Here is a 57,671-nt window from a genome sequence, read left to right as displayed (position 1 = left end):
GCCCAAGGTTTACGATAAGGTTCAACCAGCTGAAACCTAAAATGAATAATAGCCTGATAACGATATACTTTCACTAGATCAGCTTGCCATAAATTATCACCATGGCTCGTACGCATTAGCAGTTGCCAGCCTTGATTGAGCGGCTGACTTAGGGGTGGCTGACTTAAGTGTAGTAAGATTGGTCGTGACAATGCCAAATAGCTTCCTATCAGCGCAGTCACGATTATTAGTAACCCATATTGCCAAAGTGATAAATTAGCTGACCAAGCTAATAGTATCAGTACGCTAGTCAATGCCACATATAGCAGCACCCTTAAATAACTACCAGTACGGATAGCCGTGTCAATGCGTAGCGAAGTCATAAGTATCGTATCCTTAGGCTTATACACTAGCTGATAACGTTATAAAAGTTCTGCATAAGCTCACTCTATAACTGCTGGCCATTATCTTATAATAGTAAACCGTATCATAATCCTTTGCCGTGGCGCCATGTTTTTATCTTATTCACCAGCGCCCATACCGCTCCATCTTCTGGTTGGCTTTGATTAGTAAAATAATCTAATAAATCTGGATCTTCATAAGTAAGCATCTCAGCAAAGGTTAGCTGCTCAGCAGGAGTAGCTAATAGATAAATCTCTTTAATATAAGGGTCAATATAAAAATCCAACTCTTTGAGTCCGCGGCGCGCTTGATAAATAATACGGCGCTGCTCAGTGGTTGCTTCCGGCTGCTGTGCTAGTTTATTAATCCCTGAATCAATAGTGCTCATAGAATATGCTCTGTATATTATAAAAGTTAAAATAGGCCATCGAAACTACATCTTGCTACTATTGTTAGTGTTGGTGTTAATACTGGTACTTTTGTTATTGTTATTGCTATCACAAGCCACTAGCTGTTGCCATAAGGCTAGTGCTTGCTGCATCATCGACACGTTATGGGTACGGATGATGCTAGCCCCTTGTTGTAATGCTAATAATCCTGCCGCAGTGCTCGCAGCATCACGTTGTACGGCTTGAGTGTCTGCCACCGTTACTACCCCACTTTTTTGTAACACTTCTGCCAAAAAACGCTTACGGGAGATACCGAATATGATTGGCAACTCAAGTGCTTGTAAGCGGTGCAATTGGTTTAATAACGCACAATGATGCTCATAATTCTTAGCAAAGCCAAAGCCCGGATCAATGATTATCTTATCACGCTTGACCCCAGCAGTAGTAACTTGCTCTATACGAGCAATCAGCTCAGCAATCACTTCAGCTATAACATCCTCATAATGTGCCAAGTCGTTCATAGTCGTCGGTTCACCGCGCATATGCATTAACATAATCGGTATGTCCAGCTGCGCTGCCATGGCTGCTGCACCTGGACGTTTTAGCGCACGCACATCGTTCCAAATATCTGCTCCTGCTGCAAAAGCAGCTTCTATCACCATAGGATTGCTAGTATCGATAGACAGCCATATATCATCACCGCACTGCTTGCGAATGGCTTTGACTACTGGTATAACTCGGTTAATCTCTTCAATAGTGTCGATAGTTTCAGCATTGGGCCGAGTAGACTCACCACCAATATCGATAATAGTTGCCCCTGCCTGTATCATTTCTTGACAGTGGCTAACGGCCTCGTCAACGTCATTAAACTGACCACCGTCTGAAAAGGAATCAGGAGTAACATTTAGGATGGCCATAATATGAGGCTGGGATAAGTCTAGCACTTTATGACGACTAGTTATTTTATGTGCTGGTAAAGGCTGAAATAATGACATGAGCCGTCCAATAGTAGAAACATTTATAAGTAAGGTAATAAATCTTACTTATCATAGCAGTAAAATAACCTTAGGAGTAAGTAGCGCTTAATAGCGATTTTTTATCGTTAACAACGCTTACTTTTTATCACCCTTAGCACTAATCTTGTTATTAGGTGCAAATCTGCACATAAAAAAGCCCTTTACTAGAAAGGGCTTCTTACCATAATATTCAATTAATTTATCTATCTAACAGCCTACTCTACATCGCTGGTAACGGCGGTGGTGTAATAGTAGTCGTAGTATGATCTTTTGAGAGATTGACCTCATTATGTTGATATACTCTTGGCGGACGTGGCGCTTCACCAGCTAAGATATCTTGTAATTGATCTCGATCGATAGTTTCCCACTTCATTAAGGCATCTACCATAGCATGCATCTTATCTTGGTTGGCTTCGATTAGCTCACGAGCGATGTCATACTGCTCTTCTAACATTCGGCGCACTTCATCATCTACTTTTTGCTGAGTAGCTTCTGAAATTGAGCGCCCACCGCCGCCAAAGTAACCTTGTGAATTATCATCATCTTCGTAGACCATAATGCCTAACGCATCAGACATACCGTATTTAGTGACCATCGCTCGTGCCATTTTAGTCGCACGCTCAAAGTCATTAGAAGCGCCTGTGGACATCTGATTGATAAACACTTCTTCTGCAATTCGACCACCAAATAATATAGCGATATCACTGAGCATTTTTGACTTATAAAGACTAGTTTGGTCATGCTCAGGCAGCTGCCAAGTTACCCCGAGGGCAAAGCCACGCGGCATGATAGTAACTTTATGTACTGGATCAGTGCCTGGTAAGAGTTCGGCGACTAAAGCATGGCCTGACTCATGATACGCAGTAGCACGACGCTCTTCTTCACGGATGACCATAGATTTACGCTCAGGACCCATGTAAAGCTTATCTTTAGCGTCTTCAAAGTCATTCATGTCTACACTGCGCTTGCTGCGACGAGCGGCAAACAATGCAGCTTCGTTCACCAAGTTAGCAAGCTGTGCACCGGTGAATCCAGGAGTACCACGTGCGAGTGAATTGGCATCGACCCCAGTAGTATTAGGCAGCTTACGCAAATGCACTTTTAGAATTTGCTCACGCCCTTTAATGTCTGGCAAGCCTACTTGTACTTGACGGTCAAAACGACCTGGACGTAATAAAGCCTTGTCCAGTACATCGGCGCGGTTAGTTGCCGCGATGACGATAACGCCTTCATTACCTTCAAAACCATCCATCTCAACTAGTAACTGGTTAAGTGTCTGTTCACGTTCATCATTACCACCGCCCATTCCGGAGCCACGATGGCGACCTACCGCATCAATCTCATCGATAAAGATGATACAAGGTGCACTTTTCTTGGCCTGCTCAAACATATCACGGACACGAGAAGCACCAACACCGACAAACATCTCCACAAAATCAGAACCTGAAATTGAGAAGAATGGTACTTTAGCCTCACCAGCAATGGCTCGCGCCAACAGTGTTTTACCAGTACCCGGTGGACCTACCATCAAAATACCACGAGGAATAGTAGCACCAAGTTTAGTAAATTTATCAGGATCACGTAAGAACTCAACCACTTCGACGACTTCTTCTTTGGCCTCTTCACAACCAGCCACATCGTCGAAGTTTACTTTGATTTGGTCTTCAGTGAGCATTTTGGCTTTTGACTTACCAAAGCTCATCGGACCGCCACCTTTACCGCCAGCGCCACCTTGCATGTTACGCATAAAGAATAAAAATAGGCCGATAATCAACAGGATTGGGAAGCTGGCAATTAACAACTGCATTAAGACACTTTGACGTTTAGGTGCCGTACCTTCAATATTTACTTGGTTTTCGCGCAGTAGCGGCAGTAGCTGTTCGTCAGCCACAGCAGGGCGAATGGTCTCAAAAGTTGAGCCATTTTTCTTCTCGCCAGTGATTTGCTCGCCGTCAATTTCGATGCTAGCTACTTGATTTTCAGACACTGCGGTCACAAACTCAGAGTAGTTTAGGCTATCGGGCTCAGTAGATTTATCAAAGCCGCTGAATACCAGCACCAAAACGCCGATTATCACCAGCCACAATAAGGTATTTTTTACCATGTCGCTCACTAGTTTTCCCATCCCTTACTTATTGGTGTGTCAACTTGACACGTGACGCCCATAAACTTAAGCGTTTATTATCAGACGACTTTGCTTAAAATAAATACTAGAAACAAAGTTAATATAGCATTATATGTGGATTTGACTCGTATTATTCAATACATGGGTTGAGTTTATTGAGTTAACAATTGTAGCAGTTTCTATCTGCTTTAAAGTAGCTTACCGATAATTTATCATAGGTTTTCAACTTATCATAACCTATTGAATAGCCTGAATATATAAATTATTTTATAGCTATCCAAAACACCTCTTTTGAGCGTGGGCGTGATGCATCAGGTTTAATAGTACGCACTTTACTAAAATCAATCTGCATCTTTTTACGTAGCTCTTGTGTTCCAGAACCTTGAAATACTTTCATGATCAACGCCCCGCCCTCTGGCAAAGTGGCCAAAGCAAAATCTACTGCCAACTCGCATAAGTAAATCATTCGTGGCTGATCAATAGCACTATTACCTGCTGTATTAGGGGCCATATCCGACAACACTACATCTACTGATTTGTCGCCGACCTCAGCCATAATACTATAAAAGACTGCTGCTTCGCGAAAATCACCTTGAATAAAGGTAACATCTGCCAAAGCATCCATGGCTAAGATATCAGAAGCTATTAATGTTCCTTTTTCTCCAACCAATTTGCTGGCTACTTGTGACCAACTACCCGGGGCACTTCCTAAATCAACTACGGTCATACCTTTACTAATAAGATTAGTCTTGTCATTGATCTCAATAAGTTTATAAGCGGCACGTGCACGATAGCCGTCTTGTTGGGCTTTTTTCACATAATGATCATCAATATGTTCTTTTATCCAAGCGCGGCTACTTTTGGTTAGCTTTTTGTTATCGATACGCGTGGCCAAAATAATTACTCCTATTGCTATGACTATCAATTATGCTTATTGACTATGACTATTAACTAGCACTCAGCCCCTCATGACTATAGGCATGAGTAGTTATTAGTACTTAGTGCTATAGCATAGGGACACATGGGTTTATAATTTTGAAATAAAGAGTGTCTACAGCATTGCTTGGTTAAGAAACTTAGCCATTAAGCTTATTTATTTAACTTAGTTATTAAGCTCAGCCGTTACCTGAAACCAACTCTCTAAATAGAGAGTGATAATCATCATTTAACTGCTTTATTACTCAGTAGCGTCTATAATGTGCTAAAGCATTCAGTTTAACATCTTCATTCGCTAAAATCGTGCACAATTCTACAGTTTCCGTGCAAGATGAGTATAAGTTATTTATAATAGTCATCAACCTACGATGGTCATTACCTTTTTATTTTATTAACGCTTAGGAATTATATGCAACTCGACAACGCTACAATCAAACGCCTAAAAGGTATCGGTCATGAGCTAAAACCCATAGTTATGATTGGTAATAACGGCGTTACCCCAGCTATCACCGAAGAGATTAATCGCGCTTTAAATGATCATGAGCTTATTAAAGTCAAACTACCTGCTGGTAGTAAGCATGACCGTGATTTAATTTGCACTGAACTTGCTGTTGCTGCCAAAGCTCAACTGATTCACACTATTGGTCGCATGGCTTTATTACTACGTCAAAACCCAAACGCTAACCCAAAGCTTTCAAACTTGGCGCGTCACGCAGAATAACTGTAATAAGCTAAAATTGCTTGTTGCAAAAGTTACAACTATAAAAGCCGCGAGTAATAGCTACCGCGGCTTTTCTTTTATATTTTTTACTCCAAATAGCAACTGCTACTGTGAACCAACATTATGAGTCAACTCTTTCAACTCCAGCTGGCTACTGAAAACTTAGACGCAAATGCACAGCAACTTGGGGTATCTGTATCGCAACTGTTGGCTATTCAAATTACTGTGAGCGCCACTCTTATACCACAGTCAACACTTCAGCTCTATTTGAACTATGAAATACAACTACCCAACCAGTATTTAGCAGATCAATTAACTTGGCCACAATGGCAGCAGCAGCAAGTTAAGTTTACTGACTATCTATGGGAGCAGACTTGTCTTGAGTGCTTTATAGCTAGCGAGCTAGAGCCAGTTGCTAATGATACAACTAAAATAGAATATCCGAATAGTTATATTGAAATTAATGCCAGTCCAAACGGTAGCTATGCTGTTTATGAATTTAACAGCTATCGTCAGCCTAGCTCTTTATCTCCACCCCCTTTGCTACAGCCAAATAGCAACCAAAGGGCAAATATAAATTGGACTACTTGTGCAGTAAGTCAATCAAAGCTGTCCATTCAATCGCTACTAAAATCCGATTCGAAACTCAGCATTGAGTCCAGCACTGTTATCTACCCTTGTACTAGCAGTGACAATCCTGATTATTTTTATGAATGTGGTTTCTCTGTTGGCTTAGATCAGCTGGCGATGACTGCTACTACCGAAGCCGACGCAACAAGCTTTAATCACAATATTGGTTTACTACATCCTTGTGTGATTTTAAGCTTCAATAAGGTTGCCTTATACTTCGCCCCTAGACACGCAAATCCACCCGACTTCCATCAACGCCAATACTGGACAGCATTCAACCCATAAACGCTCTATGTAATCCTAAACAGCCTTTAATAACAAATATAAGCAGCAGATGCAAAAAACTCAGCAATACTTTGAATAGCATTGCTGAGTTTTTTGAGCATTATAATTCTATAACAGTCTTAAGCGATCTGTTATTCAGCCATCGCTAGATAGATACCACGGTTTGATGCGTCATCCATATATTGTGAATCGCGCCATGTCGTGTAGCTATAGGCATCACTATAAGGGCTGATACTACTCTGACGGAAGTCCGATACCCAATCATTGCCATCAAAGATCTGAATATGTCCATGTGGATGCTTTGATGAGCGATCATAAACAACAACGTCGCCTACTTGCGATTGCGAACCATTACTAATTTTAGTAAAACCTGCATTGCTAAGGGTACCACGACTAGCGTACTGGTAAGCTGAAGGATTAGGAGTGAATTCATAACCAGCAATCTGTAAGGCTTTACGAACATAGCGAGCACAGTATCCAGTACTTCTAGATACAGCTACTCTTGAAGCATGAGCAGCAGCAATAGCAGGAGCTGAGCTACTATTCAGTGCAGAACCTGATTGCTGTTGTCTTTCATAAGATAGACGGTTAGTTAGTGAGGCTAGTTTATATTCTTTTTGTTTGGCCTGAGCACTAAGATTATCTATCGCTTGACTAATTTCGTCATTGCTAGACACATAGGCACCGCTGTTAGAACTATAAATATTTTTTACGGAACCATAATTTTTAGAAATGGAGCTATTGGTGATATGAGTCAAGGTATTATTAGGTTGAAAGGTTATTTCAGCAGCACCACTAGTTTGTGCTATGCCCATTCCCAATACTGATAATATTAATAAAGCTCGTTTCATAAATTTACTACCTATTGTTAATACAAGATTGTTCGTCATCCGTGACGAAACATCAATTAATTTAGAGGATATAATTATCAAATAAACATGATAAAATCCTTTTTAAAGCAGCTACCCTTTAATCTTTAGTGGAGCGTTGGCAGTATTACCGATGCGTTAGTCCACCTCTTAAAGCGCCTGCGATCAATCTTATCTATGTTAATAATTAGCTCAATGGTTTTGTCTATCGCTTTATTCACCTATAAGATGAGTTATCACGATGCCAAAAAAACAGCCTAATCAGCTTGCTCAACTTATTGATCATCAAACCTTTGCTGGTAGCGCGCTACCCCAAACCCTTGCTGATAATATGCGTCTCTATGTAGAAGCGACTAATGAGATTAAAAAGCTTCTAGTAGACTGTCTACCAGATGAAATACTTGCTAGTTGTTGGGTAGTAGGGTTAAACGCTGAACAAATAACCCTCAGCGTAAACTCAACTACTGCTGCTAATCACATCCGTTATTTACAAAAATCTTATCTACAGCTGTTAACAGAGCAGTCTTTAACATTTCAACAACTCAAGCATATTCGTGTCGTGGTAGTTAATAAAATTAGTGATAACCATCACTCTCAACAACCACCAGTACTAACAACGACTTCATCAAAACAACCTAAGGCCAGTACATATCGGGCTCTAAGCCAGAACACAAAAAAGACTATATCACAGGCTGCAAAGCATGTCACCACAGATAAAAAGCTCAAAAATGCCCTTATGCGACTGTTAAATGATGAATAATAACCAAGTTACATTGTAATTCTATGTAAATACGCTCTAAAAAAAGCTGACTAAAGCGCTATCTTTTACAGTTTTTGAATTATAAAAAAGTCGTCCCATCTTTATATACATTATATGAATATAAAGATGGGACGACTCTTTGCTAGTCGAAGGGTTTGTACAGCGTAGGATAGAGCTATTTATTAATTGTTTACTTGGCTAAAAATTGATATTTTAGCGCTAATTAATGGTACCTGCCATGTAATCTTACGTAATTGTTGCGATACATCCTGTATATTCGTGTATTCATCCTTCAATAGTTAAGGTACTCAAAGGTAAATATTCGATAGGACAACTTACATTGTCATCAAAAGTTACAATTTCGAAGCTACTTTTGTCTGAAAGAATTTCGCGCACTAGCAAATTGTTTAACGCATGGCCTGACTTATAGGCATTAAAACGACCAATTATCGGATAGCCAATCAAATACAAATCACCTAAGGCATCTAATATTTTATGACGAACAAACTCGTCAGCATAACGTAAACCTTCAGCATTGAGAATTTTTGCATCATCAATGACAATGGCATTGTCCATACTACCGCCTAACGCCAGATTATTACTGCGTAATGTTTCGATATCGCTTAAAAACCCAAAAGTGCGAGCAGAGCTTAACTCTTCAATAAAGTTCTGGGTAGAAAAGCATAGTTGTGCATGCTGCTGGTTCTTATCAAAGGCAGGATGATCAAAATCAATTTCGAAGTTTAATTCAAAGCCATCATAAGGACGCAATTCTGCCCATTTATCGTCAACTTTCACTTTTACTGGCTTAACGATTCTTAGGAACCTCTTGGCAGCCTCTTGCTCACGAAAACCAGCTTGTAGCAATAACCCTACGAAAGGAGAAGCACTACCATCCATGATTGGAATCTCGCTAGCGGATACTCGAATCAATAGATTATCGACCCCAACACCTGCGATAGCGCTAAGTAAATGTTCTACAGTACCCACTCGCGTACCACCAAACACTAAGTTCGATGACATCATAGTGTCTTGTACCAAAAAAGCACTAGCAGGAATAGGGGCGCTACCGATAATATCAGAACGCTCAAAGACTACGCCAGTATTAATAGGTTGTGGATGAAACTCTAAATCGACAGGCTCGCCACTATGCAGACCGATGCCGGTTATGGCTATAGCTGTTTTTATAGTTCGTTGATTCATGGCTACTCTCTCACATATTTTGTTACAATTGCCATAGTGTACCACTAGCTACCCCTAATTCGCTATAGGTACAAATCGTTAATTTCCTTATTACTTATATTGATTAGTTAAATCAACAACAATTTCCTATAAAAGCTTATTCAATAATAAGTCAGCTGGATAATTAGTAGGCAATCACTAAGTAGTTAAATAAACAGCGAAAATGGTCATTAATGCACTATTAAACCGTTAATTAGCTACAAAAAGTCAAAAAAAAGTTAAAAAAAAGCCAATGACGAAGCATTGGCTTTTTCAATAATTGTTGATAATGAGCAGTAACTACAGCAATATATAACTAATGTTTATAAGAAATACTATATTAATAAATAATAGCTATTAATAATATTTGACTAAATTATTACAGTTGCTATCACTAAGTAGTAAATACTGCCTATTGCTTTTAGCCTTATTTATTTTGTTGACGCTTTAAGTAGTCTTGAATACTGTTAGTTTTGGTGGCTTGATGCTCTTGGATTGCGCCAGGACGAGTTATATTGTCTTGGAACGTCTGAGTTTTGGACTGTTTTTGACTGTTTAAAGCACTAGTATGCAAGTTAGGATCAACAGACTGATTACTAGTGACTGAAGGTATTGGTGCTACGACTTCAGTTAAGTCTTCATTCAAAGTCAGTCCAGTAGCAATAACCGTAACATGTAGATCATCGCCCATCTCTTCATCGATTACTGAACCATAGAAGATATTAGCATCGTCATTATCAGTGATGCCTTCAACGATTTCGCTGATTTGGTTGAATTCATCTAGAGATAAAGACTCAGATGAAATAACATTAACTAATAAGCCTTTAGCATTTTCTAGGCGTAGATCATCAAGCAATGGTGATCTGATTGCTTTTTCTGTCGCTTGACGAGCACGATCATCGCCGCTTGCACGACCAATACCCATCATTGCATGACCTTTGGCAGTCATTGCGGTACGGATATCGTTAAAGTCAATATTGATAAGCCCTTCACGAGCGATAGTTTCAGCTATACCTTGTACAGCATGTAATAACACATCATCAGCTTTTTTGAAGGCATCCTGCATTGAGATATTGCCGTAGATGCTCATTAACTTATCATTAGGGATAGTAATGATAGAGTCAACAAAATTAGTCAACTGCTCGATACCAGCTTTAGCCGCTTTGATGCGCTTGCCACCTTCAAATTTAAAAGGGGTAGTGACGACAGCAACAGTCAAAACTTCCATCTCTTTGGCAATACGTGCGACTACTGGAGCAGCGCCTGTGCCAGTACCGCCACCCATACCAGCAGTAATAAATACCATATCTGAGTGTTCAAGTAAAGTGCGGATAGCTTCTTCTTCACTCTCAGCAGCTTCACGCCCTACTTCTGGATTAGCGCCTGCACCAAGACCACGATTACTTTTAGCACCTAACTGCAACTTGTGCGGCGCCGTTAAGCGATCAAGCGCTTGTTTATCTGTATTAGCACAGACGAACGTCACCCCTTTTATACCCTGTTGCACCATGTGTTCAACTGCATTACCGCCGCCGCCGCCGACACCGAATACGATAAAACGTGCTTGGCCATTACTTTGAGGTTGGTTGTCATGTGGCATGGTGTATTTTGACATAAAAAGATTCTCCAGTTGCAGATAGCATGATGGTCGATACGTAATGACGCTTATACAACGTGCTATCGACTGACTATATATAAATGTAGGTAAATAAATCGAGATGAATAAGGGTCTAAATAACAGTTAGCGTTCATATCATTGATTATGATCGCTACTAACTATAATAACTATCTATAATATTTTTTTGAGCACACTACTGAAACGTTTGCCAACACCTTGAAAAACATTTTTTACCCGTCGCTGTTTGGCAGCTTCAGGCTCACTTTGCTCACTGTGGCGGAATTGTTCACTCTGACTATATAGTAGAGTACCAAAAGCAGTCTGGTAAGCACTATCATTTATTTGATCATTAAGCTGCTTAAACGAAGCGTCATTATCAAAATGGTTGTAAGCACTAATAGCAGGATGGGCATTGGTCAAGACTACTGGCATTTTCAATAGTTTTTTGGCAAAAGGTACCATGCCTTTAATAGCACTACCGCCGCCAGTAAGTACAAAACCGCGATCAAGGTAATGTAGCAGATCTACCTCATGTAGCTGACGCGCCACTTCAGTAAATATCTGCACATAACGTGCTTCAATAATTTGCGCTAAGCTGTAAGTATGTACATTAAGCGCATCGCTCGACCCTTGCGTCTTATATAACAAGAATACGCTAGGATCTATACTATTGATATCCGCAGTACCATGCAATTTTTTCAGTTTTTCAGCTTCTATCATTGAGATACCAAAGTCTGCTGATATGTCCATAGTTACCGCATGGCTGCCAATAGCAATACAATGGGTGAATATTAATTTGTTTTCTTTATAGACGCAAATACTAGTTGTGCTAGCACCAATATCTATAAGACAGATACCTTGCTGACGCTCTTCACTCATTAGGCTATATTCAGCGCTAGTCACTGCATCAAAGACCACGTGGTCAATGCCTACGTCACAACTCTGTAGTAGTTTTTGGATATTTTGACGACTGACCACAGGCATCATCATCATGTGATACATAACACTGATGTTTTTAGCTAACATCTCGATAGCGTCATCAACGATATTGTCTTGATCATCGACATAGACACCCTGCTGACAGCAATGCATCAAGTAATAGTCCGCTGGCAAGTCCTTTGACTTAGCACTAGCCAAAGCTTTTACCATGTCTTTAGCACTTACTATATCATCTTCAACCAACACGCTGCCAACGCTATTCTTACTAGATAGCTCAGGTGTAGACAGCGTCAACCATACGCTATGAACCCGACAATTTGCAACATCTTCAGCTTCTTGAATGGCTTGCTTGATAGCGCTTTGTAAACGTTCACGATGCTTAATTTGGCCTTGGTAAAAGTCACTGTTTTTGACTTGCCCAACGCCCATAATGCGGATGTCTTTTTCAGACACGACGCTGCCAATCACTACATAAACTGCAGTGGCGCTTAGATGAACTACAACTAGGTTTTCAGTATTTTTCATGGTACCAGACAAATTATCGCTAAACAGGAAACCATATGACGTCTCCATTAAATCATCAAAAAAGTTTTTTGGGCTATTATCTAAATAAATATAATATTATTAGTTTATTCACCCAGCTTTATAAAGGCTATAACTTACAATTAATTATCCGCTACAATCAAGGTTGCTCAGTAGGAGTAACATCAGTAGTAGAAATGTCAGTAGTAGCAACCTCAGTAGTAGTAGCTTTAGGGCTATCAACTTTGGCGCTAGCAGCATCAGTAGCTGTCACATCGGTAGTCGCTGCTACCGGTTCAATCGCATGCCAAGTAATAGTAAAGCCATTCTTATAACGCAGATCCACTGACTGAATCTCATCACGGCGACTACTTAGCTGATTACCCAGCAACTGACTAAGATTAAGTAATTTTTGCGCTGTATTTTCATTATCAACTATTACTCGTAAACCGTTATCAAAACGAATTAACCAAGTCATGCGTTTAGTTAAGATAATGTCTTCTACCTGCATATCGATAGGAGCATACCAATCATTAACTTGCTGCATTTGTTGCATTATAACGGGTGCTTGATTAACTTCACCTTGCAAATTGGCAAAGCTTTGTTGGCGCAAGTCTTTATTGTCAGTAGGTACAAACACTACGCCTTTGGCATCTACTAAGCGCTCAGTACCAAAATTAGCAATCGCCTGTTTAGGCAGTGCGGTAATAACAATACCTTGTTGCCAATCACGAGTTACGCTTACTTGATCAACCCAAGCCATACCTATAACTATATCGCGCAAAGCTTGCAGATCAGTAGTAAAAAAACTACTAACTTTCTGTTGGTCCATAGCTTGTTTCAAGGTTTGGTACTGAGTGCTATTCAACCCTTCGCTACTCACCTGAATAGCTGCAGGCGGTGCATCTCGTAAGGCTTTTGCACCCATCATCAATATCAGCAGTAATAAACCAATAACTAGTGCCATAAAAAAATATTTGGCTGTACTTGGCATTGACAACTTAGACTTCGAACGAAGGGTGTCATTACTCATCAAGTCATTTACTTCATTGACAGCTTGAGCCATGATGGTATTCGCCCCTAATTTACTTTTGCTAGTATTGAGTTACTTTTAAGACTACTACTTTACTAATTTCTCACTAAGTCTAAACGGCTATTTTAGCCTGTTATAAACGAATAACTACAAGTGATTTAAGACAATATCAATAACAAACATGTTAATAAGCGCTAACATATAATTAACGTTTATTTATTCTATTATTCAGTCGAATTAAACTATTAATAAGCCTAATATTCGGTTGATTACATGCCATTAATTTATTAGTCAACTTTAGTTATCTTAACCAATGGTTAAAATCGTGACATATCATATACTTAACTACCAAAACAAGTCAATCTTTATCAGAGTATCACAGTTATGGCAATCTTAACGTATTTTGACGCTAAACAATAGCCTAACCCGTGCTATGACTATTGAATTTACACAAGTTTACATGAAGCTGTGCTACATCAATTCTAAATAAGCGCTGTTGATTACATAGTTTGCGCTAAAATATGCCAGCATAACTTATCAAAGTCCATCCCACGAGCCTTAGCTGCCATCGGCACTAAACTGTGGCTAGTCATCCCAGGAACCGTATTGATCTCTAACAACCAAAAATTGCCTTGCTGATCTTGCATGGCATCCACTCGGCCCCAACCTTTAGCGTTTACCGCACGGAACGCTGCGAGACTTAAAGCTTGAAGATGCTGTTCTTCACTATCACTTAGGCCACAGGGAATATAGTAGCCAGTATCATTACGGTTGTACTTAGCGTCAAAATCATAGAAGTTAGTAATATCTGCTGGCTCTAACCGGATAATGGGATAAGCTTCATCATCGACAATAGCGATAGTGAATTCGCGGCCGGTAATCCAACGTTCAGCCATTACCGCATCGCCACAACCGATAGCCGTTGCATAAGCTGCTGGTAGCTCGTCTAAATTATTGACCTTAGTCATACCTATACTAGAGCCTTCGTGAACTGGCTTGATAATGAGCGGTAGACCCAACATATTAACCACTTGCTGCCAATCGGTATCTGCAGTCAATAATGCAAAAGGCGCTGTCGCTAAACCACACCCTTGCCATAGCTGTTTGGTACGAACTTTATCCATACCTAAAGCTGATGCTAGGATACCAGATCCAGTTTGTGGGATATCTAACCATTGTAACACCCCTTGCAGTACACCGTCTTCACCCCCACGACCATGCAGCACATTAAACACCCGATCATAAGCCATTAGCTCGGTGAGCTGTTGATGTTTAGGGTCAAAGTGAGTAGCGTCAACGCCCTGATTTTGTAAAGCTAATAATACAGCGGCTCCACTATCCAAAGAAACACTGCGCTCATTGCTGTTACCACCATATACCACAGCCACTTTACCGAATTCACTAGCATCTTGTACTTTGCTAACTATTGGCTGTTGCTGTGACTGGTTGGCTTCAACTGGCTGTTGCTGATTTTTTGCCACTGCTGCTAACGCCAGTTCTGGGTTCTCAATCTTAGTAGCATCATGGTTAGTACTGTTATTTTGCTCATTAGCAACAGCATCAACGTTGTCTAGGTTAGGTTGATTTGAGTTTTTTTTATTGTCATCATGGCTCATATGAATAACTCCTATAATTTTAAAACCTACCGTTAAGCGCTTAGGTTATTTAATGTTTATTAAAAGCTTATTTGAGGTATAGACCATTAGCTACCAAATCGATAGCTATTTGCCCCACATTACCAGCGCCTTGGGTGATAAGCATATCGTTTGCTTGTAATAAGCGTTGCATTACTGGCGCGATATTGTCTTTATCGACGATAGTGGGCTCAACAGCGCCACGTAGACGGATACTACGTGCTAATGACTTAGTATCAGCGCCAGTAATTGGGCTCTCACCTGCTGAATAGACGTCTAATAATAATAGCTCGTCAACACTCGATAACACTTCAACAAAGTCATCAAAACAGTCACGAGTACGGCTGTAACGATGAGGCTGAAACATCATCACTAAACGGCGCTCAGGGAAGCTTTGTCGTGCGGCTTTGATGGTAGCATCGACCTCTTTTGGATGATGCCCATAGTCATCTATTAGTAGCACATCACCATTATCAACGGTGATAGGACCATGTTGCTCAAAACGACGGCCAACCCCTTCAAACTTCTGTAATGCCCGCTTGATTGCTTGGTCATCAACGCCTTCATCGCTAGCCATAGTAATAGCAGCAAGCGCATTGTAAACATTATGAATACCCGGAATGTTTAAGGTCAAACGTAGTGGCTCATGATCACGGCGTAGCACAGTAAAATGGGTCTTAGTACCTTCAACGACAACGTCAATCGCTTGCACGTCATTAAAAGGCTCAAGGCCAAAGGTTAGTACCGGACGACCTATATCATCGATCATAGCATAGAGCTCAGGGTCATCGCCGCAGACTACTGCCAAACCATAAAAAGGCATATTTTGTAAAAACTGAATATAAGCGGCTTTTAATTTATCGAAGTTGTTGTCATAAGTTTCCATATGATCTTGGTCGATGTTGGTCACAATCGCCGCCATCGGATGCAAGGATAAGAACGAGGCATCAGACTCATCAGCTTCAGCAATCAAAAAGCGACTGCTGCCTAATGCAGCATTTTTGCCTGAGGCATTGAGCTTACCGCCTATCACATAAGTGGGATCAAGATTCCCCTCATTCATCATAGTCGTCAGTAAGCTAGTAGTAGTCGTTTTACCATGCGCACCTGCAACCGCAATACCGTGACGATAACGCATCAATTCACCGAGCATATCAGCACGACGCACTACTGGTAGACGGGCTTTAAGAGCCGCCTCAATCTCAGGGTTACTACGATCAATCGCTGATGACACTACTATCACATCGGCATTAGAGATATTTTTTGAATCATGACCAATAAATATCTCAATACCTATCTGCTGCAAACGATTAGTGACTGGGCTTTGGACAATATCTGAGCCGCTCACTCTATAACCTTGGTTGTTCATGACCTCAGCGATACCACACATCCCCGAACCGCCAATACCGACAAAATGCAAATGCTGAATACGGCGCATTTCTGGAATCTCAATAAGGCGTTTAGGTAAAGCTTTTGCAGATGTGGGCATAACGGAGTCTCTTTATAAAAGTCGATAAAATATAATTAAATAAGTAGTCAGAAAGTACAGCTTATAATGCTTGCCATATAAATTCTGCCACTTGTTGACTGGCAGTACGGTTGGCAAGAGCGTGACCTTTACTGGCCATGGCTAAACAAGCCGCTCGATCGAGAGCTAGCAATTTAGTGCTCAGACGGCTAGGCGTTAACTCGGCTTGCGGCAACAATAGCGCTGCATCATGTGTAGTCAGAGTGCGTGCATTGGCCGTTTGATGATCATCAACGGCATGCGGCAAAGGTACAAAAATCGCTGCAATACCGACGTTTTGAATCTCAGTAACCGTCAGGGCACCAGCGCGACAAACAATGATATCCGCCCAATTATAAGCTGCTGCCATATCATCAATAAAAGGCTGTACGCTAAACTGATGAGCGCTTAGATCTTCATTATCATAAGCCGCTTGGGTAGCAGCTTCATTGTTACGGCCGCATTGATGACGTACTGAAAAGGGCTTATCTATCAAGGCTAATGCTTTTGGTACTGTGTCATTAAGTACTTGCGCCCCTAACGAGCCGCCTACTACTAACAAACGTAGTGGCGTTTGATCAGCGATATCATAACGTAGCGTTGGCGCAGCAACACCAGTGATAGTATTACGCACTGGATTACCAACAGTTTCCAGCTTGGCATCGAGCTTACTATCTGCAAAGGTATTTTCAAAGGCTTGCAGTACTTTGCTAGCGATTTTGGCTAAATAACGATTGCTCATGCCAGCGATAGCGTTTTGCTCATGAATGATCAGTGGTCTACTAGTCATGCGTGCAGCAATGCCTCCAGGTGCAGTAACGTAGCCACCAAAGCCTACTACTACATCTATATTGTTGCCACGAATGATTTTGGCAGCTGCCATAGTAGCCGATAACAGAGTGATTGGCATCTTAAACAGGCGACCTATTCCTTTGCCACGTAGTCCTTGCATCGCAATAGGATGGAAGGTGTAACCAGTAGGCTGTACTAAGCCATTTTCCATACCAGTTGCCGTACCTAACCAATGAATCACCGCGCCGCGCTTAACCAACTCTTCGCTAACGGCTAACGCTGGAAATACGTGACCACCAGTGCCAGCAGCCATCATCAATATATGCGGTGTCTTCATGAATGCCTGCCTATCTTATCTTTACTAATGAATATTAGGAGCTCTAAACTGATACTGGCTTTGGGGATGCAAAAGCACGCATAGTATAGAGTAAATTATCTATAAATATATAACGTTTTTTAAGCTAAATCTTTAGCTGCTATTTTGTATCAATAACCGCTAAAAATGATCAATTATCAACAGTATTCCTTCGCTTTTTACTAGCTCATTAAAGCTTAGCGTTTAACTATAGATTACTGTTAAAAACTTATTAAAAAATGCTTATGCCAGCTGACAAAACAAGTCTCGAAGCTAGTCAAAAAACAACAAGCTTTTAACGGTTCTGATGGCGTGCTTCTACCGCTATAATAAAGTCACTCGCAATATCAGTACCGCACTGATCATCGATCTCACGTACACAAGTAGGACTAGTCACATTAATCTCAGTAATACGGCTACCGATCAAATCTAATCCTACAAACATCAAGCCTTTTTCTTTCACGATAGGCGCTACTATTTCAGCCACTGTACGTTCAGCATCAGTTAATGGCATGGCGACTCCACTACCCCCTGCTGCTAAATTACCTCGAGTTTCACCTTTAGTAGGAATTCGGGCTAAGCAATAATCTATTACTACTCCATCGACAATCAACACTCGCTTATCACCTTGTTTAATCTCTGGCAAATAGCGCTGTGCCATAATTGGCAAAGTTTCGAGTTCAGTCAATACCTCTAGTGTCACCCCGATATTAGGACTGTCTGCTGTTAAGCGGAAGATACCAGTGCCACCCATGCCATCAAGAGGTTTGACAATAACGTCCTGCTGCTCAGCGATAAACTGGCGAATATGGGCCTGCTTACTAGTAACAATCGTTGGACTCATATAGTCACTGAACCAAGTGGCAAATAGCTTCTCATTACAGTCACGTATCGCTTGCGGATCATTAACTACTAGCACGCCAGCGGCCTTAGCATGATCTAGCATGTAAGTAGCGTAGACAAAGCGCATATCGAACGGGGGATCTTTACGCATCAAAATCACATCATAATCACTAACAGCGACTGTAGTCTTTTCGCCTAAAGTATAAAAGTTCTCAGGATCACGCTGTACTGTCACTGGTTGCGAGTCTATCTTTAACTGTCCGCGATCCAGCCATAAGTCATGAATTTGACAATATCCTAACTTGTGTCCGCGATCTTGCGCAGACCACATCATCGCTAAGCTCGTGTCTTTTTTGTAGTTTACTCGTTCGATAGGATCCATAATAACTAGGATATTTAAAGACTTTACAGCAGATTGAGACATAAGAACGCTCGCTAGTAGTAACAGTAAACAACTGAATAATTGATGGCTTTAAAACAACAATAAATAAGGCTTTTGGCTAAATCTAAATGTATGTATAAGTCTTTGCAGATCGGCAAAAGCTTTTTAAATAGGTAGCTCCAGCAATAGAAAAGCATTAACGGTAAAGTCTGTTGGTAATATAAATAGTTAGTGACACATAAGGCGACTAAACTCCATATTGCTGGCGGTAATGCTGCATTTTTGCTAAGGGACTGCTGTTTTTATGCGCATTGTCATCCGAGTTATCATTGAGCGCCAAATAACTGATTAGATCGTCCATGTCAACCAAAGTGAGTACCGGAACTTGTAAAGCAGAAGCCAATTCTTGAATCGCTGAATACTCACCTTGGCCTTTTTCTTTACGATCCAGAGCGACAATAATTCCTGCCACAGTAGCGCCAGCCTGTTCTAGGATATCAAGCACTTCACGCATAGCCGTGCCTGCAGTGATAACATCATCTAATATCCACACCGATTTGCCTCTGACATCAGCACCGACTAAGTTGCCCCCTTCACCGTGGGGTTTAACTTCTTTTCGGTTATAACCCCACTCGGCATTGATCCGATGATGCAGCCATAACGCTTGTGCGGTTGCCGCTACAAAAGGAATACCTTTATAGGCCGCCCCAAAGATGACCAGCTCTTTATTATCTGCGGTTTGATGCTGTTCTGCCAAGGCGTCAGCATAACCGCTTGCCAATAAGGATAACATCTCACCAGAAGCTAGCAAGCCTGCATTAAAAAAGTAAGGACTAATACGTCCCGACTTGAGTACAAACTCACCAAATTTTAGTACTTGGTTGTCTAAAGCCAGCTGAATAAAGTGCTTCGCTGAAAATGAAGGGATTTGAGCACTTTGAAGGTTTTGAGTATGGGGCATTAGACAGTCCTGTTAGTGAGTTTTAGGGTCAAAGCAGCAGTGAATTTTAGAATCATAATGCGTGTGAAATAAAGTTACACAGCCAGCACTTAGCTATACACTCTACTATTAACTGCACTATTATTTCATAACTATAAAATTTATAGCTTTAAAGCGTTAATTGTAAAAGTAACAAAAGCCATCATTATAAATATCATTATAAAAATTGTCAGCTAAATTGACCAACCATTGATAGCATAATCTTGCACATTGGCATAGCGAGTAAGAAGCGCGCAGCGTGAAGAGATATTAAAGTAGCAATTGCCATTCTTATCAGGTTGGATATCCCATCCTAAATGATGAGCCGCTACGATAATATGTCCGCTAAACAGTCGAATCTGTCGATAGTGTTGACGACTTGCTGGGGCGTTTCCCAACTGGCTAAGCAAGTAACTGCGTACATATTGACAGAGTTGCGCAGCACTGTAGCTTTTATTAATGGTTTTACGCGTAGGGCATTGCTTTAGAGCATTCACAGCCACGCTACATGCCATAATATCAGTGGCTAAACTACCGCTACCAGTCTCAAACTCTTGCGGCTGCAATATCACTTGCCAATCATCGGCATAAACACTGTTAAGCAACTCATCAGCGTTATAACGTTTTACTAAGGTGCGTAGCGTAGCTGACTTACTATCATGAGTGGCAGTATCTGTCAGCGTGGTGGTTTTCGTAGTGGTTTTCGTAGTCATTTCAGTGGTCAAAAAACCAAAGCGTGTCAGTTTTGGATAGGCAATAATAGCGCTCTGAATATCTGCCATATCTATCAGCTGCATACTGTCAATACTAGTTAGCAACGCCTGTTCACTAGCCTGATTAGGGTCGTATCTATAGTTTTGATAAAAGCTATCAGGCAACTCAATTAGCTGGGCCGCTTTGAGTAGCGCTAAATGCTCAGCCAAAGGTTCTGATGCTATTAAAGCCCATCTTGATAGACGTTCAGCAGCCGATTGCTGAAAGCGAGAGGACTTACCATAGAGCCGACGCAACTGACTATTCTCTCGTCGTGCTGGCTCTGGAATATCACTCAACGACCGTGCTGGATCAATTGGTGTCTGCTTAGGATCAAAATTGGGATGCACTATAGCTGGCTGCTGATTAGTCGGCAGACTCGATAGCTCAACACTATCTGCTACTGGCTTACCTTCTCGATGCATGGAATGACTGCTAGGCAAACAATCATTAGAAGTATGGGGCTGAGTCATAGCATATCCGTGATACTTAAAAACATAAAATAGCAGTAACTTATAAATTAGCAACCAGCTCAATAATAGCTACTGCTACTCTAAGTCACCGTTTAGACAATCTAAATAATATTATAATTTTTTCAACCGACTCTAATCCTGTTGATGCTGCAATATATCACTATACCCAGCTTGCCAATCCGCAAACTCAAGCCAAGCTAATGGAATATTGCTGTGTAGGCGCTTGCCGGTAATCGCTGTGTGCTTATCATCGATAATTGGCGGCGATTGTTGTAGTTGCTGACTTAGCCAAGCGCTCAATTGTAAGGTAGTCACTGGTAAATAATCAGTAGCCAAATAAAGCGACTTAGGGGCCTCAATGGTCAGTACTTTACTAATGATAGTGACCAAATCGCTATCCATGATCCGATTGCTCCAGTCGTCACTAGCTATAGGGTCTTTGTTGTCCTCTTTGACCTTACGTAAACGCATTAAGCGCTGGCGTCCATAAATGCCACTAGGACGAATAATAATGGCCTTATCAGCAAAACCTTGTTGCAGCGCTTGCTCCGCCTGCAAGATTACTTTTGAGGCATCACGCTCAGGAATAGCTGGTGTCGTAGTTTCGTCAATCCACTCGCCTTTATTTTGACCATAAACACCTGTTGATGAGATGAACACTACACGCTCAAGTTTAGGTAACTGCTCAGCAAGCTGGGCCAAATGCTGACAGATACTTAAATAGCTCTTGTTATAACCGCTAGTCGAGTACTCATCAGGGGTAACGATAATAGTGATACAAGTAAAGTCTTGCAACTGTTCGGCACTGACTTTAAGCGCATCGGCTTGTATAAAATTTGCTTGCTCAGCTAAAGCGTAATCGCTACGCGCGCTGCGTGCAAGTCCAGTCACTGAGTAACCTTGTTGGGCAAGCTTATTAGTCACTGGTAAACCAATATCACCTTGACCGATAACTAGCCATTGCTGAGTGCTCATAAACGGTCCTTATTTATAATTGTTTTTACTACAGTTATTAATAACTGTCTTTGGTAATTAGCTTTGATAGCTATTAAAATTTGATAGTTATCAAAAACAGTTAGTTGCGATAGTTATTTTTGACCCTGCTGTTTGATAAGCCGTTATGCTAGCCTATTTAAATAAACTAGCCTAGTAAAAAATCTTAACTCATAGCTTAAAAGTAACGCATATAAGCTAATTTGATATCATCGTTGGCATCGACGCGATCTTGCCAATCGTAACTAGCATTGATACGTAATGCTTGTTTTTTATCTATATCATACTGCAGCCCAAGAGTAGTAATAGGCTGCCAGTAGCTACCCTGCGCATCTTCGTCACTGCTGCCATGATACCAATATGGCAGTTGCAATTCAGCTTGCGCACGTAACTGATTGTTAATCTGATACACACAACCGGCATTGACCCCAGCGCCCACACGGTAACCTTTACTAATCCCACGCCCGCCTTGCAGCGCTCCCATAGCCAAGGCGTAACAAAGCTGCGGTGGCATCTCGGCGCTTACTAAGCCTGATGACTCTTTAGCCGGCGTACCAAATGTCCATGATTTGCCATATTCAAGGGTGGTGCTAGCCACTAAATGATCAGTGCCATCGCGTTGCGAGCCATCATTAACCCGAGTGGCTTCGACACTGGCACCCCAAGTTTTACCTTTTTGGGCAGTATTGACTGGATTAAATGAGCGCCCACGAATCAAGGTGAAGTTCTGTAATTCGACCTTTCTTGGTTGCTCACTTTTATCGTTATCATAAAAGCGCAACGTTGCTTCAAGCCCTTCTAAGTTAAAGAACTGATGAAATCCTGTAGGGCGATCCAGAGTATCGTGAAATCCTGCACGTAGTCCGACATCGATATAACTGTTGTCGCCACGATTACCTATGCCAATATGGCCGCGCTGTAAAGAATGACGGTCGAGCGGATTATTATTTGAGGCGGCAATAGCTAACGGTAATAGCGTTTGTCCATCAGTAGCCATACTTGACGCCGGGTTGCTGTCGACTGATTTAATAGCTTCAATCTCACTATTACTCAGCTGTTGATAGCCTAGCTGGTCTTTACTAGTAAGCTTGGCTTGTTGTTTTGCTTGATTTAACTGTGCTTGGCGCACGCTACTATCAGCAGGGGTAAAGCGACTGCTGGCTAGTAGCTGGTTTTTTTGCAGTAAGTTGATTACATCCGAGGGAATAACGGCGTAAGGCAGCTGACTCAATAAGTGCTCATTGGGCCGTACCACATCGATAAGCCGTAAAATCTCAGAGGCGCAGTTATCTGTAGCAAAGTAATAAGGTAGCCCTAAGTCTTTAGTCTCCCAAACATGCAACATGATTTGCTGCACCTCACTCGGAGTCAAATCTAACTGATAGGTCCAACTGTCCCGTTCGTCAGTTTTTAAATACTCTGCCAGCTTCTTTGGATAAGGGTCAATCTCGATCAAATTATTATAGCGACCAGTCGCTGATTTTATGGCGTAGAGGATAAAGCTATCAGAACTATCACCATCGACCGTATCATTGAGCGCATAAGCATGTTGAATTTGATTGAAGTCTGCCGCACTAGCTGCTGAGTCTATACGCATCAGAGTATGTCCAAACCCAGAGATGGGATTGTCTAGATACTCTTCAGCAAACATTACTGACAGCTGCGCAGGGGCTAGTTCTGTCATCCAAGCATCAAGCTTTGGGCATTCAATCTGTAATTGAGCATCGTGAAAATTCAAAGTATCCGTTAGCCACTTGACCCGCGCCGGAAAGCGACAAAGTACCGAATCATTTACAGCAACGCGCGCACTACTATTGGTATTAGCAGCGCTGCGGGCCAGAGTAAACTCTTGCGCTAGTGCAACTAGTGTCGCATCAAGTTCTGCAGCTGAATCTTGCTGACCAGTAGCGCTTAAAAAGAATTTTGGGTTGTCGATCACACTATTGTTAGTGTTTTTGGCAAAAATACTTTTATTATCATCAATAAAATATAATAACCTGCGCCATGTCGTATGTTGAGCTAAATTGTCCGATTGCACTTGTTGACGCCAAGTTGTTAGTAGCTGTTCAGCGTTGTTTGCTACCTCACTAGTGCTAGCTTTATAACTAGCAGCCGTAGCATTGCTATTGTTTTGTGCCTCATTAGTGACTTGCTTAGTGCCTTGATTAAGGTCTTGATGAGTCACCTTACTAGCAGCAGTCAACGCTGGGTTTGCATCGATTACTTTGGCCTTAGTTGCTAATGGCTGGGTTTTATCAGCTAATGCCCCTGTCGTCACTATTGATTCTGGAGTCGGTAAAAACGCTTGCGACTGCACTGTCAATAGTAAGCCGGCGATAGTAGCCGGTAAACGAGCACGTTCGCTTATTCTAGCCCAACGACTTCTAGCGAAACTATCCTCGGCAACTTTAAAGTTAGCTTGAGGGTATGCGGATACTATTACATTGGGTTTTTTAGGCATAGAATAAATCCTCGTGCTTTATTAAAGTGTATTTGCTAAGGTTTGCTGGTGATTTACAAATAAAAGCTTGGATAAATTTTGTTGATTTTCCTAAACTTTGTCCACTATATTTATAATTAGTTATTAGCGTCGGTTGCTTAGTAATATTTTTCGCACTATCTTACTGATTAACTTGCTGACAACCTTGCTTTAAATCAATCTATATCCTAGAGAATACTATGCCAATATCAGCAAACCTGTCACCGTCAGCTGCTCCGATGACCATTAGCGAGGGTCAATTATCAGCAGCTACGTGGCTGTGCTCCCCTAATAGCAACTCGCGTCCTAATGACATCGATATCGATACTATCGTTATTCATAATATCAGCTTACCACCTAATGAGTTCGGCGCTGCTGACGCTAATGGGACTCACTATGTCAAAGCGCTATTTATCAATCAACTAGACTGGCAAGCGCATCCTTATTTTCAAACTATAGAAGGCGCAGAAGTCTCAGCACATCTATTTATAGAGCGTGATGGCGCTATCACTCAATTCGTAAACTTTAATGAGCGGGCTTGGCATGCCGGTAGATCAAGTTATTTGGGCCGTACTGAATGTAATGATTATAGCATTGGTATCGAACTTGAAGGATCAGATTTTAGCCCTTTTACCGATCAGCAATACCAAGTTTTGGCGCAAGTTATTAGCGCTATTTATCAGGCTTATCCTAAAACTTGCCGGCACTTGACTGGACACAGTGATATTGCTCCAGGACGTAAGACCGATCCAGGTGATTATTTTGAATGGGCTAAATTACGCGCCATGGTTACTCAAAATCGTATGGGCTAGTTTCGACCAATAGCTTTATGCCCGCCAAAAGCAATTCGTTAATCTATGCTATAGATGAGCTATGAATATGCTATAGATAAGCTATGAAAATGCTATAATCCGTCAGTTTTTTTGCAGTAGTCAATTATCAGACAAATTAGCGAATAGGTTCCCATGGCAAAAAGTCGATTATTTCGTTCCACGATGGTGGTCAGTAGCATGACTATGCTATCGCGTATCTTAGGTCTAGTACGTGATATCGTATTACTAGGGGTGTTTGGTGCAGGTGGGTTAATGGATGCCTTTTTGGTAGCCTTTAAGATCCCTAACTTTCTGCGACGTCTGTTTGCTGAAGGCGCATTTAGCCAAGCTTTCGTACCAGTATTATCTGAATACAAAGAAAAGTACAGCTTACAACAAGTTCAAATTCTAGTCAGTCGCACCTCAGGCGCACTGCTGCTTATTCTATCGATGCTTACTCTTTTGGTGATTCTGATTGCCCCTTGGGTAGTAACCTTGTTCGCTCCAGGTTTCGCTGATCAGCCCAATAAATTTGCGCTTACTGCTGAACTATTGCGCTTAACTTTTCCTTATTTATTATTTATTTCTATGACGGCCTTTGCCAGCGGTATTTTGCAGAGTTATGGGCGCTTTGCTGCTCCTGCTTTTGCACCAGTATTGCTGAACTTATGCATGATAGGTGCAGCGGTAGTTGTTTCCCCGATGTTAGACACCCCTATTATGGCGCTAGGCTATGCAGTGGCTATCGCTGGTCTACTACAGCTATTGATCCAATTACCGCAGTTGTCGCAACAAAAGCTGTTAGTAATGCCTAAAATCGACTTCCAACATGAAGGCGTTAGGCGTATCTTGAAGCTGATGCTGCCAGCTATCTTTGGGGTATCAGTTACCCAAATTAACTTACTACTCAATACCATATTCGCCTCCTTAATGATTGGCGGTTCAGTATCTTGGTTATATGCCGCTGAGCGTATGAGCGAGCTACCGCTAGGATTGATTGGGGTGGCTATTGGTACGGTTATCTTACCGAGTTTATCTAAAAGTGAGGCACAAAAAGACGATGCTAGCTTTAAGAAAACTATCGATTGGGCGGCACGTTTAATCGTCGTCGTCGGTTTACCTGCTGCTGCTGCGCTATTCATACTTGCTGATGTGTTGATGCAAGCATTATTTTTGCGTGGCGAATTCACTTTACGTGATGCGCAAATGAGTGGCTTAGCGCTACGTAGTATGGCTGGTGGAATCTTAGGCTTTATGCTAATTAAAGTCTTTGCGCCCGCCTTTTTTGCTCGTCAAGATATCAGAACACCAGTAAAGGTTGGTATTATTTCAGTATTTGCTAACATGATTTTTAGTGTGATCTTTATTGGTATTTTTTATCTATTCGACATACCCCTGCATGGCGGCCTTGCGCTGGCGACTACTTTTGCTTCCTTTGTCAATGCGGGTCTGCTGTATTATTTCTTACATAAGCGTGATATTTTTCGCTTTGACAGCCATTGGAAAAAACTTTTTACCCAGTTTTTGGCTGCTACCATATCGATGGTGACAGCTCTATACTTAATGCTTCCTTACTTCCCAACTGATTCAGCGCAATGGAAGCGACTAGTGGCTCTATTGATTATCTGTACGGTAGGTGCCTTAGTGTATGCGCTAGTGCTAATCGCTAGTGGCTTTCGTCCACGCCAGCTTAGACACGGTTAAAGAGATACCAGTCACCAAAACAGGATTAAGCTGTCCATTGGCTGTTACTATATAAATATATACAAATTCTGAGGTCTGCTATGAGAACCAAAACTTTAAAGTTACCACCACTACTAATGGCTAGCTTGTTAAGCACTGGCTTGCTGTTAAGTGGCTGTAGTAGTAATGATGTCGACGAAGTTAGTACTGAGGGCAACTCAGCTGATACGGTCGCTAACAAACAGAAGGCTGATAGTGCTACCGATAGCAGCAGTAATAGCACAGAAAAATCAGTAGCGGCCCCTAACAGTGCCCCTAGCGATGCAACTACTGATCAGGCGGTTAGTGACGTTACCAATCCAGCACTTGCTACTGGTGAGCAGCCCAGTCTGGTCAATAATCCTACTCAAGCTGGCACCCCTGAAGATACGGTAAAACAAGCGCTCAACACTTTATATTATGGCGATGTTAAACAAGCAGCTACTTACTATAAAGTAGATCTAGCTAATTTTGAGCAAGAGCTTGCGAAGACTCAGTACGCTTTTCAGCAGACCGTAGAGGGCGTTACTATCACTAATACTAGCTATAATGACGATAAGACCCGCGCTACTATAGACGGTGAGCTCATGCTAAAAGGTCAAAAACAACCCGCACCACTGTCTTATGAACTACAAAAAGTAGATGGCAAATGGAAAATACTAGGCTAAATAGCTGAGCAAATTTTTAACGAAGGTTGCAAGCAAGGTTTTGAGTAAGTATTTAGCAAAACCTTGCGCTAATCTTCGCTCTTGACCGCTATACCTAGCATCACCACATCGGCTATAAAGCCTTGCATATCGCAGACTTGGGGCATATAGCCCCACTGCTCAAAACCCAGCTTATGAAATAGTCCTAAGCTGGGTTTATTATGGGCAAAGACAAGAGCGACAATATTGCGAATACCTAAATTCGGTGCTTGCAAAAGCATCCAGCGGGTAAGCAAGCTGCCTAATCCTTGGCCGTGATAATCACTATGCAAATAAACACTGATTTCGCTACTGATATGATAAGCCGTACGCGAGTATAAATCGCTAAAACTGCCCCAAGCTACGATGATTGACGGTTGCTGATTAGGGTTTTGGTTCTGCTCTTGGTTGTTGCTTGCTTTAACCACATAAATGGGCCGTGTAGGACTGTTAATGTGCTCGCTAAACCAAGCGGCGCGCTCGTCACAACTGACTGGCACTAAGTTGGCCGTAGCTTGCTTACCAGCGATACTTTGGTTATAAATAGCTAACACAACGGCTAGATCATCAACAGTTGCGCGTTGAACTATAAATTTATCAGTTAGCCTTATTGGCTCAATATATAAGTCACTCATAATAGCTCTCGTAGTTATTGTAGGAGGTGTTGTCTTAGTTATTGTAAGGGTTATTGCAGTATTTATTGACTCAGTTATGGACTTAATAAAGGTTGGGCCGTTAATTAGTGCTGGAATAGTGCCTGTTAGAGTAATCAGTGCTATAGAATAGCTATTAATGACGTCATCGGTTACCTTATTGACAATGTTATCGGTAATGTTAATGATAATGTCAGTAGTAATGTCACTGACGCTATTTTACTTTATAATGACTGGCTTTAAACCCTGCAAATCTATTCTTGGCAGTGTTTTTATTTATTCGCTCTTATCGTAGCTGCAAACTTATGAATACCTATTTTCTTGAGCAACTGATTACCGCATCAAACGCAATGCTGATGGACAATGATTCGTTGGCAGCGGATAACTATCCGTCAGAACTGGCGCCTTGCGTGTTAACTATTGGCAATTTTGATGGTGTGCACTTAGGTCATCAAGCTATGCTTGCGCAAGTGCGTACTATAGCTAACGAATCAAATTTGAGCTCAGCAGTGATGATATTTGAGCCACAGCCACGAGAGTTCTTTTCTCCCAATACTGCTCCTGCTCGCTTAACTAATTTGGCAGAAAAACAATCCTTATTAGCTGAGCATGGCGTTGAGACGTTGATAGTAGTCAGTTTTGATAGCGACTTTCGTGCTTTATCGGCTAAGGCGTTTGCTGATTTATTGGCCTTGCAGCTCAATGTACAAGCCTTAGTATTAGGCGATGACTTTCGTTTTGGTCATGACCGCATTGGTGACAGTCAGTTTTTGCGTGATTATGGCTTGCAGGTGATTAACCTACATACAGTTACTGACACTAATCATAACGACAGTGACTATAGCCATAATGGCAATGATAATAGCGGCGTTGCTAACGATACTGCTGAATTGAACGCTGCTGAGCGTATTAGCTCTACACGAGTGCGTGACTTACTATTGGCTGGTGATATCAACGCTGCTAATAAGTTACTGGGTCGCGACTATACTATTACCGGACTAGTAGTCAGTGGTGATAAGATCGGGCGTACTTTGGACTTCCCTACTGCTAATATCGATTTGGCTCGTATTAAACCCGCTCTACACGGTATTTTCGCTGTTGATGTGGTTGCGCTCGATGATAAAGGTGAAGTTATCGCTGATGGGCTAAGCCAGTTTGCGACTAATGGCCAGAGCGGCGTTGCCGGTTTACAGCCGCATAGTCTATTTGGTACGGCTAGTATCGGCACTCGACCTTCAGTTGATAAGCCTCATGAATGGCGTTTAGAAGTACACTTTCCACAGTTGCAAGCCGACTTGTATGACCAGACCTTGCAAGTACGTTTTCTGCATTTTTTGCATGGTGAACGTCACTATAACGGCTTAGAAGCTTTGAAAGCAGGGATACATAACGATGTGGCAGATTTATTAGTATGGCGACAGCAGCAGCTTGACTAGCCTTATCCTAGGCTCATTTATAAAGTAACCTGTTTGCTCAGTGCTAGTGCTAAGTGCCGATTCTATATAGCCTCTACACCCCTTGCATAAAAAACCCACAGAACGCTTGTTTGTGGGTTTTTCTTTGCATTATTAACCATATAACTGGCGGTTGAAACTAATTATTTAAGACAACTAATTCTTTAAGACTAAGTATTTGGGACTAATCATTTAAAACTAAGTATTGATGCCCGTTAAGCGGTAGGATGCATACGCACATTCAACTCATCAATAATCTCTACCCATACTGCGTCTTTTTTCCATTCTTCTTGTAGAAACATACGCTGCTTCTCATCCCAAATTTTCGACTCTGTCAGCTCTTCATCTTTGGCTAATGGGTTATTTTCAATAAAAGTATCAATGGCTGCATCTGAGCTAGCTAATCCTAATTGAGCAAATAAGTCATTTATACTGTAACTTGGTTCACCTAACATCATCTCTCTCCTTTAATTTCGGCGATTATTTTTGTGTTTATTGTTTCACTAATCAGCAACTATTGTAGCAAGCTAGATTGAACGATCTGTTATCCAACGTTACCAGTTATGTTAACGTTGTACCCTATACTTATAGAGCAGCAAAAAAGTCTTAAAAAAAAGTCTCACCATAATAGTAAGACTTTTTTATTATCTATTAGCTATAAAATTTAGCTTATGGCAATAGATGTGATACGGCATCACGCTCTTCGCTAAGCTCTTGCTCAGTAGCTGCCATTTTATCTTTTGAGAAGTCTGATGATACATCAACACCCTCAACGATAGACCAGTCACCATCTTTACAAGTACAAGGGAATGAGTAGATCAAACCTTTAGCAATACCATATTCGCCATTAGAATAGACACCCATAGATACCCAATCGTCGCCCTCTGTACCCATTACCCATGTACGTACGTGGGCAATAGCTGCGTTAGCAGCGGAGGCTGCTGAAGAGGCACCACGTGCTTTAATAATTGCTGCGCCACGCTTTTGTACTTCTGGGATATAAGTGTTTTCATACCACTCACGATCAACCAAGTCTAATGCTGGCTTACCGTTAACCGTACAAGCGGTTAGATCAGGATACTGAGTGGATGAATGGTTGCCCCAGATAATCATTTTTTTAACATCGTTGACCGTAGTTTCTGTCTTTTCAGCCAACTGAGCTATACCACGGTTGTGATCCAAACGAGTCATTGCGGTGAAATTACGTGGATCAAGATCTGGTGCATTACGCTGAGCGATAACCGCGTTAGTGTTTGCAGGGTTACCCACAACTAAAACTTTTACATCACGGTTAGCCACGTCATTAAGCGCTTTACCTTGTGCTGAAAAAATCGCCGCGTTAGCTTCTAATAAGTCTTTGCGTTCCATACCTGGACCACGTGGGCGTGAACCTACTAATAAAGCATAACTCACATCTTTAAACGCTACTTTGGCATCATCCGTTTGAACGATATCTACTAATAAAGGAAAGGCACAGTCTTGTAGTTCCATAACCACACCCTTAAGGGCATCAAGTGCTGGAGTGATTTCAAGTAAATTCAAAATAACAGGCTGATCTTTACCTAGCATCTCACCAGATGCAATACGAAATAACATTGCATAGCTGATATTACCTGCAGCACCAGTTACGGCAACACGTATAGGCTGTTTCATAAAATACTCCCTAATTGATTATTAGATATGGTTTTCTTGCTTATTAATTTATGCTCATTGAGCTTGTATGTAGCAACTGCCATAAACCGAGGCTAGTGTAGCACTTCGTTTGCCAAACCGTCTAGGGACAACGGTAAGTGCATTATAGTCTATTTTGTTACATTTTATACTTACCATAACTTAAAGATATCAGCGCTTATTTGCCGCCTGAAATGATAAAGTTTTTACCACAACTATTTATTGGACTGCTACAAGTACCGAACTGGCTGCCCTCATAACAGATATGCACTTCGGTAAGAATAGATTGACGCCGGTTAGCATCCTGACAGATCAGGTCAATACTGGCACTATTCATTCTACTGTTTAGTCGAGTCATCTGACCTAGAAAACTTGACTTAGAAACGGTATAACTATTGCCACTATTGAGTTCACTTGGTAACTTTAACTCGCTAGCAAGACTGACAATCTGGCGAAAGTAGCTGTTGGCACTCAGTGGGCTACAAGCTCCGTATCTATACCATGCTTGGCTTCGAACCGTACTATCTGGCATGATACGGTTGACCACTTTAAGTTGCAAAGGCGTCAAATCAGGCTCGCTACCCCGTTCACAACGATTGCCATAACCTAGATTGAGACCTGCTACAGTCAGTGAATAGCCTTCTAAACACTGGCGCATGCGCGAACGCGAGGGTTGCATTTTACATAACGCTGGAGTCATCTCAATCATCAGTACTCGCTGCCCGCTCTTAGATACATTGGCAGCTTGAGCGGGCGTTGATGTCATCCCTAGTAGCAGGCAGCATCCTACGATAGCACTAAACAAAGTAGACTTAGTAGACTTAGTAGGTGTATTAGCTGCTGAATAGCTGCCGGTTATCGACTTTAATTTTATGATACAGCACCACCATAGCTGCTTAATCAACTGCGAGTTAGTGATTATAGGACTGGTATGTTGTAAGGATTTTTTTATCATAATTAATAAAACATTCAGTCGTTATCAAGCGATGGTTATAGACTTAGGTAACCATACTCAGAATAGTGATAATATTTAATGCAATGGTAACAAAACCCTTTTTTTAATCTATAGCAGAAACGTAAGTTGCTGAGCAAACCGCTGAGGATATTCTTTTATTAGCGCCCAGTTTCGACAGTAGCTTCTACTAAAATAGTAGGTAATAAGACTATAAAATAAACTCTGAAAAATAGAGTAAATAAGGTAACACCAAGGAACACCTGCTTAGGGTGTGTTTATTGAATACTTTTAGCAACAAGGCTAAAAAAATAAGCCATTAGTAGCGAACTACTAATGGCTTATTTGCACAAATAATGATTTAAATAATAGCGACAGACAGACTATAGCAACGCTACGGTTGACGGCTATCAACTATAGTTAAAAAGCGGCTGGAATAGTACCCATACGCTGAGTGATGGGCTGCCCACGACCTAATAGATTACTATATATCGTAGCATTCTCCATCACATGTTTAACATAATTGCGGGTCTCAGGATAAGCGATAGATTCAACATACTGGTCAGCATCAAGCGTCCCATACACTGGCTGCCAGCGCTTAGCTTTATTAGGTCCTGCGTTATAGCCTGCCGTTGCTAGTACTGGCTGATAATTTAACTTAGCCAAAATATCACTCATATACCAAGTGCCATAACGAATATTAGTATCGCCACTATTAGCTTTAGTTGAGCTATAAGATTCGCCTAAATTACGAGCAATATACTTTGCGGTGTCAGGCATAATTTGCATCAGACCACTAGCGCCAACGTTCGAGCGTGCCGAGGTCACAAAACGACTTTCTTGACGCATAATGCCATAAGCCCAAGCCGGATCGATACCTGCTGACTGGCTATAACGAACTACAGAGCTCTGATGTGGCATTGGATGTGATAGCGCTAAACTACTGGCTTTATCAGTATTATCAGCCGCATAAACAGCACGATCAAGCCAGCCTAGATCATGTGCTTGTAGCGCTGCTGCAATGATCAAGTTGTCATCACGCTTGTCACGAGCCTGCTTAACCGCCCAGTTCCATTCGCGATTGGCATGAGTTCGATTGGCATCACCATTATATAAGGCGAAAGCACGGGCGAAGTTTGGGTCTTGCAGGACACGAGCACGATCAGCGTTACTAACGTTAGGTAAGTTACTGCCGCCTAAGGCATTAATATCAAAACGCTGACCCGCCTTATCTTTAGCCATTAAACCATAATACTCATTACTCTTGGCTAGATGCTGGTACATTTTTTTGGCCGTATTACGATTGCTGCTGTTACTTGACTGCTCATAAGCACGTGCTAGCCAATACTGCCATTTGTTAAGCTTTTGAGTCTCAGCATCCATTTTGGAGATGGCTTCAACGACATCATCCCAACGACTAAAACGAATGGCAGCCATAGCATAATCTTCAGCTTCTTCGAAGTTAAAGTCATCATCCAAGCTGTTATGGAACCAATCAACAGCTTCAGCATTGAAGCCATCATCAGTATTGTGCCCCATACGCTCAACCCCAAGGATACGATAGGCATAACGACGAGTTTCATCATTTAACAAGCGCGCTGAACGCTGATTGTCTTGCTTAATATCGAAGTCCAGCTGTAGCGAGGCTTCACGATAAGATTTGTCAGCTAAGCGTCCCATAGCATATAGATATAAGTATTGGTTGGTTTGGCTATTAGGCTGCATGCCAAAACGACTGAAGAACGACGTTGGGCTTAGCTGGATTTCACTGAGTGCTGAATAAGGAATAGTGGTGCCAAGACGCGATGATAGAGTCATTATGTCCCCAGTCTTACCCTTACGCAGCATACGTTTTAGCCGTGCCGCTCGATCTTGATTACTGATCAACGCATTGTTATTCATCTCAGTCGCTAGCTGCTCACATAGTGCTGGCTGCTTGAGAGTTTTAAGCCAAACGTCTGATTTCTCTGCCATGGCACGCATAGTATCGCCACCATTATTAAAACCTAGCCCAATAGCACAGCGCTCGCTCGCATCGGCGTTGGTGATCAAATTGGCCACTTGACGTACGGAAGCATAATCCCCTGCAGCTGCTTTAGTTTCAGCAAAATCAGCAGCCAGTTTTTCTGCCATAACGGTATTTGGATATTGACGAACAAATTGTGATACTGCTGCTGAACTTTGCGAATTCAAATCTAAGTTCATTCGCCAATAAGTAGGATACATCGCAAACAAACCACCGCTCATCGACTGCTCATAATTATAGAGCGCATTCACATCGCCACGACTTTCCGCTTGGGCGGCAGCATTAAAGGAGCTAACACTACTATCTTGCTGAAAATTAGTCGATTGCTGAAAATTAGTCGATTGCTGAAAGTTGCTTGGTTGCTCAAAGTTATTCGATTGCTCAAAATTGGTTGGTTGCTGATAAGTATTCTCTTCACTATTACCCCATGTCAGCTCAGCATGAGCGACTTGTGATAACCCTAGCGCACTCATTGCCGTTGCTAAGCTAAGAGCACTCATTTTCAGGGTGGCGGCATTGAAGCGTTTGGGCCTAGTGTCACTATTACTAAGGTTGTGGGCAACATTATGCTTTGTCATTCTGACTCTCTTAATTATGTAAAGACGTATTAGATACTCGACCTTAAGGTTATTATCGAATTATCAGACACGCCCTAATAAGGCTTAAACAGCGATTCATTGAATATCGCTAAGGTGATGGCGCTTATCATACTATATTAAGCCAACATTAGGCCAATGTTGAACCCTTACCTTTACTAATTATAAATAAATAGGACAATAGCGAGTAACACGACCGTGATATCAATGCTTTAAAATGCACAACTAGTTGTAATCTAATACTTTAAGTTAACTGTATAAGATAATGGTTAAAGCCTAGTAATAACTAATAAAGCTCTATTACTAAAAATGCTATGAGTTAAAAGCTAGCATTAAAGCGCTGTTATCAAAGTCTGTGCTTAGCTTAGACAGCGATTAGATAAGCAATTGATACTATTATAAATAATTTATCATAATTATAGCTATCAGACTAAGCTTCTTTTTCACATTGCTGACCGATTATGATAAAATATGCCACCATTAATGGCCTGCTGCCGCTATATTCTGTTTGTTAATCATGGACTTTACTTATGAGTGTTACTGTATTTAACCCCCGCATCGATGACGCTGTTGCTAACCAAACTGATAGCGATATGGTTAGTGGTACTATGGTCAATGCTCCTGTAAAGCTAGCCTCAGAGGCAGCGCCAGCCATAGCAGCTAAAAAAGTCTTTATTACTACTCAAGGCTGTCAGATGAATGTCTATGATTCTGGCAAAATGATTGATGTGCTCGGCGATTCGCATGGTATGGAAGTCACTTATAATATCGATGAAGCTGATGTGCTATTGATGAATACTTGCTCTATTCGTGAGAAAGCACAAGAAAAAGTCTTCTCCGAATTAGGCCGCTGGCGCAAGTTAAAAGAAAAACGTCCAGAGTTAGTGATTGGTGTCGGCGGCTGCGTAGCTTCACAAGAAGGCGATAATATCCAAAAGCGTGCGCCTTATGTCGATATGGTATTTGGACCACAAACTTTGCATCGCTTACCTGAGTTGTATGATCAATCCAATAAGCAGCAAGATATTGCCCCAAAAAACCGTATCGGTACTATCGATGTGTCCTTCCCTAGCATTGAGAAGTTTGACTTCTTACCAGAGCCTCGCGTCGAAGGTTATAAAGCTTTTGTCTCGATTATGGAAGGCTGCTCAAAGTATTGTTCATTCTGTGTAGTGCCTTATACTCGCGGCGAAGAGTTGTCGCGCCCACTCGATGATGTATTGGCTGAGATTGACAGCTTAGCAGAGCAAGGTGTTCGTGAGATAAACTTATTAGGTCAGAACGTCAACGGCTATCGTGGCGAAAAAGACGATGGCAGCATTTGCCGTTTTGCTGAGCTATTACACTACGTCTCACATGTCGATGGTGTAGAGCGTATACGTTATACTACTAGTCATCCATTAGAGTTCACTGATGATATTATTGACGCTTATGCCCAATTACCAGAGCTAGTATCACATCTACATCTACCAGTGCAGAGTGGCTCTAATGCGATATTGGCTGCGATGAAGCGCAACCATACTATTGATGTTTATATCGATCAGATCAATAAACTTAAAGCTATTCGTCCTGATATTCATCTCTCTAGTGATTTCATTATCGGCTTTCCTGGTGAGACCGATGAAGACTTTCAGCAAACGCTAAATTTAGCTAAAGAATTGAACTTCGATCATTCCTATAGCTTTATCTATTCTAAGCGTCCGGGTACCCCAGCTGCTGAACTGCCTGATGATGTGACCTTTAAAACTAAAAAAGCACGCTTAGCCGAATTTCAAAAGGTTATTATCGATTCAACGCTACAAAAATCTCATGAGATGGTTGGTACAACCGCTCGAGTATTAGTCGAGCAAGTAGCCAATCGTCATCCTGATTGCCTGATCGGCACTGCTGATAATACTCGTACGGTGATGTTCCCCTATGACGCTGATAAAATGGACGAGCTACTAGGCAAGATCGTTAACGTGCGCATTACTGACTTCGTTAGTCCGCATATGGTCAAGGGCGATCTGGTTGAGGTCTTGGCTTAGGTTGATTTATCTTTAATTAGTTGATGGAAATCTTGTAGGTTGGCGTGGAGCTTTTGACAGTCAACGATTATAGAATAAAAAAGCCGTTCGCTATTGATAGTGAACGGCTTTTTTATGGGTAAATGTTTATCTAGATTTAATCAAAAGCTACTCTGATGACCAGTCCGTGCGTCGCAGCTGTTGCTTGGTTTCACGACGGCGCTTTTTACGAGCGATATCGATATCTTCTCTTTCATGAATCCCGCCTTTTTTTAACAGCGGGTCAAGCGCCAAATAGTTGCGTGGTTTGACAGTGCCTAGTAATTGACTAGGGCTATTGAGAACATCGCTATTGCAACTTTCTAGCTGCCGTTCAATCTGCTTGGCCTTTTTTAAGGTTTGTTTTAAGCTCATTAGATTACCTATATTTATAATTTATTCGATCAATTTTGGTTTTTAGCGGCAAGCATTAGCCTTTAATACACATAACCTGCTTTAGCGTATGCACGACTTCTACTAAGTCGCTCTGATTGGCCATCACTTCATCGATATCTTTATAGGCGTTAGGAATTTCATCGATAACCCCTTTATCTTTACGACATTCGACGCCTTGGGTTTGTGCTTTTAACTCATCAATAGTGAAAGTACGCACCGCCTTACCCCGACTCATACGTCGCCCTGCTCCATGTGAACAGGAACAAAACGACTCACTATTGCCTAGACCACTAACAATAAACGACTTAGCGCCCATCGAGCCAGGAATAATCCCTAGCTCACCGGCATAAGCACTAATAGCCCCTTTACGAGTGACATAGACTTGCTCACCAAAATGCACTTCTTCATTGACGTAATTATGATGACAGTTGATAGCCTCTTTGGTTAGCTGAAAGCGTGGCAATCCTACTTGCGGCGACTGCAAGGATTTGATAACCAAGCGCATCATCTCGCGACGATTCTCCAAGGCATAGTCTTGCGCCCATTCCACAGCTTCAATGTAATCAGCAAAGCTATCAGAACCCGCAGCAAAGTAGGACAAATCACGATCAGGCACATGACCAAAGCGTGATTGACGCTCCTTCTTAGCCAAATTAATAAAATACTGACCAATACAATTACCAATGCCGCGACTGCCAGAATGTAGCATTACCCAGACATCATTATTCTCATCTAAGCACAACTCAATAAAGTGATTACCCCCGCCCAAAGTCCCTATTTGCTTGGCCCAAGTACGTTCAAAACCTCTGAGCATTTTAAGCAGCCCCGGATGTTTATCAGTAATCGGCTTTAACCGTTTTGCCAGTGGGTCAAGAGTCGATATTTTGGCTTGAATTTGCTTATGCATATTAAAACCAACCGGTACTTGTTGCTCCACTGCTAAACGTAGTGACTTTAGGCTATCGGGTAAATCGCTTGCTGTTAGTGATAGTCGCACTGCATTCATTCCACAGCCAATGTCGACCCCGACTGCCGCTGGAATAATGGCCGATTTAGTAGGAATCACACTCCCTACGGTTGCCCCTTTACCCACATGTACATCAGGCATCACTGCAATATGTGAATGCACAAACTCCAACTGTGCTAAGTTACGCAGCTGTTGTAAGGCACCTTGCTCTATATCAGTAGTGTAAATCTTCACTGGCAGCCCATTTTTACCACTTTCATTTAATACTAATTGAATGCTCATTAATCATTTTTCCATATTTTAATTATCATTGATACTTTATTGCTAAGCTTTTATTATTTTTTATCAATTATTCTTTATCAATTATTAGGCAATACTTATCCCGCCTAATTAAATAAGAAAATTATTTTTAATAAGTTAAATTTTAGACAATAAAATACCGTTATTTTTATTGAGAGCAAATAAATAATCTCAATAAAGATATATTCTATTTTTTGGTTTTTGAAGTTTAATAAAAGATTGATAGCAGGTACTAGCGAAAATAATATTTACTAATAAATATCGCTGGTACTAGTGCTTAGAAATAGTAGCTATGAAAGTGACAAACTGAGTAGATAGGATTATTTATTTACCATAATACGGCTGTGTATCATCCAAGAACTAGCAAAACGCTAGGCAGAATTGTCGATATAATCGTATTATATAAATAGATATTTCCGTGCAGCGCTAGACTAAGCATTGTATAGCAAGACTTAAGGTATAAGCCACTAAACATAGTCTAAGGTGATTAGCTCGGCAGATTTTGATAAAGCCAATAGACTAGCAGAGAACTGCTGTCTAAAACTTAGCCCAACCTTTGCGAGGTCATCACTGCTGTCATTTCATTAACACATTCAATCTTTAAAAACGTCAAAAACATCTTAGCTTTTAGGTGGGACATCGTCATTCCTCCATAGGTTGTGGCTAACTGTCAAAGGCTGACAATAGCAGGGTAATTAAGATAAGTTATTAGTGAGCGTTATAAAGTTACTCGCTAATATTGAATTATATTAAAGGTTTAAATTATAAAGTCAATAATTTTTTAAATATTCCAATAAAAATTTATTATATTAATACACAATAACATGTTTTGATCAATAACATGTTTTGATAGAGAAAAATTATGTTAATAGCTATAAAAAACTATAGTCAGCTAATAAAATATTTTATATCAATTTAATAAACTACTAATAACTTCCACTAATAAAGCGCCAGCAATTAACATAAAAATGACACTACAAGCACGATTTAACCAAGTTAGACGGTTACCAACATCGAGCCAGCCCGCTAGTTTTTTACCACCGACAGTATAGATTATTTGCCATATAGTCTCACTTAAGAATAGCCCTATAGTTAGCAAGATATATTGCGGAAAAAGCGCTGCGCTAAAATTGATAAATTTGGGGAAAAAAGCTGCGAAGAATAAAATAGCTTTTGGATTAGATAGCGACACCCAAACTCCAGTACGGAATAAGGTTAAGTTGGTAGGGCTAGTGTTGACCGCAGCGCTAGATAATGATCGTGGCTTAGGGGCTTGATGAAGGCTATAAGACCTATTAGCGTTATCCGACATTTCATCGTTATCTGAGTAGTCAGCAGCTACCTCTGCACTCACTGCGCGGGCGGCGTCCATCAAGCTACGGTCGCTAGTATCACGCCATGAGCTTATACCTAAATAGATTAGATAAACAGCACCCACTGTTTTGATAACCTCTAATAACCAAGGCGATTGACGACTAATGACATCCAGTCCAAGCAATGTCGATAACAGCAGAATAAACAGTCCCAGACTCAATCCTGCCAGCGTCCATAAGGTACGTTTGACGCCATAGTTCATGCCATATTGAAACGCCAATAGCATATTAGGACCGGGGGTCGCTGATATAAAAAACGTACTCGCAAAGAACACTGCAAACAGATGCCAAGACATCAACTAACCCCTAATGTATTGATTAAAAGCCTGTGCTTAGAGAGGCTATTATTAGAAAGCTTACACTGAAACGCCGTGCCACGCTAAACAACAACCATCAAAAAAACACCGCCATAAAGACGGTGTATTTTATACCTATTGAAGCTCATTTGAAATGATGATTAACTTTATAGTAGCTAAACGCTGGTACAATTCTCAAGCAAACGCTGTAGAAATCCATCACAGCGCTCAAGTTCAGCAAGTTCGACATATTCATCCGCTTTATGAGCCTGCTCAATACTACCTGGGCCACAGATGATAGTTGGAATGCCAGCATTAGTGAACTGCCCTCCTTCAGTAGCGTAGGCAACTTTATGGCGTTTACTATCCTCAACTAATGCCGCTATTAGCTGTTGTAGCTCGTCATTAGTGCTGTCAGTCATCGCTGGCACACTTTCTTCTTGTAGCAGCTCAATACCAGTCTCGGGGGCACGTAATTGCATCTGCGCGTTTAGCTCCGCAACTTTGCCCTGAATAGGTAGTAGGATATCCTCTTGAGTCATATGCGGTAGATTGCGATAATCAAAAGTAAATTCACATAAATTCGGCACAATATTAGTCGCCGTGCCTCCTTGAATCGTACCTACTGAGAGCGTGGAGTACGGTACATCAAATAGGGCATCGCTATCATCACGGTGACTTAATTTTTCTGCCAAATCATCGACAAAACCAATTAAGCGACTAGCATAGCTGATTGAATTGACCCCTTGAGTAGTCAGTGACGAATGAGCAGACTTGCCATGCACACGGCAGCGATACACCGCAATACCTTTATGCGCCACCACCATAGTCATATTAGTCGGCTCGCCAACGATACAATAATCAGGCTTGATACCACGATTTGCCAAATCTGCCAAAATTAATGGCGCTCCTAGACAGCCTACTTCCTCATCAAAAGATAAAGCCAAATGGATAGGACGATGCAGCTTACCGGCTTTAGAGAGCTTTACTGCCGCTGGTAGTAGATTCAGTGCACAAGCGATAAAACCCTTCATGTCGCAAGAGCCACGTCCGTAAAGGCGTGAGCCACGAATAGTAGCGTTGAACGGATCAGAAGTCCATTGCTGCCCATCGACTGGTACCACATCAGTATGCCCAGATAATACTAGACCGCCAGTGCTAATATCCGCGTGCTCACCAGCAGCCACTGTAACGAATAGATTGGCTTTATCTTGCGCCTGATTAAAAGTCAAATCCACTGACAAACCCAACTGCTCACAGTAAGCTTGCACTTGTTTAATAAGAGCTAGATTTGAATAGCGACTGACAGTATCAAAACTGATCAAATGGCTCAGCCAATCAACACTGTTATGAGGGTAAGCCTCAGTAGGCTTAGGCTGACGATCAGTTTGATAATCAGTGGTAGTGCTAGTAGTTACAACCATTGGATATCCCTTCAGTACATTAGTACATTCAATATAAGAGCAAGTCACCGAACGAGGCTAAAATCTTGCTTTTTTAGGCTTGTTGCTGGGCACGACGTTGCAACTCTTTTACTTGTTGATCTAATCCGGCAATCGGCCCTTCTACTGGTACATTGGGCGCAACTTGTTGAATAGCTAAGCTGTTGATCGGTGAAGTCGATTCCACCCCCATCTCCTGCATCCACTCGCCCAATTGTTCAGATGAGCTAATATAGACAATACGGCCAAGACCAGCCCAAGCATGCGCCGCTGAACACATAGCGCAATGCTCACCTGAAGTATAGACTGTGGCTTGTGCTCGTGCCTCTGCAGTCATATTTTGCGCCGCCCAACGAGCTACTGCAATTTCCGGATGATAAGTAGGATCAACGCTATTAGCACGGTTACGATCTTCATTCATTACCGTACCGTCAGCGGCGACTAGCACACTACCAAATGGCTGATCGCCAGCCTCTAAAGCTTCAGTTGCTAGCTCAATGCAGCGCTGCAAATGTTGTTGGTCATTATCCTTTGTCATAATCTATTCTCCAGCTTATTTTTATTTATCAGTAGGCGGTGTTCAGCAGTTCGGTACACACAGCCCTATCTAATTATCACTATCGAACACGCTCTAATGCTTAACCCCCATATTAGCTTTTATTTCAGCATTGTATTGAGGGCAATTTGCTCCCGATAGCTTACTGAGGTTACTAAACCGTGAATAGGCTTTAATTGCTAACGATCAGTCGTTAAAGCGAGGCAGTTAAACATAAAAGCTAAAAGGTTTACGATGGATTGTTTTTATTCATTATATCGATCACAGGTGGGATACGCTTTGGCAACTTGCCCTCTGCTTGTAACTCTTTAGTAGTTTTGGCATCTATAGCCAAACCTGCAATCAGCGGCAGATCTTTTACTGGTTTGCGTGGACGAGTAGCAAAACTGACTGGCACCATACGGGCAAACTCATAAAGATGAAGGTAAGACTCTTCGCCCCCTTCAAAATCTTCATCGTCTTCTAGGCGAATACCACCGATCTTAGCTAGATCAATGAGCATTTCGTTCTCTTCGCTAGTTAAATGACTATCCGTAATACCAAACCCAGTCATAAAGCCATTTGACCACTGTTTCAAGGCCATTACTCGCTCGTATAAATCATGTTCATCATCAGGTACTAATGGCGCAAAAGCATAAGCATCATCTTTATCTTTGAGCTGAAATACCGTATCTTCAGCCTCTTCGGCTAATAAGGTCAATGCAGGCTCTGGTAGTGGCGAAAAGCTTAGTTCCTCAAGTACAGTAGCCCAGACTTGCTCATCAGGCGCATCACAGGCAGTCATCATACCAGTCATAAAGCCGTGCAATTCGCTGATAGTCACATCAGTCCACTCTTCAAATACAGTAGACCAAGTATTCCAGCCTGAGATATTATCATTCATAAAAGATGTCCTAGTTATTGGTTAATGCTATTTAGTTATTAATTAGCGTAGCTATAAATAATTATAGCCAACTGACCAATCGAGATATAAAGTAAGACAATAAGGGTAATTACCTTGTTGATATAGATATTATGCGGTCACCTATGGCATTATTAAACGTATAAGCATAAATTCATTCACACTCTACTGGTTAAGGATACAAACTGACTATGTATGATCAATTAAAAGTCTTAGAAAAAATGATACTCGATATCAAAAAGCAGCATCAACTTGTCAGTGGCGAACTTAATCGCCTCAAACAGCGGCCAAACATCGATCCCAAAGAATTGTCAGCACTCAAGGCCAAACTAGATAGCAGTTATGCCGAACGTGACAATGGTAAAAAACGCTTGGTTGAGTTAGATAATCGTTATCAAAGTTTAGCTGAAGCTCATCATATGATAGGGGAAGAACAAGATAAAATTCAAAACCAACTGGCTGAGTTGCAACAAAGCAATGAACAGTTGCAGCAGCATAACAATACGCTTAAACAGCAAAGCTTGGAGCTGCAACAGCAAAACGAAGAGATCAAAAAGCAAAATAATGATTTGCAAGAGAAAAACCAATTGGCAGCAGAGCGCACCCAAGTGGTACTGCAGCGTTTGACTCGTATTGACCAAATAGATGGTTAGGCTCAGTTGCCCTTTACTTAGCTCACCACACTTTAACTATTCTTATATTTTGTAGGATTTTTTATGACCGATAATAACTCAAATACTCAAGCTACAGCGCCACAAAAATCAGCAGCTACTGATAAAAAACCTGACAATCAAGAGCTTAAGTCGGCTATTCAGACGCTAAGCGCTAATAGTGCACCATTAGCAGCCAAAGGTGCTGATAGCTCTAAAAAAACGGTAAAACCTGCTGAATCACCAATGAAAATGGTCAATATCTTTATTGCTGACTCCAGTTACAATATCTTTTGTCCAGTACATGAAGAACAAGAATTACGCTCGGCTGTGCATTACATCAATAACTTCGCTACCGATATAAAAAAAGACGCCCCTAAATTGAGTCAAGAAGACTTACTGGTTTTAACTTGCTTAAACTTATACGAAAAAATTCAAGACAATAATAAGGCCGAGATCAGTCGTCAGCAGCAAAATGATCAAAACGAAGCATTTTTAAACAAAGTCATAAAAGATGCGCAGTCCATTTTATAACAACTTTATAGCAGCCACTATAAATAAGTATTGGGATTAACTGGTATAAAGTCAAAATAAAGAGCTAGTTTTTTGCCTTATGGCTCATAACCTCTGCCTGCATGAAAATCAGCTTGATGTTCATAATTGCAAAAGAACAAGGTATTGTCTTCTGTTGTATCACTAACAGCAGCCTTGGATGCCACAGTTTTGGTTTCGAGCACACCACGGTATTCGGCTAAGCTATGACCACAAAAATTGCAATTGCGTGGTTCGGTTACGTCGCCTTCTTGTGGCATCATGCTTTTTGGTGCACGTGGGTACATGACTTTATAAAACAGCCACATGCAGATCCAAACTATAATTATTATGATGATAATAGCAAACACGATAGTGCTCCTTTGAACAATATTTAATGATCTATGACTTAAAGTTTACTGTAACTGACGCAGCCAGCACAATGGCTGATCTGTGTAATTACTCATTAATTAACTAGTCGTTAAGTAAAGTACAAGTATTAAAAACTAAGCTATTAAAGATTTAGTTACTAAAAAGTAAGTTACTTAATACATTGCTTAGTAAGTCGCTTAATACAATAGCCCATAAAAAACTGGCTCTGTAATAACCAATTAGCAGAGCCAGTTTTTTATTTCTATAAAGCTTTAATCAGCGTACAGCTAATGATTAGGCAACCGTTGAATAATCACTCTAATAGAGCTATAACTGCAGCTCACTAATATCAGCAACCGTCAAGAACAACGCCCGAACTTGCTTTAGCAGTGCCAAGCGATTGTTTTTAAGCGCTAGCTCTTCGCTATTGACCATTACCCCTTCAAAGAATTGGGTTAATGGCTCATCTAAGTTAGCTAGCGTTTGCAGGATCTGAGTGTAATCAGCTTGTGCCAGCAAAGGCTCTACTGCTGTCTGTGCTTGACTCACCGCCCGATATAACTCCTGCTCCGCAGGCTCTGCTAATAACGACTCATCAACACTACTTGCCACATCAGATTCAGACTTAGCCAAAATATTAGCCACGCGCTTATTAGAGTCTGCTAGCTTTGATGCTTGCGGCAATTCACTAAAGGCTTGTACGCCACGAATACGCTGATCAAAATCTAATGGCATATGCGGGTTGATGGCTTGTACAGCTTGAATAGTATCAACGCTGACACCTTGTTCAGTATACATCGCCCGATAGCGTGAATTCAAAAAGGCCATTACTTGAGTAAAAGTATCACCCATTTCAGCAATTTTGCTGTCTTCGCCACTAGTATAGTTGTTAACCGCTTGCTCAACTAGAGTAACCAAATCAATAGGTAGTTGCTTTTCGATCAAGATACGCAAGATACCAATAGCTGAACGGCGCAAGCTAAACGGATCTTTTGAGCCAGTAGGCGCTTGGTCGATAGCAAAAATACCTACTAAGGTATCTAAACGATCCGCTAAGGCCAAACATATTCCAATAGGGGTTTTTGGTAATACATCCCCACTGAATTTCGGCAAATACTGCTCTTCCAAACTAGCAGCAACCGCTTCAGGCTCATCATTAAGACGGGCATAATAAGTGCCAGCGATACCTTGTAGTTCAGGGTACTCACCGACTAAAGAGCTGGCTAAATCAGCTTTAGACAAAATAGCCGCACGCACCGTTTCATCAATATTAATTTGCATACCTTGCTGTTGCATGAGGGCAGCAATAAAAGCAGCTAGCTTAGCAATACGTTCAGACTTCTGCCAAATAGTACCGAGTTTGTCTTGAAACACTCGGGTTTTTAGGTTTTCAGTTAGCGCAAATAATGGCTGCTTTTGATCTTGTAAGAAGAAGAACTCAGCATCGGCCAAACGTGGACGTACTACTTTTTCATTACCTTGCACAATTTGATTAGGGTCTTTGGATTCAATATTAGTGATAAAGATAAAATAAGGCTGCAGCTTGCCAGCTTTATCAGTCAAACAAAAATACTTTTGATCCGCTTGCATGGTTGAGATTAGCGCTTCTTGCGGTACTTGCAAGAACCTTGGCTCAAAGCTTGCGCGCAAGGCAATTGGGAAATCAACCAACGCCGTCACTTCATCCAATAATTCTGGTGGGACGATAGCATTAGCATTAACTTGATCAGCTAAGGCTTTGACTTGATTCTTGATCAGCGTTTTGCGCTTATCAAAATTAACGATTACCTTGAGACTTTGTAGAAGCTCTTCGTAGTTATCAGCATGGTCAATAGTATGGTAATCAGGACTATGGAAACGATGGCCACGTGTTTGCGTACCTGTTTGCTGACCTTGAATAACAGCTTCAATAACCTGATCATCTTGCATCAGCACTGCCCACTGTACTGGTCGCACAAACTCCTCTCTTGAGGTGCCTGAACGCATACGTTTAGCTATAGGCAAGTGATCTAATGCGGTTTGTAATATTTGTGGCAATAATTCAGTGACCGCCTGACCAGTGACTTTTTGCTCATAGCCAATATAATCACCTTTGTCAGTGTTAATAGTGATCAGCTCGCTTGCCTCAATGCCAAGACCTTTGGCAAAGCCAAGCGCTGCGCGAGTAGCATTACCTTCAGCATCAAAAGCTGCTTTGATCGCTGGGCCACGTTTTTGTTCACTACGATCCGGCTGCTTGTCACTGATACCTTGAATCTGTAACGCTAAACGACGCGGCGCCGCAAAAGAATGGATACTATCGAAGCTAATATCAGCCTCATTTAATTGCTCAGTAACGCTAGCTTGTAGCGCATCACGCAAGGTTTTTAGGCTCTTTGGGGGCAACTCTTCACACCCCAGTTCAAACAAAATGCTACTCATGGGATGCTCCTATTTATTATTATTGTTAGTATTGTGGTTAGCTTTTTTGCTGTTTAACTTATTATCATCAGCATTATCTACGTTAAACTTTTTCTTAGGTAAATACTTATCTAAAGCCGCCTGACGGTGTGCCTCATCAGCTAATGGAAAGCCTAACTTTGCTCGTGCTTCAACATAGCCCAGTGCTACTTTACGTGCCAAAGTACGCACTCGTAGAATAAAACGTTGACGTTCAGTGACCGAAATCGCCCCACGGGCATCGAGCAAGTTAAAAGCATGCGAAGCTTTAAGAACCATCTCATAAGCAGGTAGTGGCAACCCTTCAGCGACCAATTTATCCGCTTGCTGCTCATAGAAATCAAAAAACTCAGCCATCTTTGGCACATCAGCATGCTCAAAGTTATAAGTAGACTGCTCCACTTCGTTTTGATGAAACACATCACCATAAGTGACACGGCCGAACTCACCATCCGCCCATACTAAGTCGTAAACACTATCGACACCTTGAACATACATAGCCAAACGCTCAAGACCATAGGTAATCTCACCAGTAACAGGGAAACACTCAATACCGCCGACTTGCTGAAAATAAGTAAACTGCGTCACTTCCATACCATTGAGCCATATCTCCCAACCTAGACCCCACGCTCCTAACGTTGGCGACTCCCAGTTGTCTTCCACAAAACGCACATCATGAACTAAAGGATCAATTCCTATAGCTCTTAGAGAGTCCAAATACAGCTCTTGCATATTAGGGGGGTTAGGTTTGAGTACCACTTGAAACTGATAATAATGCTGCAAACGGTTAGGGTTGTCACCATAGCGGCCATCAGTGGGTCGACGTGAGGGTTGCACATAAGCGGCATTCCAACGTTCAGGACCTAAAGAACGCAAAAAAGTTGCGGTATGAAAAGTACCCGCGCCCACTTCCATATCATAAGGTTGTAACACTACACAGCCCTTTGAGGCCCAATAGTTCTGTAGAGTTAAAATTAAATCTTGAAAGGTCAATGTTTGGGTATTTGTAACTTCGGAAGTCATAGAGGAATCACTGTGGAATGAGTAAAATTAGACAAAACTAAAACCTACTTGTGCATAAGTAATGCAGTCTATTTGATGACGTATCTGTTTAACCACCTACCTTACTAAAAAATGGCTATTTTATCTATATTTACAGCAATTAATTTATAGTTGCTAAGCTTATACGCTAATTGATAGTAGAAATAAAATTAAAAAAATACCCAGATGAATAAACATCTGAGTAGGAGGAAAGGTATGTCATGTCATCCTGTTTAGACAGGCTTTTTGTTTTTTAGCATCTAGTGATGCTATAAGATTACTTGGTCAAACTAGTAGACTAAGATTAAGACTTTTATTATTCATACGATTGGGCGTTAGCATTAGGCATGATAATCCACAATATAATGTAAATTAAGATTCCGGGTACTGCTGCGCTTAAAGAAGATATAATCACGAATAACAGGCGTACCCAAGTTGGTGACCACCCTACATATTCTGCAACGCCACCCATTACTCCGGCTAACATGCGATTATTCTTAGAGCGATGCAACTTTACTAACTTGTTTGACGAGTTGGCCAAATCTTATACTCCTTATTATTCTACTTAACTTGCCAATAAGTATAGCAATCATTTCTACTATATCTGTTTAAAATGTAGGCGTACTTTGTGAATTTATGATAACTAAAGTTGCCATAGTCTGTCATTGTGCCTTGTAAGTAGCTGATTCTAAATAGTTATTTCAAAATGTTTCAGAGTCCCTGTTGTTGCGCCTTTGTTGCCACTATTTTATACGGTTTAATTCAAACAGTTACAACACCCTTTATCCACTAGGCATCATTAACCATAAAACAGCTTATATTTTCACCGTCACTAATCATGATAATAAGAGTATTTACAATAACTCACCTGTATATCTATACAAACCTTTATACCATACCAATAAATAATGTTCATAATTGACGTTAATGAATTAGGTTAATAAATAGCGCCAATAAATAACAATTATAAATCACTCATTAAAGTGATCTCTACTACTGTCTTTGATAAAGCTAACGGTTTAACCAAAACTGCTTGTAAGAAAACCAACCTATCATTTAAAATGAATTTTTAAGGATTATTATGTACGATGCTGGTCTGATGATTGGACATTTTGAACCGCTACATTTAGGACAAATGCGCAGTATATTGGCAGCAGCAGGACAAGCCAAAAGCTTGCACATTGTCATTACTAAGCATCCATCACCACACCCAGACTTTTATATTACTTTACAAGACAAGGCCCGCTGGCTACAGATGGCCTGTGCTAATCTACCCTTTATCCATATTCATACCACTAAAGAGATTGCTCTACCTTTACATGAGCGATTTGATGATGTGATTATTGATATATCAACTAGCAACGCTAAATTGCAACGCTTAACGGACGCTTTGAGCTTGCCAAAGGATGCCGTACTGTTCGTCGCTGATAATCATCCTCTAGCGCAACCAGAGTTATGTGAGCAGTTATTAATGCCTGTCGCCACTACCCCATTGCAGCCAGAGTTTGACTCTTATGCTATTGCTCGTAATCCAATAGCACATTGGTTGGCATTGCACCCACAAGCGCGTGGTAATTATACTAAGACTATCGCTATCGTAGGTGGTGAAAGCTCAGGTAAAACCACCTTAGTACACAAACTAGCCAATTATTATGGTGCTACTTTTGCGTTAGAGATGGGTCGGCTGTATGTAGGTACTGATTTAGGTGGCAGTGAGGTTGGACTGCAATATAGTGACTATGGCCCTATCGCCCTAAATCATGCCCAAGCCATACGGATAGCAACTGCCAACGCTACTGCTCCAGTAACTATCGTTGATACTGACTTTGTCACTACTCAAGCTTTCTGTGAAGAGTACGAAGGTCGTAACCATCCCTTCGTCAGTGCTTGTATTAATGAGTTTCAGTTAGACCATACTATTATGTTGGATAATAATACACCATGGGTCGCTGACGGTATGCGCTCGTTAGGAGATACTGAATCACGAGGACGCTTTGAGCAGCGACTATTAGAGATTTTTGACCGTCATAATATCGACCCACACCTGATAGACAAGCCTGACTATGATGCACGTTATCAAGAGGCAATCGCCTTTATTGATCAGCATATCTATGGCAAAACCGGCAAACCGATTTAGTAAAAACTATAATAACTTATAATTTACAGCTCATATAGTCGTCACTTACTTAAGCAAAGACCTGACTTATAAAGGTTTTAATGAGGATTTTAAATTCAAATATAAGTTTTAACGTAATGCTAAGTACGACTGCCAAATACCATTCTAAGTACAACTTTAAGCAAAAATTTTGAGGATAATTATGCGCATTCAGCTATTGGACAATATTACTGGGAAATGGGCGCTACAGTGGATAGTCACTTGGTTTATATCAGGAGTGCTAGCATTATCTGCAGGCTTTTGGTTGACTACTAATCATGAAACGCTGGATTGGTTTTATTTGGGCGTCTCTTTCGTAGGGTTAGTCTGTGTAGTATCACTGTCTTTCCGCAAAAACATCTTAGGTAACGGCTTTGGTATGGGCGCAACCGCTGGCGAAGTGGTAGTACAAGCGACAGCAGGGTCTGTTGGCTTAATGCTAGCACCACTATTTAACTTCTTCACTCATTTATACGGACTTTTCTACTGGACGAAAAACACCGATGCTGATGGTGATATGATTCCTAAATCAGCTAATAAATGGGTGTGGCTAATTACTGGTAGCTTTATGATTATTGGTTTAGCGCTATTTCCCACTGTTAATGATCTATTGAGCAGCTATGGCTATGCCGTTGTAGAAGATGATAATAGTAAGTTTTTAGGCTTTATTTCATTCTTCTGGATTAACGTTATTGCTTTTATAATCTCCATTACCGCGCAGGCAGCGATGATCTTGCGTTACTCGTTTAACTGGTGGCTATGGATTCTGTCTAACTTCGTCTGGTTGACAGTAAACTTAATGTCTGGCAACTATATATTTGCCATTCAAACCATGGTTTACCAAGTAAACTCTTTTGTCGGACTCTATGAATGGTATCGTAGCGAGCAAAATGCCCTAGAGAAAACGGTATAAAACCGAGTATTTAATTAGAGGGCCTAAGCATGCTCTACATGACCGTATAGGTTATGCTTACTCTCTAATGAATAGTCTTTAATAAATAGTCGCTATACCTAACACTATTAAAATAACACCTTATCAGTGTAACGCTTTACTAGATAATATAGTCAGCTATGTTAAATGGTGCTATAACTGATAGCACCATGTAGCTTGATCATTAATAGCTCTATCACTAACAAGGAGGTTAGTATGTCTCGTACTCGACAACCCCAGATGTCTAAGCGCTCACTTGAACAGTGGCTCAGTGAATACGCGGTAAGTCATCAAAACCTTATTAATAAAAAAATCCATTGGCTATGCGTACCTGCTATCTTTGTCAGTATTTTAGGGATGGGCATGTCATTATCAGTATGGTTCACTCTAGTACTGAGCGCTTTGGTTTTATTATTCTATATGCAGCTATCTACCCCTCTGTTTTTAGCGATGGGGTTGTTTATTGCTATTTGCTTAGCGGTAATGGCCAGCCTACCTTTAGGATTTAAGCTTTGGGCGGGAGTATTTGTTATTGCTTGGATTGGACAGTTCGTCGGTCATAAAATTGAAGGCCAGAAACCTTCATTTTTCGAAGACCTACAGTTTTTATTAATTGGGCCAGCGTGGGTTATTAATAGTTTACTACCTAATAGACCTTCTAAAAACACTTAGGCTAACAATCAGAACTTCTAGAAAAGTCCATTAAATACCAACAGCACACTATTCACTACTATCTCATAAATAAAAAAGCGCGGCCTCGCTGTTAGATTAATAGCAAGGCCGCGCTTTTTACCAATTATCTATTAAAGCTTTATTGAATAGCTGTATGAATCAAACACTGCAATCCATCATTGATCGAGTGTTTGCACACCACCACCGTTAACAAATATAGTCTGCCCACTCACCCAAGTCGAAACTGGTGAGGCAAAATACAGCATAGCACCTGCTATATCATCAGCTTCACCTAAACGCTGAATAGGTGTATGTGCTAGCATTTTCTTTTCGATTTCAGGCGTTAATACTGTTTTTAAAGCGTCAGTACGAGTGGCACCTGGTCCGACAGCATTAATACGGACTTCTGGACCAAAATCATGGGCTAAGTTAGCTACCATATGGTTCACAGCTGCTTTTGAGCTAGCGTAACCACTCATGCTTGGGTCTTTATTGATACTTGACATAGAAGTAGTGAATACAATAGAACCATAGCCAGATTTTTTCATATGCGGTACGCATAATTGGCATAAGCGCCAGCCACTGAATACATTTAACTCAAAGTCGCGACGGATATCATCGACAGATATTTTAGATGGGTTTTCACGACCACCACCACCACCACCAGCGTTATTAATAAGAATGTTTATACTACCAAATTCTGCCATGACTTTATCGACCATAGCCACTAAGTCATCGTCTTTTAGAATGTTACATTCTATCGCTAAGCCTTTAACGCCTAGTTTTTCTATATCTTTGATAGCAGCTTGAGCGTCCTCTAACTTTAAATCTGCAATGGCGATGTTTGCGCCAGCTTCTGCTAGACGTAAAGCCGTAGCTTTACCGATACCGTTAGCACCACCAGTAACAATGGCGGTCTTTCCTGTCAAATCGAACAGTTCATCAAACTGTTTATGTTTAAATTCTTGCATAACGATACCTTATAATAATTATTGAAAAAACGGTTATTAAATATTTAATGCTAAAAGCTTAGTTATTTCCGCCAATAGGTAGTAATTTACCTTGTATCGGTGTTAAACAATTATCTTAGGCTTTTTAACAAGCCACTCAATAATTATGCTCTGCTGCCCTAAAATTAGTGTGGCAAGTTGGCTAATTTTTGTAATATTTATTTATTCAATGCCTATAATAGTAACGATATTTTTGTAAAGGTTGATTTGACAATCAATTTGCTCTAACTGTATTTTCAACATAGCCTTCGACACTCTCTTTATTTAAGCAGTTGCTCGTAAAGGCAGTGGCTCATAAACATAGTCCTAGCCTAATACTTTCATCGCTGCTGGAAGATACTAACTAATGGGATCTTATATTGATATCATCCGCAATCTAGATCAGCTTTATCCTTATAAAGAAATATTAATAAAATGCTTTAACTCCTCTGACTGTTGACCTACTGGTACGGTCTTATTAACTGCGTTTTGAACCGCTCTCCAGATATAAACATTGTTGCTAGCAGCGCTCTTTTGATCTCTTTCTTTCCAGTTATAAGTATCCCAACCATTATCACTTGAGGCTTGCTTACTCTGTGCTTCAAGTTCTTGAAATAGTACTTTTATAAAAGAAGTACCATAGGCTTTATTGTCTTTAATGATGGAATCACCATTAGTATAAGTAGTAGCTTTTATAGAACGGGGAATATTAAACTCTTTTTTCTCGTCAACCAACTGAAACAGCCGAGTCCACATTGCACTTGCATTGTAGCTTAACTGCATAGTAGCTTCTAACTCCTCTAAATTCTGCGGTAAGCTTGCACTAATTCGTTTACCTAAGCCTTTATTTAACAAGGATTCAGACCACTGAGCAGTGCCTTCTGTTAACCATCTATTCTTAAACATAAAATAGCTGTTTTGATACATATGGAACAGTTCATGGGCAGGGGTTCCATTAGTAGCTTTTAACGTGGCTTTAAGCTTCATAGAAATATTACAGTCAAGAGTATCTAAGGCTTTATCGGCAGTAACTTCATCGTAACTCAAACCGTTACCGTCTATAAGCGCCATTATAACTTTAATATAATTAGCTCGCTGATAACGAGGTTTGTCCAATGGCGCCGTTAACCCTAGTACTTGTTGATAAAGCATATCCGCAGCTACTAATTGGCGCTGTAAATCAACAAGTTGTTGATTAGATATAAGCGCTTTAGTTTCTGCTACTTTTTGACTATCGATTACAAATTTAAAATCACCTTTTTCTTTATATTTTTGGTCAATAAAAGATAATGGTTCATAAGCCTTCTTCATAGCGTGACACCTACCCTCATCTTTGTCTAAGTCACTATTTTTGCCATTATGATTGTCATTAGCAAAATTATGTCTTACAACAATAACTGTAGTCATTAGTATTAATAACACTAGCACTAATTTTAAGGTCTTCATATTATGTACTCGCCCGTATAATAAGGTGAAAACCAAAAAATGCTTTAATCTTTATTCTAGTGAGCCTCATTATGCTGTTAGCCATTATTGCCACCTATATAACTAGCTTAGCCTGATATCAATATCAATATCGTGGTAACAAGTTGTCATATTTTTATAGCTCATCAACTTTCAGATGCTGTTAAAGAAGCATAATTATGCATAATTCTTTTAGATAGCTCATAGCAACTCTCTTGACTTTCAGCGCCCAACACAATGCTTATATAGTGCACATCCTCATCGATCCAATAGTTGATTAAATTGGACCCAATACCCACAAGATTACCTGTTTTCAGTCCTATAACAGCGGCATGAGCAAGTAGCAGTTTGTTAGTGTTAGAAACTTTTTTACCATTAAATTCAAAATATTTTAAAGAGCAGTAGGAAGCTAATGTGGTGTATTTGCTGACAAATACCTTTGCAAGCTTACTCATATCTTGGGCAGTAGTATAAGCACTTCTATCGAGACCTGAACAGCTAGTATAATGGCTATTTGTAAGGCCAAGCATATGTGATTTACGAATCATTTGGGGTATAAAATAGCTCTCACTACCAGAATGCCAACAAGCTAGTGCATAGGCAGCTTCATTAGAACTGGCGATCAAAGTGGATTGGATAAGCGTTGATAAAGAGATTTTTTCACCTTTTTTATAGAACTTGTAGTAATCACTACTTCCTCTTAATAAGTCTATGGGCGTCAGCGTCGCTATCATCAGCATGACCAAAAATAGCTGCTGCTAACCAACACCAGCTAGTCCAACTAGCCAAGGAAGAGCGTTAAAGCCTTCTGTAGCATCAACCCACCAAGGGGAAGCCTGTGACTGACCGCCAATGGCTTGACCTTCAATTTCACCAGCTTGTAATTCAATAACGTAGTCCCCTACTTTTCCTGTATCTGGCACGTATTAATAGTAGCTACCATCTTCGCCTAAACCTATAAGAGCACTATCGGTGCTGTCATAGAAGCCTTCAATGATAAGATCAGGTGTATTGCTGTCCTCTTCAAATGAGATTTCTAAATGCTTACCTATCCGCTTAGTTATTATGTGATCTGATGCCTTTCCAGTAACTTGCTCAATAAGCTCATAGTTCACTTTATTTCTGGCTTGGATAACTGTAGGTGAGCTATCTTTTGTAACAATGATTTTTTCAGCAATCACACTGTCTTTACCGTTAACTTTAACCGTAATGTCATTCATAAGTTCATACTTGGACTATTGATTTTGAGAGAAATTATTATCGAAATAAAATTATTGAGAGATCTATTCTTCCAATATGACAGTAGCGACAATTCGATAATTATTTCGACGTCCTTGTCTAGTAGTATTAGTATCTACAGGTTTATATTCACCATATCCCATAGTAGTCAGCTTCATACTGTCGACGCCATATTTATTTACTAAAATACCTTTGGCTTTATTAGCGCGTGCCTGAGAAAGCTCTAAGTTGTAGTTATCAGAGCCTTTGTTATCAGTGTGATCTTCTAAAATAACTATATTAATCGTACGACGGGTTTTGATAAAGTCAGCCATTGCACCTAACTCAGCTGTGGTATTGGTTGTAATTTTAGTGCTGTCAAAGTCAAACAAGACCGTAAACTGTTTTTCATTTCTTATCGGTAGATTTATTGCTGGAGGTTCTACTGTTAACGGCATTACAACAATAGGTTGAGGAATCACTGCTGGTTTAGGGGTGCTACAGTCTATGAAAACACGACTAATTTGATGCGTTTGACGCATGCTTTGACTCAACAGCGACAATACTTGTGTAGTAGGCAGTTTTTCAATCGTAGATGCGCCTGCTGCAGACAGGCTTATTTTTAAATAAGTCGTGGTTTGCGGTATAAAGTTAAACCGCTTTGACTGAGCTAGTACTTGTGCACTTATGCTATTCATATTTTGAACAGTAACTATCTGTGAGCGATTACAGATAACAACGTCTGAATAATGATTACTAGTTAAGCTAACTTGAAACAGATTGTCTAAATTAGCGCCAACAAGATCATCAGAACCAATGCCCACTACGATAGGGTTTGTTTGAGTAGCAGTCTCACTTTGACGTATAAAAACAATTCGGCTTTCGTTAGCTTTTAGTATGCTGTCACTGGGCTGCTCAAAAACAACTCCACTCTTTTTCTACTTGATTTTATTGATTGCAATATCAGCATTGGATAGCTGATTGCCAGCCATCATTTGACAACCAATTAGACTCATTGCTATTACTAGTACTGGCGATAATAATATTTTGCTATTCATGTCATTACCTCTAAGTAAGCGAAAAATGAAGCCTATTAGTATTTGTTCTACTGAGCCTCTACCCATCCTACAAAAATAGCAGAAAAGCCTTATTTCTCTCATTAAATTTAGTTTGTTAATACAACAAACGCATTAGCAGCTACCCCAGTAACTGTTAATGCTTTCGATTAACATTACTAATTTATTGTAAAACCATCTATCTTTATCGCCTAAATATTCCGATCTAAAGGCAGTAAACTCAGAGAAAATATGAAAAACACACTGATATAAGCTCAATTACAGTGACCACCACTATGCTAGGGATCAAGTTAATTCTGTATCAGCTTTAATTAAGATATAGAAGGCGGCGGATTTATAGACTTAAGCACCGAATTGCAGGCATAAAAAAAGCCTCACTACATTACATAGTGAGGCTTCCTGCTTTTTCAAGCCATATTTGGAGCGGGAAAAGAGATTCGAACTCTCGACCCCAACCTTGGCAAGGTTATGCTCTACCACTGAGCTATTCCCGCATATATCAGAACGTAGTGTTATTCACGACTACCTCTGGATAGGCTGGCTATTCTAACAACTATTACGACAGTGTCAATCTTTTTTTTCTTCACCAACGCCTATCATAGGATCTTTAGACCTATATAAACATTGACTTCGAATTTAAATAATTGATT

At 40.9% G+C, this 57,671-nt stretch carries 52 protein-coding genes and 1 tRNA gene (1 of these 53 cut by a window edge); 13 read left to right on the top strand and 40 right to left on the bottom strand.

Features of this window, described 5'->3' with window-relative positions:
* The 5 genes from KPY62_RS11055 to KPY62_RS11035 all read right to left on the bottom strand — a co-directional run.
* On the bottom strand, positions 1–362 hold the 5' portion of the coding sequence (locus KPY62_RS11055; RefSeq protein ID WP_216582025.1) for a hypothetical protein. It extends 85 nt beyond the left edge of the window; 362 of the gene's 447 nt are visible here — the first part of the coding sequence; its start codon is at positions 360–362; its stop codon lies beyond the left edge, outside the window.
* 104 nt (positions 363–466) lie between these two features.
* The gene (locus KPY62_RS11050) at positions 467–769 is read right to left on the bottom strand and encodes a succinate dehydrogenase assembly factor 2 (protein ID WP_216582024.1); all 303 of its coding nucleotides are present in this window, start codon (positions 767–769) and stop codon (positions 467–469) included.
* Positions 770–814: 45 nt separating this feature from the next.
* Entirely contained in the window at positions 815–1,765 is a 951-nt protein-coding gene (folP, locus tag KPY62_RS11045) for a dihydropteroate synthase (RefSeq protein WP_216582023.1), read from the bottom strand.
* 241 nt (positions 1,766–2,006) lie between these two features.
* Complete coding sequence (gene ftsH / locus KPY62_RS11040; RefSeq protein ID WP_324033920.1) at positions 2,007–3,899, bottom strand: ATP-dependent zinc metalloprotease FtsH; 1,893 nt, start codon at positions 3,897–3,899, stop codon at positions 2,007–2,009.
* 274 nt (positions 3,900–4,173) lie between these two features.
* On the bottom strand, positions 4,174–4,806 hold the full coding sequence (locus KPY62_RS11035) for an RlmE family RNA methyltransferase (protein WP_216582022.1): 633 nt from the start codon (positions 4,804–4,806) through the stop codon (positions 4,174–4,176).
* A 450-nt stretch (positions 4,807–5,256) separates the two neighbouring features.
* On the opposite strand from KPY62_RS11035, the gene KPY62_RS11030 reads away from it, so the two are divergent.
* A complete protein-coding gene (locus KPY62_RS11030) occupies positions 5,257–5,568 on the top strand; it encodes a YhbY family RNA-binding protein (protein ID WP_216582021.1) in 312 nt (103 codons plus the stop codon).
* Positions 5,569–5,691: 123 nt separating this feature from the next.
* On the top strand, positions 5,692–6,483 hold the full coding sequence (locus KPY62_RS11025) for a hypothetical protein (protein WP_216582020.1): 792 nt from the start codon (positions 5,692–5,694) through the stop codon (positions 6,481–6,483).
* Positions 6,484–6,614: 131 nt separating this feature from the next.
* On the opposite strand, the gene KPY62_RS11020 is transcribed toward KPY62_RS11025, so the two are convergent.
* Complete coding sequence (locus KPY62_RS11020; protein ID WP_216582019.1) at positions 6,615–7,334, bottom strand: CHAP domain-containing protein; 720 nt, start codon at positions 7,332–7,334, stop codon at positions 6,615–6,617.
* Positions 7,335–7,593: 259 nt separating this feature from the next.
* Between KPY62_RS11020 and KPY62_RS11015 the strand changes: the two genes are divergently transcribed.
* Positions 7,594–8,112, top strand: a complete 519-nt coding sequence (locus tag KPY62_RS11015; RefSeq protein WP_216582018.1) for a hypothetical protein — start codon at positions 7,594–7,596, stop codon at positions 8,110–8,112.
* A 285-nt stretch (positions 8,113–8,397) separates the two neighbouring features.
* Here the strand turns inward: KPY62_RS11015 and lpxC are convergent, their stop codons facing one another.
* The 12 genes from lpxC to KPY62_RS10955 form a co-directional block, all read right to left on the bottom strand.
* Complete coding sequence (gene lpxC, locus KPY62_RS11010; protein ID WP_216582017.1) at positions 8,398–9,315, bottom strand: UDP-3-O-acyl-N-acetylglucosamine deacetylase; 918 nt, start codon at positions 9,313–9,315, stop codon at positions 8,398–8,400.
* Positions 9,316–9,760: 445 nt separating this feature from the next.
* Entirely contained in the window at positions 9,761–10,948 is a 1,188-nt protein-coding gene (gene ftsZ / locus KPY62_RS11005) for a cell division protein FtsZ (protein ID WP_201623509.1), read from the bottom strand.
* Between the two features lie 174 nt (positions 10,949–11,122).
* The gene (ftsA, locus tag KPY62_RS11000) at positions 11,123–12,463 is read right to left on the bottom strand and encodes a cell division protein FtsA (protein ID WP_228730670.1); all 1,341 of its coding nucleotides are present in this window, start codon (positions 12,461–12,463) and stop codon (positions 11,123–11,125) included.
* Positions 12,464–12,572: 109 nt separating this feature from the next.
* Positions 12,573–13,478 carry a cell division protein FtsQ/DivIB gene (locus KPY62_RS10995; protein WP_216582016.1) on the bottom strand — a complete coding sequence of 302 codons (906 nt, stop codon included), beginning with the start codon at positions 13,476–13,478 and terminating at the stop codon, positions 12,573–12,575.
* A 467-nt stretch (positions 13,479–13,945) separates the two neighbouring features.
* Positions 13,946–15,061, bottom strand: a complete 1,116-nt coding sequence (locus KPY62_RS10990) for a D-alanine--D-alanine ligase (RefSeq protein WP_228730669.1) — start codon at positions 15,059–15,061, stop codon at positions 13,946–13,948.
* Positions 15,062–15,128: 67 nt separating this feature from the next.
* Positions 15,129–16,568 (bottom strand): UDP-N-acetylmuramate--L-alanine ligase, encoded by a 1,440-nt coding sequence (murC, locus tag KPY62_RS10985; protein ID WP_216582015.1) that lies wholly within the window; start codon positions 16,566–16,568, stop codon positions 15,129–15,131.
* Between the two features lie 61 nt (positions 16,569–16,629).
* On the bottom strand, positions 16,630–17,715 hold the full coding sequence (gene murG, locus KPY62_RS10980) for an undecaprenyldiphospho-muramoylpentapeptide beta-N-acetylglucosaminyltransferase (protein ID WP_216582014.1): 1,086 nt from the start codon (positions 17,713–17,715) through the stop codon (positions 16,630–16,632).
* 313 nt (positions 17,716–18,028) lie between these two features.
* Complete coding sequence (gene gshB, locus KPY62_RS10975; protein ID WP_216582013.1) at positions 18,029–19,000, bottom strand: glutathione synthase; 972 nt, start codon at positions 18,998–19,000, stop codon at positions 18,029–18,031.
* Between the two features lie 205 nt (positions 19,001–19,205).
* A complete protein-coding gene (pyrE, locus tag KPY62_RS10970; protein WP_216582012.1) occupies positions 19,206–19,919 on the bottom strand; it encodes an orotate phosphoribosyltransferase in 714 nt (237 codons plus the stop codon).
* Between the two features lie 212 nt (positions 19,920–20,131).
* Positions 20,132–21,163 (bottom strand): hypothetical protein, encoded by a 1,032-nt coding sequence (locus KPY62_RS10965; protein ID WP_216582011.1) that lies wholly within the window; start codon positions 21,161–21,163, stop codon positions 20,132–20,134.
* Between the two features lie 132 nt (positions 21,164–21,295).
* Complete coding sequence (locus KPY62_RS10960; RefSeq protein ID WP_216582010.1) at positions 21,296–22,138, bottom strand: SDR family oxidoreductase; 843 nt, start codon at positions 22,136–22,138, stop codon at positions 21,296–21,298.
* Between the two features lie 196 nt (positions 22,139–22,334).
* Positions 22,335–24,617: a DUF4105 domain-containing protein gene (locus KPY62_RS10955; protein ID WP_216582009.1), complete on the bottom strand. Its 2,283-nt coding sequence runs from the start codon at positions 24,615–24,617 to the stop codon at positions 22,335–22,337.
* A 218-nt stretch (positions 24,618–24,835) separates the two neighbouring features.
* On the opposite strand from KPY62_RS10955, the gene ampD reads away from it, so the two are divergent.
* The 3 genes from ampD (at position 24,836) to KPY62_RS10940 (ending at position 27,837) form a co-directional block, all read left to right on the top strand.
* Positions 24,836–25,447, top strand: a complete 612-nt coding sequence (gene ampD, locus KPY62_RS10950) for a 1,6-anhydro-N-acetylmuramyl-L-alanine amidase AmpD (RefSeq protein WP_216582008.1) — start codon at positions 24,836–24,838, stop codon at positions 25,445–25,447.
* A 153-nt stretch (positions 25,448–25,600) separates the two neighbouring features.
* Positions 25,601–27,151: a murein biosynthesis integral membrane protein MurJ gene (gene murJ, locus KPY62_RS10945; protein WP_216582007.1), complete on the top strand. Its 1,551-nt coding sequence runs from the start codon at positions 25,601–25,603 to the stop codon at positions 27,149–27,151.
* An 80-nt stretch (positions 27,152–27,231) separates the two neighbouring features.
* Positions 27,232–27,837, top strand: a complete 606-nt coding sequence (locus tag KPY62_RS10940) for a hypothetical protein (RefSeq protein ID WP_216582006.1) — start codon at positions 27,232–27,234, stop codon at positions 27,835–27,837.
* A gap of 68 nt (positions 27,838–27,905) precedes the next feature.
* On the opposite strand, the gene KPY62_RS10935 is transcribed toward KPY62_RS10940, so the two are convergent.
* On the bottom strand, positions 27,906–28,490 hold the full coding sequence (locus tag KPY62_RS10935; RefSeq protein ID WP_216582005.1) for a GNAT family N-acetyltransferase: 585 nt from the start codon (positions 28,488–28,490) through the stop codon (positions 27,906–27,908).
* Between the two features lie 323 nt (positions 28,491–28,813).
* On the opposite strand from KPY62_RS10935, the gene ribF reads away from it, so the two are divergent.
* Entirely contained in the window at positions 28,814–29,944 is a 1,131-nt protein-coding gene (gene ribF / locus KPY62_RS10930) for a bifunctional riboflavin kinase/FMN adenylyltransferase (protein ID WP_216582004.1), read from the top strand.
* 233 nt (positions 29,945–30,177) lie between these two features.
* On the opposite strand, the gene KPY62_RS10925 is transcribed toward ribF, so the two are convergent.
* From KPY62_RS10925 to KPY62_RS10910, 4 genes are all read right to left on the bottom strand, one after another.
* A complete protein-coding gene (locus tag KPY62_RS10925; protein ID WP_216583341.1) occupies positions 30,178–30,417 on the bottom strand; it encodes a DUF2789 family protein in 240 nt (79 codons plus the stop codon).
* A 214-nt stretch (positions 30,418–30,631) separates the two neighbouring features.
* Positions 30,632–31,615 carry a malate dehydrogenase gene (locus tag KPY62_RS10920; RefSeq protein WP_216582003.1) on the bottom strand — a complete coding sequence of 328 codons (984 nt, stop codon included), beginning with the start codon at positions 31,613–31,615 and terminating at the stop codon, positions 30,632–30,634.
* Between the two features lie 196 nt (positions 31,616–31,811).
* The gene (locus KPY62_RS10915) at positions 31,812–32,588 is read right to left on the bottom strand and encodes a ribonuclease T2 family protein (RefSeq protein WP_228730668.1); all 777 of its coding nucleotides are present in this window, start codon (positions 32,586–32,588) and stop codon (positions 31,812–31,814) included.
* 417 nt (positions 32,589–33,005) lie between these two features.
* A complete protein-coding gene (locus tag KPY62_RS10910) occupies positions 33,006–35,189 on the bottom strand; it encodes a lytic transglycosylase domain-containing protein (RefSeq protein WP_216582002.1) in 2,184 nt (727 codons plus the stop codon).
* A gap of 548 nt (positions 35,190–35,737) precedes the next feature.
* Between KPY62_RS10910 and miaB the strand changes: the two genes are divergently transcribed.
* Positions 35,738–37,234, top strand: a complete 1,497-nt coding sequence (miaB, locus tag KPY62_RS10905) for a tRNA (N6-isopentenyl adenosine(37)-C2)-methylthiotransferase MiaB (protein WP_216582001.1) — start codon at positions 35,738–35,740, stop codon at positions 37,232–37,234.
* 147 nt (positions 37,235–37,381) lie between these two features.
* Here miaB and KPY62_RS10900 read toward each other — a convergent pair whose 3' ends face one another.
* The 6 genes from KPY62_RS10900 to KPY62_RS10875 all read right to left on the bottom strand — a co-directional run bounded on the left by KPY62_RS10900 (position 37,382) and on the right by KPY62_RS10875 (position 43,465).
* Positions 37,382–37,627, bottom strand: a complete 246-nt coding sequence (locus KPY62_RS10900; RefSeq protein ID WP_216583411.1) for a hypothetical protein — start codon at positions 37,625–37,627, stop codon at positions 37,382–37,384.
* A gap of 55 nt (positions 37,628–37,682) precedes the next feature.
* Complete coding sequence (locus tag KPY62_RS10895) at positions 37,683–38,897, bottom strand: RtcB family protein (protein WP_216582000.1); 1,215 nt, start codon at positions 38,895–38,897, stop codon at positions 37,683–37,685.
* A gap of 928 nt (positions 38,898–39,825) precedes the next feature.
* Positions 39,826–40,584 carry a LysE family translocator gene (locus tag KPY62_RS10890; RefSeq protein ID WP_216581999.1) on the bottom strand — a complete coding sequence of 253 codons (759 nt, stop codon included), beginning with the start codon at positions 40,582–40,584 and terminating at the stop codon, positions 39,826–39,828.
* Between the two features lie 176 nt (positions 40,585–40,760).
* Positions 40,761–42,008, bottom strand: coding sequence for an acetylornithine deacetylase (argE, locus tag KPY62_RS10885; RefSeq protein WP_216581998.1), 1,248 nt, complete (start codon positions 42,006–42,008; stop codon positions 40,761–40,763).
* Between the two features lie 73 nt (positions 42,009–42,081).
* Positions 42,082–42,564 (bottom strand): nucleoside deaminase, encoded by a 483-nt coding sequence (locus KPY62_RS10880; RefSeq protein ID WP_216581997.1) that lies wholly within the window; start codon positions 42,562–42,564, stop codon positions 42,082–42,084.
* 247 nt (positions 42,565–42,811) lie between these two features.
* On the bottom strand, positions 42,812–43,465 hold the full coding sequence (locus KPY62_RS10875; protein ID WP_201623487.1) for a UPF0149 family protein: 654 nt from the start codon (positions 43,463–43,465) through the stop codon (positions 42,812–42,814).
* Between the two features lie 209 nt (positions 43,466–43,674).
* Between KPY62_RS10875 and KPY62_RS10870 the strand changes: the two genes are divergently transcribed.
* Positions 43,675–44,136, top strand: coding sequence for a hypothetical protein (locus KPY62_RS10870; RefSeq protein ID WP_216581996.1), 462 nt, complete (start codon positions 43,675–43,677; stop codon positions 44,134–44,136).
* A 63-nt stretch (positions 44,137–44,199) separates the two neighbouring features.
* Positions 44,200–44,667 carry a cell division protein ZapA gene (locus tag KPY62_RS10865; protein WP_216581995.1) on the top strand — a complete coding sequence of 156 codons (468 nt, stop codon included), beginning with the start codon at positions 44,200–44,202 and terminating at the stop codon, positions 44,665–44,667.
* A 77-nt stretch (positions 44,668–44,744) separates the two neighbouring features.
* Here the strand turns inward: KPY62_RS10865 and KPY62_RS10860 are convergent, their stop codons facing one another.
* The 4 genes from KPY62_RS10860 to KPY62_RS10845 all read right to left on the bottom strand — a co-directional run bounded on the left by KPY62_RS10860 (position 44,745) and on the right by KPY62_RS10845 (position 49,057).
* Positions 44,745–44,993: a hypothetical protein gene (locus KPY62_RS10860; RefSeq protein WP_228730667.1), complete on the bottom strand. Its 249-nt coding sequence runs from the start codon at positions 44,991–44,993 to the stop codon at positions 44,745–44,747.
* 370 nt (positions 44,994–45,363) lie between these two features.
* Positions 45,364–47,457, bottom strand: a complete 2,094-nt coding sequence (gene glyS, locus KPY62_RS10855; RefSeq protein ID WP_216581993.1) for a glycine--tRNA ligase subunit beta — start codon at positions 47,455–47,457, stop codon at positions 45,364–45,366.
* 9 nt (positions 47,458–47,466) lie between these two features.
* Complete coding sequence (gene glyQ, locus KPY62_RS10850) at positions 47,467–48,498, bottom strand: glycine--tRNA ligase subunit alpha (RefSeq protein WP_216581992.1); 1,032 nt, start codon at positions 48,496–48,498, stop codon at positions 47,467–47,469.
* 334 nt (positions 48,499–48,832) lie between these two features.
* The gene (locus KPY62_RS10845; RefSeq protein WP_228730666.1) at positions 48,833–49,057 is read right to left on the bottom strand and encodes a PspC domain-containing protein; all 225 of its coding nucleotides are present in this window, start codon (positions 49,055–49,057) and stop codon (positions 48,833–48,835) included.
* A gap of 540 nt (positions 49,058–49,597) precedes the next feature.
* Here KPY62_RS10845 and nadR point away from each other — a divergent pair.
* The 3 genes from nadR (at position 49,598) to KPY62_RS10830 (ending at position 52,274) form a co-directional block, all read left to right on the top strand.
* Positions 49,598–50,653: a multifunctional transcriptional regulator/nicotinamide-nucleotide adenylyltransferase/ribosylnicotinamide kinase NadR gene (gene nadR, locus KPY62_RS10840; protein ID WP_216581991.1), complete on the top strand. Its 1,056-nt coding sequence runs from the start codon at positions 49,598–49,600 to the stop codon at positions 50,651–50,653.
* Between the two features lie 181 nt (positions 50,654–50,834).
* Positions 50,835–51,584 carry a nicotinamide riboside transporter PnuC gene (pnuC, locus tag KPY62_RS10835; protein WP_216581990.1) on the top strand — a complete coding sequence of 250 codons (750 nt, stop codon included), beginning with the start codon at positions 50,835–50,837 and terminating at the stop codon, positions 51,582–51,584.
* Between the two features lie 234 nt (positions 51,585–51,818).
* Positions 51,819–52,274 (top strand): DUF962 domain-containing protein, encoded by a 456-nt coding sequence (locus tag KPY62_RS10830; RefSeq protein WP_216581989.1) that lies wholly within the window; start codon positions 51,819–51,821, stop codon positions 52,272–52,274.
* 176 nt (positions 52,275–52,450) lie between these two features.
* Here KPY62_RS10830 and KPY62_RS10825 read toward each other — a convergent pair whose 3' ends face one another.
* The 7 genes from KPY62_RS10825 to KPY62_RS10795 form a co-directional block, all read right to left on the bottom strand.
* Complete coding sequence (locus KPY62_RS10825) at positions 52,451–53,245, bottom strand: glucose 1-dehydrogenase (RefSeq protein WP_201623479.1); 795 nt, start codon at positions 53,243–53,245, stop codon at positions 52,451–52,453.
* Between the two features lie 432 nt (positions 53,246–53,677).
* Complete coding sequence (locus KPY62_RS10820) at positions 53,678–54,709, bottom strand: hypothetical protein (protein ID WP_216581988.1); 1,032 nt, start codon at positions 54,707–54,709, stop codon at positions 53,678–53,680.
* A gap of 164 nt (positions 54,710–54,873) precedes the next feature.
* Positions 54,874–55,461, bottom strand: a complete 588-nt coding sequence (locus tag KPY62_RS10815) for a D-alanyl-D-alanine carboxypeptidase family protein (protein WP_228730665.1) — start codon at positions 55,459–55,461, stop codon at positions 54,874–54,876.
* A gap of 24 nt (positions 55,462–55,485) precedes the next feature.
* Positions 55,486–55,650: a hypothetical protein gene (locus KPY62_RS10810; protein WP_216581987.1), complete on the bottom strand. Its 165-nt coding sequence runs from the start codon at positions 55,648–55,650 to the stop codon at positions 55,486–55,488.
* A 3-nt stretch (positions 55,651–55,653) separates the two neighbouring features.
* Positions 55,654–55,947, bottom strand: a complete 294-nt coding sequence (locus tag KPY62_RS10805) for a hypothetical protein (protein ID WP_216581986.1) — start codon at positions 55,945–55,947, stop codon at positions 55,654–55,656.
* Positions 55,948–56,010: 63 nt separating this feature from the next.
* Entirely contained in the window at positions 56,011–56,643 is a 633-nt protein-coding gene (locus KPY62_RS10800) for an OmpA family protein (RefSeq protein ID WP_216581985.1), read from the bottom strand.
* A gap of 797 nt (positions 56,644–57,440) precedes the next feature.
* A tRNA-Gly gene (locus KPY62_RS10795) sits at positions 57,441–57,515 on the bottom strand.
* Positions 57,516–57,671 lie beyond the last annotated feature (156 nt).

The organism is Psychrobacter sp. TAE2020 (assembly GCF_018919485.1).
Taxonomy (GTDB): domain Bacteria; phylum Pseudomonadota; class Gammaproteobacteria; order Pseudomonadales; family Moraxellaceae; genus Psychrobacter.
This window is presented reverse-complemented; position numbering and strand designations above follow the sequence as displayed.

Bases quoted from the DNA above. Each gene is read 5' to 3' on its own strand.
- KPY62_RS10875 (WP_201623487.1), bottom strand. From the start codon at position 43,465: ATGAATGATAATATCTCAGGCTGGAATACTTGGTCTACTGTATTTGAA.
- murG (WP_216582014.1), bottom strand. From the start codon at position 17,715: ATGAAGACACCGCATATATTGATGATGGCTGCTGGCACTGGTGGTCAC.
- KPY62_RS10915 (WP_228730668.1), bottom strand. From the start codon at position 32,588: ATGATAAAAAAATCCTTACAACATACCAGTCCTATAATCACTAACTCG.
- nadR (WP_216581991.1), top strand. From the start codon at position 49,598: ATGTACGATGCTGGTCTGATGATTGGACATTTTGAACCGCTACATTTA.
- pnuC (WP_216581990.1), top strand. From the start codon at position 50,835: ATGCGCATTCAGCTATTGGACAATATTACTGGGAAATGGGCGCTACAG.
- argE (WP_216581998.1), bottom strand. From the start codon at position 42,008: ATGGTTGTAACTACTAGCACTACCACTGATTATCAAACTGATCGTCAG.
- KPY62_RS10925 (WP_216583341.1), bottom strand. From the start codon at position 30,417: ATGTTAGGTGAACCAAGTTACAGTATAAATGACTTATTTGCTCAATTA.
- murC (WP_216582015.1), bottom strand. From the start codon at position 16,568: ATGCCCACATCTGCAAAAGCTTTACCTAAACGCCTTATTGAGATTCCA.
- ribF (WP_216582004.1), top strand. From the start codon at position 28,814: ATGAATACCTATTTTCTTGAGCAACTGATTACCGCATCAAACGCAATG.
- KPY62_RS10825 (WP_201623479.1), bottom strand. From the start codon at position 53,245: ATGCAAGAATTTAAACATAAACAGTTTGATGAACTGTTCGATTTGACA.
- KPY62_RS10940 (WP_216582006.1), top strand. From the start codon at position 27,232: ATGAGAACCAAAACTTTAAAGTTACCACCACTACTAATGGCTAGCTTG.
- KPY62_RS10935 (WP_216582005.1), bottom strand. From the start codon at position 28,490: ATGAGTGACTTATATATTGAGCCAATAAGGCTAACTGATAAATTTATA.
- KPY62_RS10865 (WP_216581995.1), top strand. From the start codon at position 44,200: ATGACCGATAATAACTCAAATACTCAAGCTACAGCGCCACAAAAATCA.
- KPY62_RS10880 (WP_216581997.1), bottom strand. From the start codon at position 42,564: ATGACAAAGGATAATGACCAACAACATTTGCAGCGCTGCATTGAGCTA.
- KPY62_RS10910 (WP_216582002.1), bottom strand. From the start codon at position 35,189: ATGACAAAGCATAATGTTGCCCACAACCTTAGTAATAGTGACACTAGG.
- KPY62_RS11030 (WP_216582021.1), top strand. From the start codon at position 5,257: ATGCAACTCGACAACGCTACAATCAAACGCCTAAAAGGTATCGGTCAT.
- miaB (WP_216582001.1), top strand. From the start codon at position 35,738: ATGAGTGTTACTGTATTTAACCCCCGCATCGATGACGCTGTTGCTAAC.
- gshB (WP_216582013.1), bottom strand. From the start codon at position 19,000: ATGTCTCAATCTGCTGTAAAGTCTTTAAATATCCTAGTTATTATGGAT.
- KPY62_RS10990 (WP_228730669.1), bottom strand. From the start codon at position 15,061: ATGAGCCATGATGACAATAAAAAAAACTCAAATCAACCTAACCTAGAC.
- lpxC (WP_216582017.1), bottom strand. From the start codon at position 9,315: ATGAATCAACGAACTATAAAAACAGCTATAGCCATAACCGGCATCGGT.
- KPY62_RS10900 (WP_216583411.1), bottom strand. From the start codon at position 37,627: ATGAGCTTAAAACAAACCTTAAAAAAGGCCAAGCAGATTGAACGGCAG.
- KPY62_RS10800 (WP_216581985.1), bottom strand. From the start codon at position 56,643: ATGAATAGCATAAGTGCACAAGTACTAGCTCAGTCAAAGCGGTTTAAC.
- KPY62_RS10890 (WP_216581999.1), bottom strand. From the start codon at position 40,584: ATGTCTTGGCATCTGTTTGCAGTGTTCTTTGCGAGTACGTTTTTTATA.
- KPY62_RS10960 (WP_216582010.1), bottom strand. From the start codon at position 22,138: ATGAGCACTCAGCAATGGCTAGTTATCGGTCAAGGTGATATTGGTTTA.
- folP (WP_216582023.1), bottom strand. From the start codon at position 1,765: ATGTCATTATTTCAGCCTTTACCAGCACATAAAATAACTAGTCGTCAT.
- pyrE (WP_216582012.1), bottom strand. From the start codon at position 19,919: ATGCCCCATACTCAAAACCTTCAAAGTGCTCAAATCCCTTCATTTTCA.
- KPY62_RS10815 (WP_228730665.1), bottom strand. From the start codon at position 55,461: ATGATAGCGACGCTGACGCCCATAGACTTATTAAGAGGAAGTAGTGAT.
- ampD (WP_216582008.1), top strand. From the start codon at position 24,836: ATGCCAATATCAGCAAACCTGTCACCGTCAGCTGCTCCGATGACCATT.
- ftsZ (WP_201623509.1), bottom strand. From the start codon at position 10,948: ATGTCAAAATACACCATGCCACATGACAACCAACCTCAAAGTAATGGC.
- KPY62_RS11015 (WP_216582018.1), top strand. From the start codon at position 7,594: ATGCCAAAAAAACAGCCTAATCAGCTTGCTCAACTTATTGATCATCAA.
- KPY62_RS10860 (WP_228730667.1), bottom strand. From the start codon at position 44,993: ATGTGGCTGTTTTATAAAGTCATGTACCCACGTGCACCAAAAAGCATG.
- KPY62_RS11020 (WP_216582019.1), bottom strand. From the start codon at position 7,334: ATGAAACGAGCTTTATTAATATTATCAGTATTGGGAATGGGCATAGCA.
- KPY62_RS10920 (WP_216582003.1), bottom strand. From the start codon at position 31,615: ATGAAACAGCCTATACGTGTTGCCGTAACTGGTGCTGCAGGTAATATC.
- glyQ (WP_216581992.1), bottom strand. From the start codon at position 48,498: ATGACTTCCGAAGTTACAAATACCCAAACATTGACCTTTCAAGATTTA.
- KPY62_RS10870 (WP_216581996.1), top strand. From the start codon at position 43,675: ATGTATGATCAATTAAAAGTCTTAGAAAAAATGATACTCGATATCAAA.
- KPY62_RS10955 (WP_216582009.1), bottom strand. From the start codon at position 24,617: ATGCCTAAAAAACCCAATGTAATAGTATCCGCATACCCTCAAGCTAAC.
- KPY62_RS11025 (WP_216582020.1), top strand. From the start codon at position 5,692: ATGAGTCAACTCTTTCAACTCCAGCTGGCTACTGAAAACTTAGACGCA.
- KPY62_RS10820 (WP_216581988.1), bottom strand. From the start codon at position 54,709: ATGAAGACCTTAAAATTAGTGCTAGTGTTATTAATACTAATGACTACA.
- murJ (WP_216582007.1), top strand. From the start codon at position 25,601: ATGGCAAAAAGTCGATTATTTCGTTCCACGATGGTGGTCAGTAGCATG.
- KPY62_RS10895 (WP_216582000.1), bottom strand. From the start codon at position 38,897: ATGAGCATTCAATTAGTATTAAATGAAAGTGGTAAAAATGGGCTGCCA.
- glyS (WP_216581993.1), bottom strand. From the start codon at position 47,457: ATGAGTAGCATTTTGTTTGAACTGGGGTGTGAAGAGTTGCCCCCAAAG.
- KPY62_RS10830 (WP_216581989.1), top strand. From the start codon at position 51,819: ATGTCTCGTACTCGACAACCCCAGATGTCTAAGCGCTCACTTGAACAG.
- KPY62_RS10995 (WP_216582016.1), bottom strand. From the start codon at position 13,478: ATGGCTCAAGCTGTCAATGAAGTAAATGACTTGATGAGTAATGACACC.
- KPY62_RS11050 (WP_216582024.1), bottom strand. From the start codon at position 769: ATGAGCACTATTGATTCAGGGATTAATAAACTAGCACAGCAGCCGGAA.
- ftsA (WP_228730670.1), bottom strand. From the start codon at position 12,463: ATGGAGACGTCATATGGTTTCCTGTTTAGCGATAATTTGTCTGGTACC.
- KPY62_RS10805 (WP_216581986.1), bottom strand. From the start codon at position 55,947: ATGAATGACATTACGGTTAAAGTTAACGGTAAAGACAGTGTGATTGCT.
- KPY62_RS10965 (WP_216582011.1), bottom strand. From the start codon at position 21,163: ATGACTCAGCCCCATACTTCTAATGATTGTTTGCCTAGCAGTCATTCC.